This is a genomic window from Microbacterium sp. ET2 (assembly GCF_030347395.1).
GTDB classification, from domain to species: Bacteria; Actinomycetota; Actinomycetes; order Actinomycetales; family Microbacteriaceae; genus Microbacterium; species Microbacterium albipurpureum.
In genome coordinates, this window is record NZ_CP128170.1 from 1,984,478 (window position 1) to 2,038,395 (window position 53,918).

Below are 53,918 nucleotides of genomic sequence, written 5' to 3' on the forward strand. Positions count from 1 at the left end.
GTCGGCCACCTCCTCGCGGGGGGTGATCCACGACGGGTGATCGACGGCGTCCGCCGCCGCGAACACCCCGTGGATGGCATCGATGTCCTCGCGGGTGGCGGTCCGCCAGAGCGCCACATCCGGATGCTGCGGCCGCGCCGGCTCGCCATCGCCAGACGGGGTTCCGGCTGTGCTGTCCTCGCTCACGGGCCCACCCTACCGACGACGGCGGGAGCGGAACCGCCCGCGGCGCGAGGACGATCGGACGAGGCGCGTACTATCCGAGCCGACCCATACTCTGCTCGACCGATCATCCTCGTCTCGGCCGCGGCGCCGCGCCGCGCGCGACAGAAACGTCTAGCGGTGCCCGCCCTCATCGACGTCGGTGTACTCGCCCGGGGCCTCTTCGGGGTGCCGCGTGTGCGAGCCGCCGCGACCCTCGGCGTCCTCGTACTCGCCGGGGTCTTCACCGCGGTCCGAGGTGCGCGTGCCATCGGCTCGCTCGGCGTCTTCGTACTGCCCCGGCACTTCGCCGTCCTGGTGGGTGAAACGGCCGCTGCGCGTCTCTTCGTCGGTGTACTCGCCCTCGTCGGGGGTGGACCTGTCACTCACGATCGTCTCCTTCGTCGTCGTATCCCACACGCTACGCCCGGCGGCCGCCCCGCGGCATCCCGGTTGACAGCGCATCCGGTCGTCAGGGACATCCGGTCGACAAGGGCTCTCACCCCAGCTCGAGGCTGGTGATCCCGAAGAGGCCGTCCGTGTCGATGCGCGGGGGCTCTCCCGTGTACATGCGGGCCGTCTCGAACGACGGCGTCCACTGCTGCGCGCGTGCCCACGACACGGCGCGAGGGTTGACGCCGGGCACGTCGACGGCGACCGAGGTCGCGCCGCGGTCCTCCGCGAGCGCGCTGACGAGGGCGGAGGCGATCGCTGCACCGTCGGCAAAGACGGGCCCGAGCCGGGAAGCGGCCCGGGCGTCGCGTAGCACCGCGAACCCGACGATCTCGTCGCCGCGCAGGGCGACCCGGGCGCTGCGGGCCGGCAGGCTCACCCACGCTGCGAGGAAGGCGTCCCGGGGCGCTCCGAAGAAGCGCCGGTCGTAGGCGGCGAGGCGGTCGAACGGGATGTCGCGCGCATCGACGAGGCTCACACCCGTGGGCGGCGGCGCCGCGGCAGGCGCACCCTCGTACCGGATGTTCGTCCATGCCGGGACGAATCCCGACCGACGGTAGTTGTCCTGCTGCGCGACGACGCCGTCCAGCGCGACGACGCGTCCCGCCATCCGCTTCATCCCGGCCTGCCAGGTCAGGAAACCGAGTCCCTGCCCCCGGATCTCGGGGCGGGCGATGTACATGCCGAGGAACCCGAACGCGTCGCCGTAGCCGATGACCGAGATGGATGTCACGGGCTCGCCGTCGAGGCGGCCGATCAGGAACCCGCGGGGGTCGGCGACGGCGAACGCCTGCGCGTCGGTGACGCCCGGGTTCCACCCTTCGGCCTCGGCCCATTCGGCCATCAACGCGACCTCGGCGGCGGTCGCCGTGCCGATCTCGAATCCCATGGTCAGACGCTAGCGCTCAGCGCCCGGGCGGTCAGCCCGGGGCAGTCCGGTTCGTGCCGGGTGGCCCGCTGATCGCGCACGACTTGACTCCGCCGTTGCGTCATAGTTCTGACTGGATGCATGAACGTCATCCCCGTCGCGTACCTCGCGTCTTACATGCTGTCGCTCCTGGGCAACTCGATCGCCGGCGTCGCCCTCCCGCTGATCGTCCTCCAGGTGACGGGGAGCGCTCTCGGAGCAGGCGCGGTGGCGGCAGCGACGGCGATCCCTGCCGTCCTTGCCGGCCTCGTCATGGGAGTGGTGATCGACAGGATCAACCGGCGAACCTCCTCGGTGATCACCGATCTCGTGTCGGCCGCTTCCATCGCCGCGCTCCCGCTGATCGATCTGATCTCCGGGTTGAGCCTCGGATGGTTCATCCTGTTCGGCATCATCGGCTCGCTCGGCGATGTACCGGGCATGACCGCCCGCGACGCTCTGCTGCCGGCCATCGTGCGTCACGGCGGGATCGGAGCCGAGCGGCTCATGGGCATCCGCGAGACGCTCGGCGCCGCCGCACTGCTGCTCGGGCCGGCCGCGGCAGGAACGCTCATGGTGCTGTTCGACGGTTCGACCGTTCTCTGGATCACGGCGGCGACGTCGCTGGCGGCGGCACTGCTCACCCTGGTGATTCCTCACCGTGTCGGCGTGGTGCTCATCCCGGCCCGCGCCGGCGGCGCGCGCACCAGCGGCTGGACTCAGCTCCGTGACGGGTGGCGCGTGCTCTTCCGCACCCCGTTCCTCGTGGTCACGACCATGCTCAGCCTCATCTCGGTGATCGTGCTGTCGTCGATGCAGGGGCTGATCCTCCCGGTGCACTTCTCGCTCATCGATCAGCCCGGAATGCTCGGCTTCGTCCTCACAGCGCTCGCAGGCGGGATGCTGCTGGGCGGCACGATCTACGCCATCGCCGGGGCGCGGGGTCGGCGGCGGACGTGGTTCCTCGTCGGGCTGTTCGGCAGCGCAGCGGGCTTCGGCGTCATCGCCGCACTCCCGGGCATCTGGATCGTGTTCGCGGGCGCCTTCCTCGTCGGACTGTCCAGCGGCCTGTTCGGCAGTCTCATCGGTGTGCTGATGATCGAACGGATTCCGGAGCAGATGCGGGGCCGGGTGATGGGTACGCAGAACGCGATCATGACCGCTGCGCCCGCGGTGGGCATCGTCGCCGCAGCGGTGATCACGGAGTACGCGGGCGTGAACGTGGCCGCGATCGCTCTCGCCGGTGTCTGGATCATCGCGCTCGGACTCGGAGTGTTCGCCCGCTCGCTGCGTAGTCTGGAGCGTGGAAGCGCGGGGCCGGGCGAAGCCGAGACGGTGGTGAACGAGCGTGCGTAGTGCAGAGCTGGCGCGACTGGCCGGGGTCACCGTACGCGCACTGCGCCACTACCACCAGGTCGGCGTGCTGGCCGAACCTCCGCGCGGATCCAACGGATACCGCGACTACGACGTGCACGACCTGGTTCGGCTGCTGCGGATCCGGCGGCTGGCGTCGCTCGGCGTTCCCCTGGAGCGCATGCCCGACCTCCTCGATGCCCCATCCGACGGCGCCGCACTCCTCGACGAGCTCGACACCGGGCTCGCGGAGCAGATCGCGCGTCTCACCGAGCAGCGCGCCCTCATCGCACGGGTCCGCGCGCTGGGTGCCCCGCCCGACATCCCCGCCGATCTGGCGCCCTTCCTCGCGTTCTTCGCGGCGGCGGGTGCCCCGTCGGAGCTGACCCGGATCGATCGCGACCAGTCCATTCTGCTCGCGCATCTCATCGGCGAGGAGCGGATGCCTCAGCTGGTGCGCTTCTACGAGAGGGTGAGCGACCCTGCCATCGCTCCCGCGGTCGTCTCCTTCTCGGAGCGGTTCGCTCTCGTGGGTCCCCACACCGCGGAGCAGGAGGCCAGGGCGCTGGTGTCGGACTTCCTGCACGCCTTCGGCCCCCTCCTCACCGAGTCATCCGCCGACGCGATGCCGACGATGAGCCGGGCGGCCGAGCAGCTGATCGCCGAATACACCGGCGACGTGCTGAACCCCATGCAGCGGCGGGTTCTCGCCGATCTCGTCGCGGCGGTCGACGACCAGCTCGCGTGACCCATCGAGGCGGCATTCAGTCCTTCTCGCCGAAGCCGTCCCTCACGAGGTCCCGCAGGGCGGCGACGGCCTCTTCGGCGTCGGACCCGTCGGCCTCGATCCGCAGGACATCGCCCTTCGACGCTCCCAGGGAGAGGAGGCCGACCATGCTGTTCGCCTTCACCGGTCCCGCCCCCGAGGTGGCGTTGGAGATCCGGATGTCGGAGGTGAACGTCCGCACGGTGCGCACGAGCGTCGCCGCGGGGCGCGAGTGCAGGCCGACCTTGTTGACGAGAGGTTCTTCGGCGGTGATCCCGTCGCCCGTCGCCGGCGCAGAGGCTGCGGGTTCCGCCGCTTCGTCCGGTTCGTCCCGCCGCTTCGCCGCCAGGGTGCCCCGGGCTTCGGCTGCGACCTCGTCGAGCGTGCCGCCCGAGAGGGCACGCACGATGCCCGCGGTCATCCCTTCGACGAACGGCCCGTCGCTGATGCGCACCGGATGGGTCGACTCCCGAAGGTCGAGGGCGAGCTCGGCGCTCAGCACCGCCGAGCCGAGGTCGGTCATGATGAGCACCCCGTCGGCGTCGGCGAGCTCGTCGATCGCCTCCGCGATGGCTGCCGCGTCGGTGCCGAACCCGCCCTGGGCGCCCGAAGCGATCCGCACCGGCGGGGGCTCGTCGTGCACCATCTGCATCGCGAGGTCGAGCGCCGCCTCGGCGAGGGGACGACTGTGAGAGACGACGACGAAGCCGATCACCCCGCTGACTCCGTCAGCGCCTCGCTCATCGCCCGCAGCAGGATCGTCGCCGATACCGAGCCGGGGTCGATGTGTCCTGCGCTGCGCTCGCCGAGGTACGAGGCGCGGCCCTTGCGAGCGACGAGCGGCTCGGTGGCATCCGATCCCTTCTTCGCTGCCTCCGCGGCGGCCGTCACCGCCTCGGCCGCCGACGCGCCCGAGGCCACCGACGCCGACAATGCCTCGATCGCGGGGTCGAGCGCGTCGACCATCGTCTTGTCACCCACCTCGGCGTGACCCCGCGCGACGATGCCCGCCACCCCGGCGCGCAGCGCCTTCTCGAGGTCGGCCGCGCTCATCTCCCCGTCCGCGGGGGAGTTCTTGCCCATTTCGAGGAACAGGGTGCCGTACAGGGGCCCGCTCGCGCCGCCGACCGACGAGATCAGCGTCATCCCGACGGTCTTGAACAGGGCGGGGATGTCGGCGGGCGAGCCGGCATCGAGCTTGGCCGTGATCGCCGTGAACCCACGGTTCATGTTGGTGCCGTGGTCGGCATCGCCGATCGCCGAGTCGAGCTGAGTGAGGTATTCGGCGTTCTCGCTCAGCGCCACGGCGGCGCGACGGAGCCAGTCCTGCAGTGCGGCGGTGGTGACGGCATCCGTCATCTCACGCACCCCACCGCAGGCCGCTGGTGTTGACCGGGGCATCCCAGAGGCGCAGGGTCTCGTCATCCGCCTGGGTGAGGGTCAGTGAGCATCCGGCCATGTCGAGGCTCGTGATGTAGTCGCCCACCAGGGAGCGGGCGACCTCGATGCCGCGCTGCTTCAGCGCCGCGGCCACTTCGGCGTACACGACGTACAGCTCGATCAGCGGGGTGCCGCCGAGGCCGGTGAGGAGGGCGATCACCGGCCCGCCCGTGAAGTCGAGGTCGGCCGTGATCGAGGAGACGAGTTCCTCGGCGATGTCGTGCGCACTCGCGAGCGGCTTGCGCGTGCGACCCGGCTCGCCGTGAATGCCCACCCCCATCTCGATCTGGTCCTCGGGGAGTTCGAAACTGGGCTTCCCGGCTGAGGGGACGGTGCAGCTGGTCAGGGCGACGCCCATCGACCGGCTTCCCTTCGAGACCTTCTCGGCCACGGCCGCCACCTCGGCGAGCGAGCGGCCCTCGGCGGCGGCGGCCCCGGCGACCTTCTCGACGATCACCGTGCCGCCGATGCCTCGGCGCCCGGCCGTCCAGGTGGAATCCTCCACCGCGACGTCGTCGGCCACCAGCACCGACGCGGTCTCGATGCCCTCGTCCTTCGCGAGGTCGGCGGCCATCTCGAAGTTCAGCACGTCGCCGGTGTAGTTCTTCACGATGAAGAGGACGCCGGCGCCGGTGTTCACCTTGGTCGCAGCGGCGAGCATCTGGTCGGGCGTGGGGGAGGTGAAGATCTCTCCCGCGCAGGCCGCGGCGAGCATGCCGGGGCCGACGAATCCGCTGTGGAGCGGCTCGTGTCCCGAGCCTCCGCCCGAGACGAGCGCGACCTGGCCTTCCGTCCCGGCTGTCGGCCGGAGCACCAGACGGTTCTCGTGGTCGACCTCGAGTTCGGGATGGGCGGCCTCCACTCCTCGCAGCGCGTCAGCGAGCACCGCCGCGGGGGCGTTGATGAGCTTCTTCATGCGGGTCTCCTCTTCATCGAGCACCTCGGTGGGCGGCGCGCGACCGGGATCTGCGCACCTGAGACGACAGTAGACACATCGGGTGGGGTTTCGGTATGGGTTCTTGGCGAGTTCGAAGCGGCGGGAGGCTCCCAGGCACGGCGGAATGCCGGCCCCGCCGCGGCGGTTGAAGGGGGCATGGATGACACCGGCCCGACCTCCTCCCACCTCGCCGATGACACGGCGATGGGGCCGGTGACGCTCCTCGTCGCCGACCTCGACGGGATGACGCGGTTCTACCGCGACGTCGTGACCCTCCAGGTCCTGGGCGCCGAGGGCGACATCGTCACCCTCGGGCGGGCAGGGCGACCCATCGTCATCCTCATCCACTCTCCCGAGCTCCGGCATGCGCCGCAGGGGTCGGCCGGGCTCTACCACACGGCCATCCTCTTCGAGTCGCAGGCGGCGCTCGCCGCCGCGGTGTACTCGGTCGCACGGCACGCGCCGCAGACCTTCACCGGCAGCGCCGATCACCTCGTCAGCCGGGCGTTCTATTTCACCGACCCGGAGGGCAACGGCATCGAGCTGTACTGGGACAGGGAGCGCACGGCGTGGTCGTGGACGCACGGCCGGGTGGAGATGGGCACGCTGTTCCTCGACCCGAACGCGTTCCTTCGCGAACACCTGACCGAGGATGCCGCGGCGGGCGCGACCGCCGGCGACGCGGCCGGCGTGGGTCACGTGCACCTGTCGGTGGGCGACATCGCCACCGCGCGGGCGTTCTACGTCGACGGGCTCGGCTTCGACGAGACCGCCGACTACCGGGGGTCTGCCCTCTTCGTCAGCGCGGGCGGCTACCACCACCACATGGCCATGAACATCTGGAACTCGAGGGGCGCGGGTCCGCGCATGCCGGCGCTGGGGCTCGGCCGCGTCGACCTCGTGCTCCCCGGCGCCGACGATCTCGGCGAACTCGGCGAGCGACTGCGCCACCGCGGGGCCGCGGTACGCGACGACGGCCGGAGCCTCTCCTTCGACGACCCGTGGAGGAATGCGGTCTTCGCTACTGTCGCCTGATGGGCGACGTCGTCGAGCCTCTCGCCGATCGCCGGAACCGTCGTCGGGGTGCACGACGGAGAGCCCGATCATCGCGCCTACCGCGGAGTCTCCTCGGTCGGGTACGCACTGACGCAGGGTCGCCGCGCGGCGGCAGGATGGCGCGCCCTCGCCGGCAATCACGTGCTGATCCAGGCCCACGACGCGGTGGTGGCCCTCTGTCACCTGCGACGGCGGAGCATCGTGGTCGATGTCGGTCGGACCGTCCGGGTCGGCGAGACCGTCGCGGGCTGCGGCAACTCGGGCAACAGCACCGAACCGCATCTGCACCTGCAGGCCATGGACGACCCCGATCCCGCGCGTGCCCGCGCGCAGGAGATCCTGTTCGCGGGGCGGATGCCGCGAAACGGTGAGGTTGTCCGCATCGGCGAGTAGGGTGAGCCCCGTTCTCGGTGGAGCCGTGAGGCGGGCGCGCAGCCTGCGTAGGGAGATCCCATGAGCGACGGCGATGGTCAGGTCGGCACGATCACCCCTGCGGCGTTCCACGCGGCGCCAGGAGTCGCAGACTGGCGCGTGACCAGTACCGGCCCGCAGGCGGTCTGGCGCTCGTCATCACTGCGCGATGCGGCGGCGCTCGTCGACGACATCCTCGCCGCCGCCGCGCAGCACGGCATCCGTCCCGACATCGATCTCCGCGAGGAAGCGGTCGTGGTCCGGGTGCCCTCCCGGGACGGCACCGGCATCCCTGCGAAGACTCCGCAGTTCGCCGGTGCCGTCTCGGTTGCGGCGGCCCGGCGGGGGCTCATCGCCGACCCGTCGCTCGTGCAGACCGTCGGGGTGTACGTCGCCCAGCATTCCGGGGCGGACTCGCGCCCGTTCTTTCTGGCGGCGCTCGGGTACGACCCGCTCGGTGAGACCGACGCGGTCGACCCGTTACGCGCCGGACCGCCGCTGGCGTTCAATCCGATCACCGGCGATGCGCCGGGCCGCGGGCGCACACATTTCGACGTGTTTCTTCCGGCCGATCGCGCGCAGGCGCGGGTGGACGCAGCACTCGCCGCCGGTGGAAGACTGGCCGACGACACGTACGCCCCGCAATGGTGGTCGCTGGCGTCGCCGGATAATCACGGCGTCGACATCGCGTCCTGGACAGACACGTTCGACTGACGCCGCGCCCGGCCAGGCCAGGCAGGATGACGGCGGATGACCGCGGCGAGTGCGACCCCGACGATGGCGCCCAGCCCGTTGGCGACGAGGTCACGCGGGTGGGAGATCCGGTCGAGCGGAATCTGGGCGAGCTCGATCCCGAGCGTCAGCAGCAGGGGAAGCGCGAGTGCGAGCACGCCCCGCAGGAGCAGGCCGGTGGCCACCCCGATCGGCACGAACATCAGGACGTTCAGCAGGATCTCCAGGCTCCGCCCATCCGTCCACGCCGCCTCATCCGTCCACGCGGCGGGGTTGAGGATGCCCCACGGCGCCTCCGATCCCTCGGTCGCCCACGGCAGCGGGCGAAGCGTGACCCAGAGGACGAGGCTGGTGTAGAGCGCGCCCAGCAGGAACACGACAGTCGACACCGTCCGACGGACAGCGGGCGAGGCGGGACGCGTCATGGTTCGATCGAACCCGCCGGGTGCATCGCGGTCAACGCGATACGGCAACCCCAGCGGCTCTGCACCGCCGTTTCCCAGCCGGCGCGCGGGGCCGAGGGGCGGCTGTCGTTCATCGGCGGGCCAACGCGTCCCAGTCGGCGTCGATCATCCGGGGCTTGCGACGCGAGATGCGCGCACGCAGCACGACGCCCACCTCGGGCCAGTAGCGCTTGTCGAGGACGACCTCGGTCCGCAGCGTCTCGCCCTCGAGCTCGGGCACCTGAAGAGCGAGCTCCATCGTGCAGGTCTGATAGCGGCGACGCTGGGTCGGCGGCGTGAGCGAGAGGATGCGGACGGTGCCGACGTAGGCATCGGCCATCGACGAGGCGGTGAGACGTTCGAGGGTCTCGGCGGCGCCGTCCTCCCAGTCCTCCATGGTGCGAGCGTACCGCCGCCGGTCGAGTGTCCGAGTATCCCGCGACCCGTCGAATTCGGCGGCTCTATCCGCGAGCACGCCACATTTTCTGCCGGGTCGCGCGGTTCGGAGGACTTCTCGGCCGGTGACCGACCCGGTGACGTCGAAAAGCGCTCAGGCTGGTGTCATGACGTCCCCCGGCGCAGCGCCCCCGGTCGGCACCCCCGCGGTGCTCGTCGCGCAGCTGCTCATCCGGAGCGCGTCGGCGGCCGGCGCGCTGGCGCTCGGGGCCTACTTCGTCGACCTGGCTCGCGCCGGCGCCCCCGTCGGGGCCCTCATCCTCGGAGTGCTGTCGGGGCTGAGCTTTCTCGCCGAACTCGTGCTCGCCCCGCTCGCGGGGTCGGCGAGCGACCGCCGCGGCCGCCGGGTCTTCCTCGTGGCGGCTCCGCTCCTCGCCGCCGCCGGCATCCTCATCACCCCCGGAGCGTCCCTCATCGCGGTGGCGCCGTCGGCGGCGCTCGTGATCGCCGTCGTCGCGACATCCCGTCTCCTCGACGGTGCGGGAGCAGCGATCGCCGCACCTGCCACCCTCGGCCTTCTTGCCGACGCCAGTGACGACGATCGGATGCGACGGGGACGCGTCACGAGCCTGTACGAGCTGTCATCGTCCGGAGGCATCGCGCTCGGAGCGGTAGCCGGCCCGCTTCTCTACGGAGTCTGGGGGCTCTGGTCGTTCGTCGCGCTCGCTGGGGTCTACATCGTGGCATCCCTGCTGGTGCTTCTCTTCGTGAGGACGGATGCCGCGGGCGGAGCGCGCCGCCGGCAGACCGGCGTCCGCGAGCGCATCCGGATCATCGGTCAGCCACGCCTGGTGGCCTTCCTCCCGGCGTGGATCGCGGTCAACGCCATCCTCGGCACCTGGGTCACATCGCAGATCACGTTCGTGCTCGCCGGCGACCGCACCGCCGCGGGCCAGCTCATTCCGGGCGCCTTCGCCGGCAACGAGGCGGGACTCTCCGCCGTCCTCGGCATCTACGTGCTCGTCTTCAGCCTGTGCATCGTGGCGTGGGCGTTCTTCATCGGCCGCCTGCCGACCGTCCCGACCCTGTTCGTCACGGTCGCCGGCGCCATCGTCGCCTCGGTCGGGCTGGTGCTGCTCAACCATGGCGCGCCGCCTGCCGTCGCGATTCCCATCGTGATCGCCGGGATGTTCCTCGAGGCGGGGTTCACCCCGGCGGCGCTCGCGCACCTCAGCGACATCTCGGCCGAGTTCCGCGAGAACCGCGGCCTGATCATGGGCGTGTACTCGGTGGTCGTCGGCGCCGGCTACCTGCTCGGAAACGTCCTCGGCGGTGTGTTCGCCGAGTGGCTGCTGTTCGACGGGCTGGCGATCCTGACGATCGGTCTGGCCGTCGTCGCGCTGGCGTCGATCCTGGTGATGGCGGTCATCGAGCGGCGGATGGTGAAAACCCGCGCGTGACGTCATCCTGTACGTGTGACGTTGCTGCGCCGCCACGGCTTCCGCATCGCGGTGACGTTCTTCGCGTTCAGCCTCGCCCTTCTCGGCACGCTCGTCGCGTCGACCGAGCTCCGGCTGATCGGCAACGCCCTCGAGCGCAACGACGTCGATGAGTTCTACAGCGCGGTTCCACAGGATGCCGTCGGCCCGCCGGGATCTCTCATCAAGACGGAGGCTCTCCTCGGTGCGCCCTTCGCCGCGCGCGGGTGGCGGATCATGTATCGCACGACCGACCTGAACGGGAACGCTCAGATTGCGACCGGTGTGTTGGTCGTTCCGCTCACGCCACCCCCTCCCGGTGGTCGTACCGTCGTCTCCTGGGGCCACCCCACGACGGGTGCGGCGCACGACTGTGCACCGTCCTACGGATTCGATCCGTACATCGGCATCGAAGGTCTCCGCTTTCTTCTCGATCGGGGCTACGCCGTGGTGGCGACCGACTACATCGGCATGGGTGTGGCCGGGCCGGATTCGTACCTCGTGGGCGAGAGCGCGGGTCACGCAGTACTCGATGCCGTCCGAGCCGCTCAGGCGGTCGCGTCGGCCGCCCTCGGCGACGACGTCGTCCTGTGGGGCCATTCACAGGGCGGACAGGCCGCGCTCTTCGCGGCGGAGTCGGCGGCAACGTATGCGCCGGAGCTCGATCTGCGCGCCGTCGCCGTCGCAGCCCCCGCCGCCGACTTGCTCGGTCTCATGGAGGCGCATCTCGATGACATCTCGGGTGTGACCATCGGCTCGTACGCTTTCACCGCTTATGCCGAGGTCTACGGCGATTCTGTTCCCGGGGCCGAGCTCGACGACATCCTCACCCCGGATGCGCTCGACATCGTCCCGAGAATGAACGAGCTCTGTCTGCTGACGAACATTCCCGAGCTCCACGGCCTCGGACAGCCACTGGTGGACGGGAACTTCACCACGGCGGATCCGACGAAGACGTCACCGTGGCGCGAACTGCTCGCCCAGAACTCGGCGGGATCCCGCACGTTCGATGCGCCCCTGTTCGTCGCCCAGGGATCGGATGACGAGCTGGTCGTGCCTGCCGACACCCTCCGTTTCGCTCAGCGGGAAGCGCAGGAGGGTATCGACGTCACGTATCAGGAGATCTCGTTCGCCACACACGGCACGGTGGCGTATCTGGCGTTGCCGGGGATGCTCCAGTGGCTGGATCGAGTGCTCGTCGACGACGCGCGTCACAGGGTCGAGCTGAAGGAGAGCAGACCGATCGGAACCAGCATCATCAGCCCCAGCACGATGCCGGTGATCGAGAGGCCGTAGCGGCGCTTGCGCGTGATGCCCACGATCAGCCCGATGATCGCCAGCAGCAGCACGAGTGCTCCGCCGATGCCGAGCATCGGGATCAGGGCGACGAGCAGCCACCAGATGGCGTTCATCTCGGGGATGAGCCCGATGAGGAAGACGAACAGTGTCGGCACCAGTCCGACCATGGCGATGATGACGGCGATGAGCCCGAGGATGTCGAAGCCCTTCCGCGCCGGCTGCGGGGCCGGCATCGCGGCGTACCCCGGCCCGTAGCCCTGGCCGTACCCCGGACCATACCCTGCCGTCATCGGCGACCCCCTCCGTCGGAGCGATCCTAGGGGAGCCCGCGGCGCGGGTCGATCATCGTCATCCCCGCGGGCGCGGCGCTGTCGAAACGCGGGAGAAGAGCGGATGCCTCGTCGAGGCCGATCACGCGCTCGATGAGGTCGTGCGGGTGCAGCCTCTCCGAGGCGACGAGCTCCATCATCGCCGGGTAGTCTCCCGCCGCCATCCCGTGACTGCCGAGGATGTCGAGCTCCCACGCGATCGCGCGCGCCATGGGAAGGGGGGAGAAGCCGTCATCCGTCGGCAGGAGCCCGACCTGCACGTGGCGCCCGCGACGGCGAAGGCTCAGCACGGCGTCCGCGGCGGTCTTCGCGCTCCCGACCGCGTCTATCGCCACGTGCGAGCCGCCCCCGGTCAGATCGTGGACGACGTCGGGGACGGGGGGACCGTCAGGACCTGTGACGACGACATGGGCGGCGCCGAGCCGACTCGCGACCTCGAGCGCGCGGGTGTTGGTGTCGATCGCGATCACCCGCGCGCCCAGGGCGACCGCGATCATCACGACGCTGAGGCCCACCCCACCGGCGCCGACGACGGTGACCCACTCCCCGGTGGCGACGCGCGCCCGGGCGGTCAGCGCCCGGAAGGCCGTCGCGAACCGGCAGCCGAGCGCAGCGGCCGCTTCGAACGACACCGTGTCGGGGAGGGCGACGAGGTTGGTGTCGGCGGCATGGAGCGCCACCCTCTCGGCGAAGGACCCCCAGTGGGTGAACCCCGGCTGCTGCTGATCCGGGCACACCTGGGCATCGCCCGCGCGGCACCACTCACACACCCCGCACCCGCACACGAAGGGGACGGTGACCCGGTCGCCGACGCGGAAACGGGTGACCCCGAGGCCGACCTCGGAGACGACGCCCGCCAACTCGTGGCCGGGTACGTGCGGAAAGGCGATCTCGTCGTGACCGGCCCAGGCGTGCCAGTCGCTGCGGCAGACCCCCGTGGCACGGACGTCGACGACCACCCCGCCCTCCGGCGCGACGGGCTCGGCGACGTCGACCACGGCGGGCATGCCGCGGACAGCATGGATGCGAACGGCGCGCACAGGGCGAATCTACCCGCCCCGTCCGCCGTCTAGGGTGGGCTCGTGCCAGAGCCCCACGCCACCCTCCCCGTCCCCGCCGGCCTCCCCGAGACCGACACGGTCGTGACGTACCCGCAGGGTGCGACCTCGAGCACGGGCCGTGTGCTGCACGTCGAAGACCTCGGCGACGGGCGCTCGGCGGTGCTCCTCGACGTCACCTGCGTGCATCCCGTCACGGCGGCCTGGCCCGACCAGCCGGCGGACCGCGCGACCCTCGAGGCGGCGGGGACGACGTTCGCCGTGGTCGACGCGGTGGTCGGCGGCGTCCAGGACGGACGGCTGTTCCTCGGCGCCGACCTGCCCGTCCGAATGGGCACCGAGGGCTGGGTCTTCGTCGTGGCGCACATCGTCGAAGGTGACGGCCCCGCGGCGGGGACCGAGGTCCGCGCGGTCGTCGACGCCGAATATCGCGTCGCGCTCTCGGCAGGGCACACGGTCTGCCATCTCGCGTCGCTCGCCCTGAATGCCGCTCTCGCGCAAGCGTGGATCAAAGAGGTGATGCCGGATGCCCGGGGGAACCCGAACTTCGACGCGCTGGCGATCGAGACGAGCCGCATCCATCCGGGTGGTTCGGTCGACGTCTACCGCATCGGCAAGTCGCTCCGACGGAAGGGCTTCGTCGCGACGGCTCTGGACGATCTCGACGCCGTCGCGTCGCACGCGAACATGCTGCTCGCGGAATGGGTCGGCTCCGGCGCGGCCGTTCGCATCGAGCGCGATGGCGACGCGCTCTCGTCGCGTCGCGCCTGGGTGTGCCAACTCCCGGACATGACCGTGCACATCCCGTGCGGCGGCACGCATGCGTCGCGCCTCGGCGACTTCGCATCGGTGTCGGTGGCCCTGGAGGCGCGCGACGTCGAGGGAGCCCGCGAGATCACGATGACGACGACGGGTCGTGCGGCCCCCTGACCCTCCGGCCCGCGGCACGATGGAGACATGGGTCGCACGCGGGGAGGGACGGATGCCGCCGAGCGGCGCCATCCGAAGATCTGCGCCTCCTGCGGACGCACCATGGAGTACCGAGCCAGGTGGGCGGCGAACTGGGATTCGGTGAAGTACTGCTCCGACGCGTGCCGGCGCCGCGGCGTGACGCCCGTCGACCGTGAGCTGGAGGAGGCGATCCGTCAGACCCTCGCGTTGCGTGCGGCGACGTCATCGATGTGTCCGTCCGAGGCCGCGAAGGCCGTCGGGGGCGAGGAGTGGCGCGAGCTGATGGAGCCCGCGCGACGGGCCGCACGGCGACTCGTCGCGACCGGCGACGTGGAGATCACCCAGGGGGGCCGGGTGGTCGATCCCTCGACGGCCAAGGGGCCCATCCGCATCCGCCGGAGCCCGACCGCTGATGCGACGATGGAGGGATGACGACCTCGATCTCCCCCCGCCGTATCGACTGGGCCGAGGGGCGGTGGACCCATGAGCCCGTCTCCGCCGAACGGCGGGGGACGACCTGGCCGTCACCGCCGTCGAAGGAAGCGATGCGTGGCTGCGCACCGCGTACGGCTTCGAGCACGCCTCTGAACACGGGCTCGTCGCTCCGCTCCCCGTCGGCGCGGCGATGGAGGTTGAGTTCACCGCCGACTTCACTGAGCAGTTCGACCAGGCGGGCATCTTCGTGCGGATCGACGACGAGCGGTGGATCAAGTGCGGAGTCGAGTACTGCGACGGAGAGCTCGGAGCGGGGGCCGTCGTCACCGACCGCCGCTCGGACTGGTCGGTCGGCGCCGTGCCCGAGTGGAGCGGTCGTCGCCTCGTCATCCGGGTCAGTCGGGGTGAGGACGCGATCACCGTGCGCGGCGGAGTCGCCGGCGAGCCGATGCGGCTCCTGCGGCTCGCGCCGTTCGACGGTTCCGCCGACGCCGCAGCCGGGCCGCTCGTCGCCGCCCCGTCTCGCGCCGGGCTGATCGTGGTGTTCCACGCCTGGCGCCTGAGCGCAGCGGACGCGTCGATCCACTGATCCGGCCCTGCCACCCACCGTGCAGGCGTACGCTCTCAGCATGATCGAGCTGCTGGCACTCGGAGGCGTCGCCGCCGGTGTCACGGCGGTCACGCTGTGGGTCACGCGGCCGCGGCGGCAGAGGTCGACGCCCCACGACGACACCCTCCGGGTCGGTCAGGCCGCCGACCCCTCACCGTATGAGGCGGCGCGGCGCGCAGAGGGCAAGGCAGCCTGGACCCGGATCTCGGGCGCCTGAGGGGGATGTCGACCGCCCTGATCGGACCCGTGACGCCGCCTGCGCTGCACGTCATGACCTTCAACATCCGCCGCCGGCTCTCCCCGGCGCTGCGGCGCGTGGATCGATGGCGCGACCGACGAGCGGCAGTGGCCGCGCTCCTGCAGGCGGAGCAACCGCACATCCTCGGTGTGCAGGAGGCTCTCCCCGACCAGGCGCGTGACGTGCACACCGCGCTCGGCGCGCGGTATGTGGCGCTCGGTCACGGACGACGACGGGATGGCGGGGGAGAGGCCTGCCCGCTCTTCTTCGACGCCGACCGGCTCGAGCTCGAGAACTGGCGGCAGATCGCCCTGTCCGACCGCCCTGACGACCCCGGGTCGCGGTCGTGGGGCAACAGGGTGCCCCGCATCGCGGTCATCGCCCGGCTGCGCGACCGGGCGACGTCCGCGACGTTCGTCGCCGTGAACACCCACTTCGACCACCTGTCGCGTGGAGCGCGGCGCCGCTCGGCCGAAGCCCTTCGCCTGCTCGTCGGTGAGGCGGCGCGGCCGAGCGTGGTGATGGGCGACCTCAACACGGGCGAGGGAACTGTCCCGATCCGGGAGCTGCTGAGGGATGGCGCTCTGCGGGACGCCTGGGCGGTCGCCGGCGAGCGTGTCACACCCGAGTGGGGGACGTTCCCGAACTACCGAGAGCCGCGCGTGGGTCGCAAGCGCATCGACTGGATCGCGGTGACCGGCGACATCGAGGTGGAGCGCGTCGCGATCAACCCATCGGCCCCGAAGGGGCGCCGGCCCTCGGATCATCTGCCGGTCCAGGCGGTGCTGCGCATCGCGGCGGGAGAGGGGTGATGACCTCGGCGGTGCGGGCGAACCCCTTCGTGCAGAACTTCCTCCGACCACCCGCGACGGCGCTCGACATCGCCGCCGACGGAGTGCGGCTTCTCGGTGTGATCAGCGTCGTCATCGCCGCAGTCTGGTTCACGCTCCTCGACGCAGGGGTGGTCGCGTTCTCGCTGCCCGCCCTCATGCTGCCCCGCTTCCTCGCCCTGCGTCCAGGGTGGGACATCGCCGTCGCGCTCTCGGTCCTCGTCGCGGCGTGGAGCAACATCTTCGGGCTCTACGAATCGATCCCCGGCTGGGATCTCGTCGTGCACGCGGTCGTGTCCGGCGCGATCACGCTGATGGGGCTGCAGGCCCTCGCGCATGTCGGCGTGCTGCCGGGGCCCGCCCGGTCGCGGCATCCTCGAGTCTCCGGCGCGGTCCTCGGCGGCATGCTCGCGCTGGCCTTCGGGGCGCTGTGGGAGATGGTCGAGTGGGCGGGGCGCACGTTCGTCACCGCCGAGATCATCGTGTCGTACAACGACACCATCGGTGATCTCGCCGCGGACGGCGTGGGCGGCGTCGTCGCGGGACTGGTGCTCGCGGGCGGGCGCGTCACCCGGCCGGACTCGGCGCTTCGCCCTCCGGCCCGCGCCGAACACCGCAGCCCCCGGCGATGAGCAGCGAGGGGCCGTCGCCCCCCCGCATCAGCGTCCACAGGGTGTGCGTGCACGACCGGCATCGCACGATGAACGCGTCGCGATCGGCCTCCACCCGCCATTCCGCGAGCGGCGCCGTGGTGTGACAGCCGCCGCATTCCACCATCAGCATGCTGAGGTCGCCGGCGAAGAGATCCTGCAGGGCGCCCACCACGGCATTGCCGTCGACGACGTGCGCGGTGTGGGAGTCCTCCCGGCCGGGGTGCGCGGCGCGGGCGATGCGAGTGCGGTCGTCGGACATCGTCATCCTCCGAATCGTTCGGTGCGCACGCGCGCCGGATCGTGGCCGGCGGCGACCATCGCGTCGGCAGCGGCCTCGACGAAGCGCGTCGGTCCGCAGATGAAGGTGAGCGGATGCCGCGCCGGCGGCCACGTCGCCGCGGCGACCCGATCGGGTGTCAACCGGCCGACGGGTTCGGGCCAGCCCTCGGGGGCGGCGCGGGTGTAGGCCCACGTCAGGTCGACGGAGCGGCCGGCCAGGTCGAGGATCTCGTCGCGGTAGAGCGCATCGTCGGGCGTGCGCACCGAGTAGAGCAGACGGAAGGGTGCCGCGCTTCCCGCCCGATCGTGCGCGCGCGCCATCGCGAGCAGGGGGACGATCCCCGACCCGCCCGCGATGAGCTGCACGGGGTCGGTGTCGGATTCATGCCACACGAAGTATGCGCCGAGCGGGCCCTTCACCTCGAGCATGTCGTCGACCTCGGCGACCTCGACGAGGTAGGGTGAGACCTCTCCGTCGGGCACGGTGTCGACGGCGAGTTCGACGCGTTCACCCGGCCCGGATGAGGCGATCGAGTACGAACGCTCGGCCTGGTAGCCGTCTTCCGCGGTGAGGCGGACGTCGAGGTGCTGGCCGGGGTCGTTCCCCGGCCAGCCGGGCACGTCGAGGGTGAGGACGCGGGCGTGGCTCGTGGTCGGCCGGACCGCAGCGATACGTGCGGGCAGCCACCCGGTCGTCCTCACCAGTACCGCTCCTCCAGCCAGGGGTCACCGCGCAGGTGGTAGCCGTTCTGCTCCCAGAACCCAGGATCGTCGTGCTGCTGCATGACGAGCCCCCGCACCCACTTCGCGCTCTTCCAGAAGTACAGGTGCGGCACGAGGAGGCGGGCCGGGCCCCCGTGCTCGGGGTCGAGCGGCTCCCCGTCGAACTCGTACGCGATCCAGGCTCTGCCCCCGAGAAGGTCGTCGAGCGGAACGTTCGTGGTGTACCCGCCGTACGAGTGCGCCATGACGTAGTCGAAGCTCGTCTCGACGTCGTCGAACAGGGTGTCCAGCGCCACGCCCCGCCACGAGGTGCCGAGCTTGGACCAGCGCGTGACGCAGTGGATGTCGGTCGACACCTCCTCCGACGGGAGGGCGGTGAACTCGTCCCAGCTCCACCGCGCCGTCTCACCGGTCTCGGTGCGGATCGAGAACGACCATTCCGACAGCGGGATGCGCGGCGTCGGACCGGCGGAGAGGACGGGGAAGTCGGTGGTGAGGTACTGGCCGGGCGGGAGGTCCGGTTCGGCCTCACGCCGACGGGAGCCGAATCCTCGGGTGAAGGATGCCATCGGAACCTGCTTTCGCGGGGGTGGTGCCGAATCTGGGAGTGACGCTCTGCCGCGAGCCTAGGGCGCGCGCCGCCCCTGCTCAACCCGTTCCCCGCTCCCCTTTCCCCACTCGATGTCGGGTTTCGCAGCATCCCGGGTCTTCGAACCTGCGAAACCCCGACATCAGTGGCGACGGCGACGGCGGTGTGCGTCGAGGGCGGGCCTTGAGCAGGGGAGTCACCCGCCGAGCGCGGCGGCCTTCGCTCGCAGCACGCCGGCCTCCCGCTCGTTGCCGGTGAGGGCTGCGGCGGCCGAGAGCTCGGCGCGAGCCTCGTCCGCGCGGCCGAGCTTCGCCAGCAGCTCCCCCCTCACGCTGGGGATGAGGTGCGAGCCGCGCAGCGCGCCCTGCGCGGCGAGTCGGTCGACCATCGCCAGCGCCGTCCCCGGCCCGACGGCCATCGAGAGGGCGACGGCGTGATTCAGCTCGACGACCGGGCTCGGCGAGATGCGGCCCAGCGCCTCGTAGAGCACGACGATCTCGTCCCAGTCGGTGTCGGCGAAGTCCCGCGCCGTCGCGTGCTGTTCGGCGATCGCCGCCTGCAGCGCGTACGACCCGCGGCCATGTCCGACCGCGTCGGCCCGCGCGAGCGCCGCGCGGCCTCGCTCGATCTGCGCCCTGTCCCATCGGCTGCGGTCCTGATCCGCCAGCAGCACCGGTTCACCCACGGCGTCCGTCCGTGCCCCGAACCGTGAGGCCTGCAGCTCCATCAGCGCGAGGAGCGCCCACGCGTCGGGCTCCCGCGGCAGCAGCGCGACGATGATCCGCCCGAGCCGGAGCGCCTCCTCCGCGAGGTCGGTCCTCACCCATCGATCTCCGCTCGTCGCGGCGTACCCCTCGGTGAAGACGAGGTACACCACGCTCAGCACGGTCTGCAGCCGCGCCGGCCACTCCGGCGGATCCGGCGTCTCGAAGGGCACCTTCGCCGCGTGCAGGGTCTTCTTCGCCCGCGTGATGCGCGCCTGCACCGTCGGGACGGGCACCAGCAGCATCCGGGCGATCTCCGACGTGGTGAGACCACCGACCACGCGCAGGGTCAAGGCGACCTGCGACTCGCGCGACAGCGCGGGGTGGCAGGCGGTGAACACGAGGCGCAGCACGTCGTCGTCGATCGGCTCCCAGGCGTCCTCGGTCGCTTCCGAGAGATCGTGGGCCATCGCGCGATGCCGATCGTCGAGCGCCGAGCGGCGGCGCCACGCATCCACGGCGCGACGCTTCGCCACCGCCGTGAGCCATGCGCCCGGGTTGGCGGGCACGCCGTGCTCGCGCCACGAGCTCAGGGCCTCGACGACCGCTTCCTGCGCGACATCCTCCGCGAGGACGACGTCACCGGTCGCCTTCGCCACACCCGCGACGATGCGCGCACCCTCCATGCGCCATACGGCATCGAGCACCCGCCGCGGGTCGGCGCTCATTCGGTGCCGAGCTCCTCGCGCCAGCCCTTCTCCTTCTGGATGTACTCGTTGTCCGAGTAGTCCGCGAAGTCGGACTCGTCGGTCATCCGGCGCACCTCGATCTTGTTGCCGGGCCCGAGCGGCGCCTTCTTCGCCCACTCGACCGCCTCTTCCTGCGACCCGACCTGGATGGTCCAGAAGCCGTTGAACAGTTCGTGCACCTCCCCGTAGGGGCCGTCGGTGACGATCGGCGCCTCGGCGGTGAACTCCACCACCGATCCCTGGGCGGCATCGGTCAGCCCGTCGCCGCCGAGGAGGACACCCGCCTTCATCATCGACTCGTTGTAGGCGCCCATCGCGTTGATGATCGCCTCGAAGTCCATGTCTTCGTAGTTCTCCACCGAATCGCTGTTGCGCATGATGAGCATGTACTTGGGCATCTGATTCTCCGTTTCGTTCGGGGAGGAAGGGCCCTCCCACTATCGCGTCGAATCGGCGCGGACGAAATCGACATCGCCGCGAAAAAGGTTCCGGATGCCGCGACGCGGCGAGCCGCGGCATCCACTTACCTTCGAACGAAGCCGCCTGCGGGCACAATGCCATTCATGTGGCTCTACCAGCTGCCGGTCGGGGTCGCGCTGCCCGGTTTCGTCATCCTGTTCGTCGCCGCGTCGCTGCTGATCGTCATCGCGCTGCGCCGTTGGGTGCCGGGCGAGAAGAAGCAGATGCGGGAGTGGGACCGGATCCTCGCCTACGTGATGGCGACCTTCGGCGTCCTCTACGGCGTCACGCTCGCGCTCATCGCCGCCGCCTCGTACGAGAACTATCGCGGCGTCGAGGAGATCGTGATGGACGAGGCATCGGCCGTCGCTGTGCTCTATCGCGACACGGCCGGATTCCCAGAGCCCGAGCGCGGAGAGCCCAGGCGCTGCTCGTCTCCTACGTCGACCACGTCCGAGAGGTGGACTGGGCGGCGCAGCGGGCGGGGCAGATCCCCTCGCAGTCCGTGGCGGAGGTCGCCGCGATCGAGGAGGTCCTCTTCTCCTTTGAGCCGGAGGGTGAGGGGCAGGCGAACGTCCACGCGGCGGCGATCTGGTCGTTCAACGAGTTCATGTCGGCGCGGAGCGCCCGGATCGGCGTGATCGGGCTGGAGCTGCCCGGCATCCTGTGGTTCGTCCTGTACTCGGGTGCGGCCATCACGGCGGTGCTGATCGGAATGATCCAGATGGGACGGCTGCGGACCCACCTCGTCATGGCAGCGGTGCTGGCCTCGTACGTCGCGATCGTCATCTTCACGATCGCGAGCTTCGATCACCCCTACATGGGTCCGGTCGCGGTCGACACCGAGTACTTCGAGGAGGTGCAGGAGTGGCTCTTCGACCGCGCGGATTGATCGCTTCTGCACCCGTCGTCGATCGCCGCACTGTTGTGGCCCGCTCTGTTGTGTCCGGCTCGTTCTGCGACATGCTGACGTGATGAGCGAGGATGCCCTGGCCCACACCCGTGACGGTGCCGTCGAGAAATCCGTCGACACGCTGATCGATCAGGTGAAGGCCGCGCGGCACACGCTGCAGCGCCGCGCGAACGCCGAGACGATCGGACTGTACTGGCAGATCGGGGCGACGATCCTCGCGCAGGAGAGCGCCGCGGAAGACCAGGATGCCGCGCTCGACGCGCTTGCAACGGGGCTCCGTCGCACGTACCCCACCATGGCGAGCTTCTCGGTCGAGAGCCTCCGCTGGATGCGCGACTTCGCCGCCTGGTGGCCCGCACGCGGCGGCATCGTCCAGCAGCCGGTCGGTCAGCTGCCATGGGGTCACGTCGTCGAGTTGCTCACCCGCCTGGAGGACCAGGGGCTTCGCGAGTGGTACGCCGGGAAGGCCGTGCAGCACACCTGGAGCCGGGCCGATCTCGTCGACCACATCGACGCCGGGCGCCACGCGCACGATACCGAAGCCCCGCAGAACTTCGCCACCGCGCTGCGGCGCGCCGACTCCGCGCTCGCCGAGCAGCCTCAGCGCCGATCCCGACACCGTCGGCTTCCTCGCCGTGGGAATCGACCTCGATCGCGCGGCGCGCGGCGCCTCGGCCGAGTGACCTTCAGTCGCCGACGCGCCCGGTGAAGGCGTCCATCGACGAGTAGACGCGGAAGACCCGGCCCGCGACGGCGTCCCAGGCCCGCGTCGGCAGTACACCGCGTAGTGCCATCGCGAGCTTCACCGTCCACGGGCGCAGGACCATCGGTGCTCCTCGCACCATGCCGCGCCAGGCCGCCGCGGTCGCCTGCTCGGGCGTCATGACCGGGGTCAGGAGCGGCCCGCGGGCCCCGGCGAACATTCCGGTCGAGACGTAGCTGGGGCAGAAGGTCGTCACCGCGATGTGGCGGTGGCCGGCGGCGGCGAGCTCCAACCGCACCGACTCGCTCCAGCCGATCATCGCCCACTTCGAGGCGGCGTAGACGCTCATGCGCGGGTTGGCGAGCGTTCCCGCGGCCGAGGCGATGTTGAGGATCCGCTTCGGGCGAGAGCGATCGGCGATCATGTGGGGGAGTACCTCGCGGGTGAGCCACATGGCCGCGAGGGTGTTGACCCGGAGCGTCGCCTCGATGTCGTTCACCGGGTCGTACTCCCAGAACGGCGCCCCGCGCACGATGCCGGCGTTGTTGATCAGGATGTCGGGTGCCCCGACCTCCTCCCGAAGACGTGAGACCCCGTCGCGGATCGATCCCGGGTGGGAGACGTCGACGGCGTAGGCGCGCACCTCGACGCCGGAGCGGCGGAGGTCGGCGGCGAGCGTCGTCACCCTCTCCTCATCGACGTCCCACAGCGCCACAGCGCGGGCGCCGGCGGCGACCGCGCGCCGCGCGTACAGCTCGCCCATCCCCCGCGCCCCGCCGGTGATGAGCACGACGGCACCGGTCACCGGGTTCACTGCGTTGGTTCGCTTCATCGCGTCCTCTCGTGGCCGAAAGCACAGACTCAGCCTCAGTTTCGCACGCGCCTCCCGATGACCTGGATAGGTGGAGGTTCCGCCTCTTGGACCTAAGTTCGATGGGTGGCGATCGATCGTGCGTCGGGACCCCGGCATCCCGTCAGTGCCGTCGACCACGCACTGCAGCTCCTCCTGCTGCTGCGGGAGACTCCCGATCTCCGGGTCACCGACGCCGCTCGTTCTCTCGGCGTCTCGGCGTCCACGGCGCACCGCATCCTCAGCACCCTCGAGCATCGCGCCTTCGTCACCCAGGACCGCATCACCCGGGCCTACCGGGCAGGCCCGGCCCTCATCGAGCTGGGATTCTCCAGTACCCGCGCGATCGATCTCCGTGAGGTGAGCGAGCCGCACCTCGCTGCGCTGACGGTTCGGCTCGGTGAGACCGTCAATCTGCTGGTCCTGCAGGGGAGCGATGTGAGGTTCGTCGCAGGCTTCGAGGCGGATCAGCGGGTACGCACGCACGTGCTCACGGGCACGCTGCTCCCCGCCTACGCCACCTCGGGAGGCAAGGTCCTCCTGGCCGAGCTCCCCAAAGAAGAGCTGCGCGCGCTTTATCCCCGTGGCCTCCGCCGCCTGACCCCGCGCACGCGCACCTTCACCCAACTCCTCAATGAGCTCGCGCTCGTCCTCATGCGGGGGTACGCCGTCAACCAGGAGGAGAGCGCCGAGGGTCTGAGCGCCGTCGCCGTTCCGCTGCGGGATCGCGCCGGAGTCACCATCGCGGCCGTGGCCATGTCGGCGCCGAGTGTGCGGCTCCAGCCGCGCCGGATCCGCGAGGTGACGATCGCCCTCCGGGAGTGCGCGACGGGGATCCGCGCCGACCTCATCCGGTGATCGCATCCCCCGGTGATTCCGCGTGGCGGAAAACCGAGCCTCGATCCCTTTACCGACGTCGACCTGTGTTGATTTGCTCGCTCACGATCCCGCCGCGACGCCGCGACGGGGACGAAGGGATCCGACTCGATGAAGATCGACGCCTTCTGCCACCTGCTGCCCGCCGCCTACGCCGAGCGGCTGTTCGCCATCACCGACAGCCCCGTCGCCCGCAACATCCAGAAGCGGGTGAGCGGCGTGCCCGCACTCGTCGACATGGGTGAACGCTTCCGGGTGATGGACGAGTTCGGGCCCGACTACCGGCAGATCATCAACACCGCCGCCCCGCCCCTCGACGACCTCGGGCCCGCCACCCGAACGGCCGAGCTGGCACGGATCGCCAACGACGGCATGGCGGAGCTGGTGGCGGACAACCCCGACCGCTTCACCGGGTTCTGCGCCGCGGTGGCCCTGGATGACGTCGACAATGCGATCGCCGAAGCCGAGCGGGCCTTCGATGAACTGGGCGCCGTCGGTGTGCAGATCTACACCCACGTGCACGGCGGTCCGATGGATCAGGAGCGCTTCTTCCCGTTCTACGAGGCCGTCGCCCGTCGCGGCGACAAGATGATCCAGGTCCACCCGTGCCGTGACTCCAGCTGGACGGATTACAAGACCGAGGAGCGCTCGAAGTTCGAGATCTGGTGGACGCTGGGATGGGAGTACGACCTCTCCGCGTTCATGTCGCGACTGGTCTTCTCGGGTGTGTTCGAGCGTCTGCCCGACATCAAGATCCTCATCCATCACGGCGGGGCGATGATCCCCCACTTCGCCGGTCGCGTGGGACCGGGCTGGGACCAGCTGGGTACGCGCACACCCGCCGACCAGGCGGAGGACGTGCAGGGCTACCCCCTGACCCTGCGTCCCATCGAGTACTTCAAGAAGTTCTACGTCGACACCGCGTACTTCGGCGCCGGCGACTCGATGCGGACCGCGATCAAGTTCTTCGGCGTGGATCACACGCTCTTCGGATCGGACACCCCGTTCGACCCCGAGAAAGGTCCGGGGTACATCCGCGACACGCTCGCGAACCTGCAGGACATGGACATCCTCGACGACGCCGACCGCGAGCAGATCTACCACGGCAACGTCACCGCACTCCTCGGCCTGGACGCGTCGTCCGGCATCCGTTCCCACTCTTTTGAATCCGAGGTCCTCTCATGATCCGATCAACCCGCCGCGCGATAGCCGGCATCGCCGCCGCGACCCTCACCGTCCTCGCCCTGTCCGGATGCTCGGCACCCGCAGGGGAGTCGGGCGGCGCAGACGAGTCCGACGGCGGCGCGCCGGAGAAGTCGCAGCTGACAGTGGCGATCAACCCCTCCACCCAGTTCGCCCCGCTGTACTACGGCATCGAGCAGGGGATCTTCGAAGAGCACGGGCTCGAGCTCGAGATCACCCCGCAGACCGATATCGCCGCCATCGTCTCGGGACTCGCCAGCGGCACCTACGATGTGGGCTTCGCCACCGTCGTGCATGTGGTGACCGCGAACTCGAACGGCATCCCGATCCGTGCGATCTCGACCATCGAGGGTCAGATCCAAGAGGATGACGACGGCACGCTGACCATCGCCGCCGCTGATTCCGGCATCACCGACTTCGCCGACCTCGAGGGCAAGCGAGTGGCGACCATCGGTCTGTCCTCTCACAACACCCTGACGATGTGGGGCTCGTCGATCGTGCCGGCGCGGACCCGACGAGCATCGAGTTGGTGCAGCTGCCCTTCGGACAGATGGCCGCCGCCCTCGACAGTGGTGACGTCGACGCCGCGATCATGCAGTGGCCGTTCGCGGCGGAGGCGCTCGCCGCCGGCGGCGTCGAGCTCGGGTACAACAACCGGGAACTGTTCGTCGATACGGCGACGACCCTGTTCAACACCTCGCAGTCCTTCATCGACCAGAACCCCAACACCGTCAGGGCCTTCGCCGACGCGATGGAGGAGTCGATCCTCGGTTCGACGGAGGACCCCGAGGCCGCGAAGGCCTCGCTGGTCGACGGGCTCGGCATCACGGCCGAGCAGGCGGAGAGTGCGCGCTGGAACGATGGTGGCGATCCGGCCCTGAACCTGACCGCTTTCGAGACGGCGCGAGACCTGCTGGTGAAGTTCAGCACCGATCAGTCCGCGGCGACGGCACTGGAGAACCTCGACGTCTCCACCGTCGTCTGGCCGGGCGCGATCGAGTGATCGCGCCCCCGCGGCGGCCCCCGAGGAAGGGATGAGGTGATGACGAAGAACAAGCTGGCGTGGCTGAACTGGGCACTCCCCATCGCGACCGTCGTCGTCGTCCTCGTCCTCTGGCAGGCCGTCACGGCGACCGGCATCGTCAGCCCCGCGCAATTCCCCACGATGACCGACACGATGGCGGCGCTCGGTCGCGAGATCTCGACCGGTCGCATCTGGCCCGCCGTGGGCGCGACGCTGATCGGATGGGTGCTGGGGATGATCATCGTCATCTCGCTGGGCCTGGTCATCGGCACGATGCTCGCCTTCAACGGCTTCGCGCAGCGCAGCACCGCGCCGGTCATCGAGACGTTCAAGGCGATCCCCGCCATCGCGATCCTGCCACTGGTCATCCTCATCGCAGGGTCCACACTTCCGATGAAGGTGTTCCTGGTCTGCTTCGCCGCCTTCTGGCCGTTCCTCATCCAGGTGATCTACGGCGTCCGGTCGATGGACCCCATCGTCCTCGACACGGCGCGGGCCCTCGGGATCCGCGGCGCACGCCGCTTCCTCGCGATCAGTATCCCGAGCGCCTCGCCGTACCTCGTCACCGGGATGCGCATCGCCTCGGCTCAGGCCCTGATCCTCTGCATCGTCGCCGAGATCGTCGGCGGCGCGGCCGGCATCGGTCGCAACATCCTGCTGGCTCAGAACACGGGGGTCGTGGCCTACCCGACGATGTACGCCTACATCATCGCCGCCGGCGTGCTGGGCATTGCCCTGACCGGGGCCTTCTTCCTGCTCGAGAAGCGGGTCATGCACTGGTACGAGTCACAGCGGAACATCCGCGCGTCGAACAAGGTGGGGACAGCATGACCCGGGTCGTCACGAGTGCCGTTCCGACGACCCGGCCGCGGCGGCGGAGCAGGGGAGGGGGCCGTGTCGGCCAGATCGCGACACCGCTCTGGCTCCCCGTCGTGCTCATCGCCGCATGGTGGCTGTTCTCCCTCGGGTCGACGTCGCCGTTCTTCCCGCCGCTCGGCGACATCCTTGTCGACACGTGGAACCAGTGGGTGGTGTTCGGGGCATGGACGAACGCGGTCGTGAGCCTGCGCAACCTCTTCCTCGGCTACATCCTCGGAGTGGTCATCGGGGTCGTCGGGGGGTCGCTCCTCTGGCGCCTGCAGTACCTGCGCGTGGCGTTGAATCCGATCATCTACTTCCTCTACGTGCTGCCGGCGCCGGCGCTGCTCCCGGCGATGATCGCGATCTTCGGGATCGGCGACATGCGTCAGATCGCCCTCATCGCCCTGGGATCGATCTGGCCTACGCTGCTGAACACCCTGGACGGGATGCGCGGCGTCGACACGGTGAAGTTCGACACAGCCAAGGCGCTGCGGTTGGGCGGGTGGCGCACCTACACGCGCCTCGTCCTGCCCGGCGCCAGCCCGCAGATCGCCGCCGGCCTGCGCGCCAGCCTCACCGTGGCGATCGTCCTCATGGTCGTCAGCGAGATGGTTGCCGCGAACTCGGGGATCGGCTTCTTCATCCTGCAGGCGCAGGCGGAGTTCGCCATCAAGAAGATGTGGACGGGCATCCTCGTGCTCGCCGTCATCGGCACCGCCCTGAACTATCTGTTCGTCTTCATCGAGCGACGCGTACTGCGGTGGTACTACCGCTCCCGTGCGCTCGCCGGATCTTAAGGAAACGCATGTCCGTCGCATCCCCTCCCTCCACGGCGACCGAAACGGTCCTCGCCGTAGATCAGCTGCGCAAGATCTACGGCGAAGGCACCGAGCAGGCCAACATGGCCATCGACACCGTGTCGTTCGAGGTCGACAAGGGCGAGTTCGTCTGCATCGTCGGCCCCAGCGGCGCCGGCAAGACGACTCTGCTGCGCTGCATCTCGGGGTTGGCGTCGCCGAGTTCCGGCTCGGTGACCTTCGAGGGCCGGGTGCTCACCGAAGTGCCCGAGCAGCTGGGCCTGGTATTCCAGGACTACAGCCGATCGCTGTACCCCTGGTTCACCAACGGAGACAACGTCGCACTGCCGCTCTCTGCGCGCGGGATGTCACGGACCGAGCGCGAAGCGCGGGTGAGCGAGACCCTGCATGCCGTCGGCCTCGGGCACGTCGAGGACAAGTACCCCTGGGAGCTCTCGGGCGGGATGCAGCAGCGCGTCGCGATTGCTCGAGCACTGTCGTATCGTCCCGAGCTGCTGTTGATGGATGAACCCTTCGCCTCGGTGGACGCCCAGACCCGTTTCGACCTCGAGGACCTGATCCTCCGGGTGCGCCGCGATCTCGGCATCACCGTGGTCCTCGTCACCCATGACATCGATGAGGCGATCTACCTCAGCGATCGCATCGTCGTGCTCTCGAAGAACCCGAGCGTCGTGCGCGAGGTGGTCGACGTCGATCTCGGCGACGAGCGTTCACAGGTCGAGACGCGTTCGAGCGGGCGGTTCCTCGAGCTGCGCAACCACCTGCTCTCACTCGTCATGCCGAAAAAGGGCTGACGCGAGTGCACGAGCCGATGATCAGGAGAAGCGAATGAGCACGACGACGATGCAGAACGAGGTGGTCGGACACGTGATCGGGGGCGAGCGCGCGCCCGCCGACCGCACCTTCGAGGTGCGCAATCCCAGCCGGACGGCCGAGGTCGTCGGAGTGGTGGCGGACGGCACGGCGGCTGATGCGGTGAGGGCGGTGGATGCGGCCGCGGAAGCGGCGGGCGCCTGGGCCGCCACGTCGATCGCCGAACGGGTCGAGCGGCTGCGTCGTATCGCCGACGCCGTCGACGCCCACGCCGAGCAGCTGATCGACCTCGCGACGCGCGAGAACGGCAGCATCGTCGCGACGATCCGGCGGGAGGTGGCGGCGTCGGCCGACTCCTTCCGCCATGTCGCCGACTACCTCTCCCGTGTCCTCGTGCCGAAGGAGTTCGCCGGGCAGACGGCCGGCGAATCCGTCCATGTCGAGCGGCGGCCCTACGGCGTCGTGGCCTGCATCGTGCCGTGGAATGCGCCGGTGCTCCTGACCGCCAACAAGCTCGCCCCTGCGATCGCCGCAGGCAATGCCGTGGTGCTCAAGCCCTCCCCGTTCGCGCCGCTCGCCGTGTCCCTGCTCGCCGCACTCGCGGCAGACGTGCTGCCCCCGGGCGTGGTCAACATCGTCAACGGCGATGCCGACGTCGTCCGTGCGCTCGTCGATGATGCGCGCGTGCGGAAGGTGTCGTTCACCGGAGGCGGGGCGACGGCGAAGCACGTCATGCGGCAGGCCGCCGACTCGCTCCTGCCGGTGCACTTCGAGCTCGGCGGCAACGATCCCGCGATCGTGCTGGCCGACGCCGATCTCCCGGTCACCGCCGACCGGATCGTGCTGTCGGCCTTCCGGCGCGCCGGCCAGGTCTGCTTCGCGACGAAGCGCGTCTACGTGCAGCGCGGTGTCGCCGACGAGTTCGCCCGGCTGCTGGTGGAGCGGGTAGACCGGATGGTCGTGGGAGACGCCCAGGACGAGCGCTCCGACATGGGCCCGGTCAACAACACCGGCCAGTTCGCGCGGGTGACCGAGCTGCTGGAGCGCACCCGCGCAGCCGGTCGTGATGTCCGGATCCTCGGATCGAAGCTCGATGAGGCCGCGTGGGGCGGTGGGCATTTCCTGTTGCCCGCCGTCGTCCTGGACGCCCGGCAGAACGATGAGGTCGTGCGCGAGGAGCAGTTCGGCCCGATCCTGCCGGTCGTGGTCGTCGATGACGAAGAGGAAGCGGTCAGGTACGCCAACGACACGGAGTACGGTCTGTGCTCGTCGGTGTGGTCGGCGTCGCGCGACCACGCGCTCGACGTCGCCGCGCGCATCGAGGCCGGTGTGACGTTCGTCAACAGCGCGATGTTCTCCGAGACGGGCGCCCGCGAGATACCGATGGGTGGCTGGAAGCAGAGCGGCATCGGGTGGGAGGGGTCGCCCTACGGCATCGACGAGTACCTGCAGTTCCACAGCGTCGACGTCCATGCCCTTCCCGACTCGGGCTCCGCCTCCTGATGGCGGACTCCGAGCGCAGCGCCGGCGCGCTCCTCATCGACGCGCTGCGCAGCGCCGGCGTGACCCATCTGTTCGCGAACTTCGGAAGCGATCACCCGGCGATCATCGAGGCGCTCGCGCAGGACCGCGCCGCAGGCGTCGACGTCCCCACCGTCATCCTCTGTCCGCATGAATTCAGTGCGCTCAGCGCTGCGCACGGGTACGCGGCCGCCACAGGACGACCCCAGGCCGTCTTCGTGCACACCGATGTCGGCACGGCCAACCTCGGGGGCGCCGTGCACAACGCCGCCCGTTCCCGGGTGCCGGTCTTCGTGTTCGCCGGTCTGACGCCGTACACGCTGGAGGGCGAGCTGCCGGGCGGCAGGAACACGTTCGTGAACCACCTGCAGGATGTCGCCGACCAGCACGGCCTTGTCCGGCCGTACGTGAAGTGGAGCTACGACCTCCGCACCGCCGTCAACGTTCCGCAGGTCGTGCACCGGGCACTGCAGATCGCGCGAAGTGCGCCCGCCGGGCCCGTTTATGTCACGGCGGCCAGAGAAGTGCTCGAGCAACGGGCAGCCGACGTGCCCCTCGACGTCGAGCGGTGGCAGCCTGTCTCCGCCAGTCCTGCCCCCGACGGCGTCGTCGATGAGTCTCTTCCGAGCGCTGACGCAGGCGTCCCGGCCCCTCATCGTCACGACGTACCTCGGGCGGCGGCACTCCGCCGTTCCTCGGCTCGTCGATCTCGCGGAGCGGCTCGGCATCCCGGTCGTCGAGTACAACGCCGAAGTGCTGAGCTTCCCTCGCGATCACCCCCTCCACGCCGGCGATGATCCACATCCCTTCCTCGCGGAGGCGGATGTGATCCTCGCGATCGACATCGTCGTCCCGTGGGTGGATGTGCTCGGCCGGCCCACGTCGGACGCCGCGGTGTTCGTGGTGAACGAGGATCCTCTCCAGGAGTCCCTGCCGCTCTGGTACGTGCCCGCCGGCCGGTTCGTGCGTGCCGACGCCGAGACGGTTCTCCGCCAGCTGCTCGACCGCTGTGCGCCCGCGCCGGACGAGGCTGCGCGGACCCGGACGGCCGCCTCCCGCCGGATGCTGTCGGAGATGCGGGACGCAGTGGATCGGCAGGCGGATTCAGACCTCGCCGCCTCCCGCCTCACTCCCGCGAGCGTGGCCAGGGTCCTCAGCGGCCTGCTCGACGACGACGCGGTCGTCGTCAACGAGGCCATCTCGAACGCCCCGACGATCTGGCGACACCTGCCGCGCCGACGTCCGGGCACCCTGTACGGCAATCGCGGCACCGCTCTCGGCTGGTCGGGCGGCGGCGCGCTCGGGATCAAGCTCGCAGAGCCGGATGCGACGGTGGTCAGCATCGTCGGAGACGGAACGTTCTTCTTCTCGGCGCCCGCCTCCACCTACTGGATGGCGGAGCACTACGGCCTGGCGGTCCTCACCGTCGTCCTCGACAACGGCGGGTGGAACGCCACGAAGCGCAACCTGGAGCGCCTCCATCCCGACGGGACCGCCGCGCGTACCGACCGGCTGTGGGTGAACCTGCAGCAGAGCACCGACTTCGGCGGTGTGGCGGCCGCGGCAGGGGGCGCCTGGAGCGGAACTGTGGCGGATTTCGATCAGCTCGAGGGCGTCCTGCGCGAGGGCTTGCGTCACGTGGAGGCGGGAACGCCCGCCGTCGTGACCGTGCACCTCGTCCCCATCTCCGCCCAGCCGGAGGACGCCGCGGACCCGCACCGGCACCATCACCACATCCCCATGGAAAGGGCGGCACCGTGACATCGACCGACACTTCGCGAAACCATCTGCGGATCGCGACCGAGGAGGCCTGGGCCCCGCCGGAGATCATCGCCCTCTACCGTCGGCACCTCTCCGATAAGACGATCGCAGACATCGGGTTCTCGAGCCTCATGGGCTACTTCCTCAGTTCGCCCCATCCGCAGCCTCAGGCGGTCGTGGCACGACTGCAGGATGCCGCGGAGCGTCGCCTGTCGGACATGGACGCCACCGGGATCGACCATCAGGTGCTGGCCCTCACCTCTCCGGGGACCCAGGTGCTGGATGCCGCGGAGGGAACGAGCATCGCGCGCCTGGCCAACGATCGTCTGGCGGAGATCACGCGCTCTCATCCGTCGAGATTCTCCGGCCTCGCGGCGGTGTCGTACGAGGACGTCGACGCTGCCGTGGTCGAGCTTCGACGGGCCGTATCCGAGCTCGGGCTGAAAGGCCTGATCCTCAACGACCACATCCGGGGCGCCTACATCGACGCCCCGCGGTTCGCGCCGCTCCTCGCGGCGCTGGAAGAGCTGGATGTGCCGCTGTACCTGCACCCCAACACTCCGCCGGACAGCATGATCGGCCCCTACTTCGAAGCCGGTCTGGATGGCGCCGTGCACGGGTTCGGTGCGAGCGCCGGCCTGCACCTGCTGCGAATCATCACGTCCGGCGTCCTCGACCGGCACCCTCGTCTGCGGGTCGTCGTCGGTCATCTCGGCGAGGGGCTGCCCTTCTGGCTGCACCGCATCGACCATATGCACGCAAAGCAGGTCGCCTCGGGACGCTACGACGCGATCAAGCCGCTGGCTCAGCCGCCGTCCGCGTACTTCTCGTCGCAGATCTGGTTGACGACCTCCGGGATGCCGTGGGGTCCGGCCATCATGTTCACGCGCGAGGTGATCGGCGCCGATCGCGTCATGTACGCGATGGACTACCCCTACCAGTTCGACGGGGCCGAGGTCGACGCGCAGGAGGCCCTTCCGATCAGCGACGACGAGAAGGCGGACTTCTTCGAGCGAACGGCGCGGAAGGTCTTCGCGCTCGACTTCTGACCACGCACAGATCCCCGTCGCCGTCCAGACCTGGAGCCGCAGCTGATCCGCGTGTGATCGTTGCGTAACGCCAATGGTGAGGAGACATCATGTCCACGTATCAGGTCGGGTACTTCATCGGCAGCCTCTCGTCGACATCCATCAACCGGGTGCTGTCGAAGGCGCTCATCCGCCTCGCGCCCGACGATCTCGAATTCACCGAGATCCCCATCGGGGATCTGCCTCTGTACAGCCCCGACTTCGACAGCGCTTATCCGCCCGAGGCGCGCGCACTCAAAGAGGCGATCAGCGGCTCCGACGCCGTCATGTTCGTCACGCCCGAGTACAACCGCAGTATCCCCGGTGCGCTGAAGAATGCGATCGACTGGGCGTCGCGGCCCTGGGGTGAGAACTCGTTCGACCACATTCCGGCTGCCGTGGTCGGCGCCTCGGTCGGACAGATCGGCACCGCGGTGGCTCAGCAGAGCCTGCGGGGAGTCCTCAGCTACTGCAACGCACGTCAGATGACCGCTCCCGAGGCCTACATCCAGTTCTCCGAGGAGGTCTTCGGCCCCGATGGCGAGATTCACGCGGAAGACACCGAGGCGTTTCTCCGCGACTTCATGAGCGAATTCCGCGACCACGTCGAACGGGTGCTCACCGTCCTTCCGCGCTGACAGCCGATCCATCTCGTCCTGACGTACCTACCGTCAGCAGCGGCTGGAGCGCATCGAGGCCGTCGATTCGGAGGTCCGCTGACGCACGCGGCTGCGCCTGCCCTGCTGCGCAGCCCGCCGCAGCGCCACAACCGCGCGTTCCTTTCCACCACCCTGCACCGCCCCACCCTCGCGCGGGGATCGACCTTCACTCGGTCCGTTGGCGGCGAAGCGACCGTGGGTCCGCAGATCTCCGTGGAAGCGTCGACGACCCGCGCGCGTAGGGTGAGGGTATGTCCCACCCCGAGCCCCGTCCGCCGCGAAAGCCCCTCCGGGTGCGGATGCGCGAGGAGGGCGGGTGGTTCAACTGGATGAACGCCGTGCTCATCCGCAAGGCCGGGCCGGCTGCGGTCGGGCCCTACGACACCGAGCCCGAGCCCGAACGCACCGAGCGGCCCTGCCCCCTCTGCGGTGCGCCGATGTCGCAGCACACGTTCGACCGCACCGGCCCCCGGCCGCGAATGTTCTGTCCGCAGCAGTGACCGGAAGCCACCCGGCCCCCGCTATCGATGCATCCCGGATCGACGCACAGCTCGTCCGGGCGCTGATCGCCGAGCAGTTCCCCGAATGGGCGCACCTCCCTGTGCGCTCCGTGCCCCACGGCGGGAACGACCACCGCATGTTCCGCCTCGGCGAGGCGCTGTCGGTTCGCCTGCCGTCCGCGCCCGGCTACGTGCCGCAGGTCGCCAAAGAGCAGCGCTGGTTGCCGCATCTCGCGCCATCGTTGCCACTCCCGATCCCGGCGGTGCACGGCGCCGGCCGCCCCTCCCGCGGCTTCGCGGGACCGTGGTCGGTGTACGGCTGGATCGAGGGCGACCCGGCCGGCGTGGTCGAGGTCGATGACGCATCGCGGTTCGCCGCGGACCTCGCCGCCTTCCTCGTCGCCCTCCGCGCGGTGGACGCCGCCGGTGGCCCGTCCCCGGGCCTGCACAGCGGATACCGCGGCGGTCCGTTGGCGCATTACGACGACGAGACGGCGGCGATCATCGACCGGCTCTCCGGTCGAGAGCGCGATCTCGCCGGGGGGATGTGGCGCGACGCGCTGGCCGCATCCTTCGACGGGCCGCCGGTGTGGGTGCACGGTGACGTGTCCATCAACAACCTGCTGGCACGCGACGGGCGCCTGAGCGCGGTGGTGGACTTCGGATGCTCCGCCGTCGGTGATCCGGCCTGCGACACCGTCATCGCGTGGACCTTCTTCGACGGCCCCGCAGCGCGCGTCTTCCGTCGAGAGCTCGCCGTCGACGACGGCACCTGGGTGCGGGGGCGCGGCTGGGCCCTGTGGAAGGCGCTGATCATGATCACCCACATCCCCGCCGACCAGCGCCTGCTGGCGCGCCGCGTTCTGGACCGCCTGTTCGCGGAGCGCTGAGGCCGCGGCATCCGCTTCTCTCGCCGGTGAAGCATCCCCGAATCCGCCCGGCGGCCACGGCCTACACTGGAAACGCCCCGATCCCCGTCCGAAACGCCGCCATGCCTGCTGCCGCCACTCCCCGCGCTTTCCGTGCGCGCGACCTGCAGCTCGCGCGTGCCCTCTTCGCGGCGATCGTCGCGGTGATGATCACCTTCTCGCCCGACCACTCGGCCGCCATCGGCCTGTCGGTCTTCAGTGGATTCGCGATCGCGACCGGCCTCGTCTTCCTCCTCGCGGCCTGGCTCGTCTATCCCGCGGGTGCGCGGTGGCAGGCGATCCTCATGGGCATCCTCAGCGTGGTCGCAGGCATGGCGGGCGGCATCCCGGCGTGGCGGTCGGAGGTCACGTTCGTCGTCATCGTCGCCGTCTGGGCGCTTGCGACCGGACTCACCGAGGCCCTGTCGTCGTGGCGAGAGGTGCGCCTCTCCCGCGGAGCCCCCGAGCTCGCCGTCGCCGCCCGCGAGGCCCGCGACGGTCTGGCGGTGGGCCTCATCACCCTCGTGCTGAGCGTCGCCCTGATCTCGGTGCCGGTGTCGTACGCGCTGGAATACACGATCGACGAGGCGGGCACCTTCACCCTCACCGGCACGACGATCGGTGTCGGCATCCTGGGCGGCTATGCCGCCATCATCGCGGTGTGGCTGGCGATCGCCGGCTTCTCGCCGCGCCCCGCGGCGGTCGCAGAGACCACCGAACCCACTGGTGACGCCGCTGCGGTGTCATCCACGGAGGATTCCCGATGACCGACAAGCTCACCCGACGCGATCTGCTCAAGCCCGTGCAGCTTCTGGGTCTCGCCTTCGGGGCGGCGCTCTTCGCGGGTTTCGTGACCCTGATGTCGATGGGGTTCTTCCAGCAGGGCGGCGGCGAGCAGGCCTCCCGCGCGCTCGTGGTCGCCGGCATCGTGGCCGGGGTGACGTTCATCGTCACCCTGCTGATCGTCTCGCTGCTGCTCCTGGCCGTCGACCCCGCCACCGTGCAGAAGCCGATGGATCGCCCGGTGCTCTACGACGACCCCGCCGACGCGCCCGACGCGCCGGGCGGCGGGTCGACGACCCCGTAGGGGCTCAGATGCGGACGGCGCGGCTGAAGCGGGTGTGGAACCCCGGATGCTGCGCCGGCGTCGCCAGCACGGAATCCGGCGTGCGACCGGCGAGACCGGGGAACCCGGCGTCTGAGACCAGGCCGTCGTCGAGCGCCCGCACGCGCGCCTCGACCAGCGGCCACGGCGCGTGCTCGTTGGCCGCCCAGATCGTCTGCCCGAGATGCGTCTCGTGGAACCCCCATCGCGCGGTGAGGAAGCGCGACAGCGCGGTGTCGACCGGTTCGGTGGTGCGCTCGACGGCGATGCGGGTGCCGGGGCCCACAGCGCGGCCGTCGACGCGGCGCCGCCGGGAGCGGTATTCGATGAGCGGGCCGGTCTTGCGCATCCCCATCCGCGCCCACCGGTAGGGAAGGCCGAAGATCGCCCGCGCCGCCAGTACCGGCGCCAGGTGCTCGGCCTCGAGGGTGCGGAAGACGACGCCCCGCCGCCCGGCGGCGTCGACGCCGTAGGTGCGGACGTTGATCTCGCGGAACGTGCCGACGAACGGCACCGGAGGAAGCGGCAGGAACCGGAACTCGCTCAGCACGAACGGCACGAGGCCGACCCAGGCCGACCCGTCGAAGACGTCGGGCTCCACCCCGCGGGGGAGGAGCGGCGCGACTGCGTCGGGCGTGACCCGCCAGTGCAGGAACACCGCGTCACTCCAGCGCTGCGCGATGACGGCGCGCCGTTGCAGGGGCGGGGCATCGCGCTCGAGGGTCACCCTCCGATTCTCGCCGCCGTCGCGGCATCCCGGCTCCCGCTCTTCCGCCCCGCGCCGTCCCGCGCCGCCCCTTGCCCATCGCCGAACCACCCGAATCGCGCCGAGCCACCCCTCCAGAGGCGGTGGTTCGTCGCGATGACGGTGGCTCGGCGGAGGGGGCGGAGGCGGGGGAAGGGCGGCAGCGCGGCGCGCGGGGATCAGCGCGCGGGCGGGACCAGGTCGGCGGCGAGACCCACGTACCCGGCGGGCGTGAGAGCGATCAGCCGCTCCTTCGCCGCGTCGCCGATGTCGAGACCGCGCACGAACTCCGCCAGCTCCGGCCCACCGACGCGGCGCCCGCGGGTGAGGTCCTTCAGCAGCGCGTAGGGGTCGGTGATCTGCGAGCGTCCCGCGGTGATCTCGGCGCGCACCACCGTCTGAATCGCCTCGGCGAGCACCTCCCAGTTCGCGTCGAGATCGGCCAGCAGCACGTCGCGGCGCAGCGAGATCTCGCCGAGCCCGCGCAGCAGGTTGTCGAGCGCGAGGAGGGAGTGGCCGAAGGCGACGCCGATGTTGCGCTGCGTGGTGGAGTCGGTGAGGTCGCGCTGGAGGCGCGAGGTCACGAGCGTGGAGGCCAGGGTGGTGAACAGGCCCCCCGCGATCTCGAGGTTCGCCTCGGCATTCTCGAAGCGGATCGGGTTGATCTTGTGCGGCATCGTCGACGACCCGGTCGCGCCGGCGACGGGGATCTGCGCGAAGTACCCGAGGGAGATATAGGTCCAGACATCCGTCGCGAGGTTGTGCAGGATGCCGCCGGCGTGACGCGCCCGGTCGTAGAGCTCGACCTGCCAGTCGTGCGATTCGATCTGGGTGGTGAGCGGGTTGAAGTCCAGACCCACTCCCTCGATGAACTCCCGCGTGATCGTCGGCCAGTTCACCTGCGGGTCGGCGGCGAGGTGCGCCGACCACGTGCCGGTCGCCCCCGAGAACTTCGCGAGGTACTCCGATCCCTGGATGCCGCGGACCACCCGCTCGAGCCGCGCGGCGAACACCGCCAGCTCCTTCCCCATGGTCGTGGGGGTCGCCGGCTGCCCGTGCGTGCGCGCCAGCATCGCGGCATCCCGGTGCTCATCCGCCAGCCGCCGGAGGGCGGCGATCACGTCGCGCAGCTTCGGCAGCCAGACGTCGTGCACCGCGCGCTTGACGGTGAGGGCGTAGGCGGTGGAGTTGATGTCCTCGCTCGTGCAGGCGAAGTGCGTGAGCTCGGCGATGCGGTCGAGCCCGAGGGAGGTCAGGCGATCGCGCACGAGGTACTCGACGGCCTTGACGTCGTGACGGGTGACCGCCTCCTTCTCGGCGAGCCAGTCGATCTCGGTCTGCCCGAAGTCGAGATAGAGCACGCGCAGGCGGTCCTTGTCCGCGGGCGCCAGCGGCCGGGTGCCGAAGAGGGAGGATTCGGTCAGGGTGATCAGCCACTCGACCTCGACCTCGACGCGGGCACGGTTCAGCCCCGCCTCGGAGAGGTAGTCGGCCAGCGGTGCGACCGCGGCCCGGTAGCGCCCGTCGAGCGGGCTGAGCGGCTGAGGGGGAAGTGAGGGCACGATGCTCCCGTGACGACGCGGTCCCGCGTCAGCACCTCACGGAGACGTGGTCGCGGGACGGATGGCGGGTTCCAGCTGCCGGAAGAGCGCCCGGCTCGCGTTCTCGATCATAGCGAGCACCTGGTCGAACATCGCCGGGCCCGCGTAGTAGGGGTCGGGGACGTCGACGCCATCGGCACGCGCGTCGAACGAGCGCAGCAGCGCGATCTTGTCGGCGTCGCCGTCGGTAGGTGCCCACCCGCGGAGGATCCGTTCGTGGCTGCGGTCCAGGGCCACGATGAGGTCGTGGCGGTCGAAGTCGGTCTGGGTGAACTGGCGCGCGCGGTGGCGGGAGCCGTCGTAGCCGCGGCGCTCGAGCGCCGAGAGCGTCCGCTCGTCGGCACGTTCGCCCACGTGCCAGTCGCCCGTGCCGGCGCTTGTGGAGACGACCCGCGAGGCGAGCCCGGCGTGGTCGGCGAACGCGCGGAACACCACGTCGGCCATGGGCGAACGGCAGATGTTCCCGGTGCACACGAACACGACGCGGAACGGCGCAGAGGGCGAGGCGCTCGCGGTCATGGGTTCCATTCTGGGGGTGAAGGCGCGGCGTGCAAGGGCGTCGACCGTTCCTGCACAGCCCGGGGTTCGGCGGCATCGCCTCACAGATCCCCGCACCCCTCCCCGCGGGGGACAGCCGGACCTCGATCATCGTCCCATGCTCTCCACCGCCGCCTGCTCCCCCGGTGCCGAGGCGAGTGCGGTCGCGCTCGCCGCCGTCGTCCGTGAGCTCCGTTCCGTCGCGTCCGCGCTCGCCGACGCGACGACGACCGCCCGCTCCCTTGATCACGCCACAGGCTGGCGCGCCCGTGCCGCCGAGGCCTTCCACGAGAAGGCCGCGTCATGGGCAGGAGACGTCTCCGGTCTCACCTGCCAGCTCGAGACGGTCATCTTCGAGGCGCAGTGCGCCAGTGACCGGGCGGCACTGATGGCGGAGGGATGCTGGTGAGCGACGGCCTGGAGATCCGCGGCGGCGGCGCGGTCTCGGTCGACACCGAGTCGCTTCGTGAGGCCGCCGGGCGCTTCGACCGGATGATCGACGACCTCGACGTGCTGCAGCGCCGCTTCGGCGTCGCGCGGGCCGAGCTCGCCGACGAACGGCGATACGGGTGGGGGGCGTCAGGGTCCGCGATGATCTTCGCTCACGATCTCGATGCGACGATCGTGCAGGCGGCGCAGATCGCCGGTGACCTCCGCCACGCCGCCGCCGTCTACGAGCTGGTCGAGTTGGACGCCGAGCACGCCGCCCTGTCGGCGCGCGGAGACGGCGCCGGGATCGCCGCCGTCGAACTGCGGCGGGCCGAGCTGCTGCGCCTGTTCCCCGGCGCCGACGCGGAGGCGTTCATCGCCCGATTCGACCGGGCGGTGATGTGGCCGAGCTACCTCGTGCGTCAGGCGACCGAGACCGGAAGCGAGCTCGGGGGCGTCTTCAGCGAGCTCGGCGCCGCGATCGGGGGCGTCGCGCTGGGTGGTGCGACACTCGGCACCGCCGTGGTCTTCGGCGTCGGCGGGTGGGGGCGTCTCGCGCGCGACGCGCGCCTGAGCGGCGAGCCATCGGCGGTCGTGCTCCGGTCGACCCCACCCCCGCCGCGGATGACCACGGCACCTCCCGATCTGGCGTCGGCCGCAGCCCGCATGCCGGGGGCGGGTGACGCGCGGGTTCGGGTGGAGAAGTACACGATGCCCGACGGCACAGAGCAGTTCGCGGTGTACATCGCCGGCACGCAGTCGCTCGGCGTCGGCGGGGACGATCCCTGGGACGTGCAGTCCAACGCCGAGCTGTACACCGGCAGCCGCTCGGCGTCGTACGAGGCGACCCTCGCCGCCCTCGAGGCCGCGGGTGCGAAGCCCGGCGACACCGTGCATGCCTTCGGCCACTCGCAGGGGGCGATGATCGCGGCGCACCTGGCGTTGGAGGGACCGTACGACATGGCGACGATGGTCTCGTTCGGGTCGCCGGTCGAGGCCGACGTCGGCGCGGAGACCCTCGCGGTCGCCATCCGGCACTCCGACGACCCGATCTCGATGCTCGCCGGCGGCGGACACGAAACCGCGGTCGGGGCGCCGGGCAGTTTCACCGCCGAGCGCGAGGCGCACGCCGACTCCGGGGTGGTGGATGCGACCGTGCCGGCGCACTCGATGCGCAGCTACGCCGAGAGCGCCGCCCTGGTCGACGCCTCGGGCGACCCGCGGGTCAGCACCGTGCATGAGGTGTTCGCACGGCTCGGCCGGGCGGACGCCGTCGCTGTCACCGAGTACGCCGCGTCGCGTCCGGCGCCGCCGGCTGCCGGGCTGCTCAGTCCTCGCGACGGCGCGGCCGCAGGATGATTCCGGCGATCCAGTTGATCACCGAGATGATGAGCGCGGCGATGATGCCGCCCCACCAGAACTCCTCGACGCGCAGCCCGAAGCTCCACCACTGGGTGAACCACGCGGTCAGCCACAGCAGGAAGGCGTTGATGAGCAGCCCGATGAGGCCGAGGGTGAGGATGTACAGCGGGAAGGCCAGCACCTTGATGACCGTGCCGATGATCGTGTTCACGATCGCGAAGATCGCCGCCACGAGCAGCAGGGTGAGGATCAGCTGCAGCGTCTCTCCCGGCGCGAAGGGGATGACGAAGACCTGGAGAGCGGGAATGAGGGTGACGACCCAGATCGCGAACGCATTCACGACCACGCGGATGAGGAAGCCCATGCGGCGAGTGTGCCACGCCGCCCCGGTGTCCGCGACACCTTGACGCGCGCGACGACGCCTCCTTCTCCCGGTATCCGCACGCCCGTGGCTCCCGGGCCATCCCGCCGTAGACTCGGTGCCGTGAGCGACGCTGCAGACATCCCGGTTCGCGTGCGCCCCGGCATCGCCTCCCTGCCGCCGTACAAGCAGGGCACGCAGGCGGGGCCCGACGCCTTCAAGCTCTCGAGCAACGAGAACCCGTTCGATCCGCTGCCGGGAGTGCTCGAGGCGGTGCGGGCTGCCAGCGCCTTCAACCGGTATCCGGATGCCACGGCCACGCGTCTGCGCGAGCGCCTCGCCGCACGCTTCGGCGTGACGCTCGACGAGGTGCATGTGGGCGCGGGAAGCGTCTCGATCCTCGCCCAGCTGGTGCTCGCCACCTCCGGTCCCGGCGACGAGGTCATCTACGCCTGGCGCTCATTCGAGGCCTATCCGTGGCTGGCCGTGCTCGCCGGCGCCACCCCCGTGCAGGTGCCGCTGACCGTCGACTCCCGACACGACCTCGATGCCATGGCCGATGCGATCACCGATCGCACCCGCGCGATCCTCGTGTGCAGCCCGAACAACCCCACCGGGCCCGTGGTCGGTCAGGACGAGTTCGACGCCTTCATCCGCCGCGTGCCCTCCGACATCCTCGTGATCCTCGATGAGGCCTACGCCGAGTTCGTCACCGCCCCCGGCGCGGTCGACGGGCTCGCCGTGCTCGGCAATCGCACGCGCGGCGGGGCGGAGCTGCCCAATGTCGTGGTGCTGCGCACCTTCTCCAAGGCGTTCGGCCTCGCCGCCCTCCGCATCGGGTACGCCATCGGGCATCCGCGCATCCTCGATGCCGCGCGCACGACGGCGATCCCACTGTCGGTCACCGCCCACGCCGAGGCGGCTGCGCTCGCGAGCCTCGACGCCGAGGAGGAGCTCCTCGACCGCGTCCGGCACATCGCCGCCCGCCGTGACCGGTTGGCCGAGGCTCTCCGCGAGGCCGGCTGGGCCGTTCCCGAGGCGCAGGGAAACTTCGTGTGGCTCCCCGCGCACGAGAACACCCTCGCGATCGCCGAGACGTTCACGGGCGCGGGACTCATCGTCCGTCCGTTCGCCGGCGATGGCATCCGCGTCTCGGTCGGTGAGGAAGAGTCTGTGGATCACGTCCTACGAATCGCCGCCTCCGTTGTCGGAGACCTCCCAGAAGCCCATCCGGGCCGGCGGCTAGCGTAGAACGGTGACTCTGCACGCAGGCCCCGCCTCGTCTGAACCCGCCGCGTCGGGAGACTCTGCTCCCGACGCCCGTTTCGTCCGCATCCTCGACGCAGACGGCACGCTGTCGCCGACGCCCGCCGCCGAGCCGTACCTCGCCGTCATCGACGCGCTGAGCGACGCCGAGCTCGAGGGTCTGTACCGCGACATGGCCGAGATCCGCGCCTTCGACGTGCAGGCGACGAACCTCCAGCGTCAGGGCCAGCTCGCCCTCTGGCCGCCGAGCTTCGGTCAGGAGGCCGCTCAGGTCGGCTCGGCGCGTGCCGCGCGCGCCCAGGACCACATCTTCCCGTCCTACCGAGAGCACGTCGTCGCCCGCATCCGCGGCGTCGACCCGGTCGACATCATCCGCCTCATGCGCGGCCTCACCCATGGAGGCTGGGACCCGACCGATCCCCGCAACGGCAACACGCACATCTACACGCTGGTGCTGGGAGCGCAGACGCTGCACGCGACCGGACTCGCGATGGGCCTCGTGTTCGACGGCCGCAGCGGCACGGGCGACGTCGAGCGCGACGAGGCGGTCATCGTCTACTACGGCGACGGCGCATCCAGTCAGGGCGACGTCCACGAGGCCATGGTCTTCGCCGCCAGCTACCAGACCCCCGAGGTGTTCTTCCTGCAGAACAACCAGTGGGCGATCTCCGTGCCGGTCGCGACGCAGTCGCGCTCGCCGCTGTACCGCCGCGGCGACGGGTACGGCATCCCCGCGACCCCGATCGACGGCAACGACGTGCTCGCCGCCTACGCGGTGACCCGCGTCGCGCTCGACGACGCGCGCACCGGTCAGGGCCCCCGCGCGATCGAGGCGATCACCTACCGGATGGGCGCCCACACCACCAGCGACGATCCGACGAAGTACCGCACCTCCGACGAGGAGCAGTCCTGGGCTCGGCGCGATCCGATCGCCCGCATGGAGACCTACCTGCGTTCGCGTGGCGCCTCTGAGGCGTTCTTCGCCGACGTCGAAGCCTCGGCCAAGGCCCTCGCCGACGACACGCGCGTTCGCACCAACGCCCTCGGCGGCATCCCCACCGCCCTCATGTTCGACCACGTGTACTCCGAGCCGCACCCGCTCGTCGACCAGCAGCAGCGCTGGCTCGCCGACTACGAGGCGTCGTTCGAGGAGGGGACGTCGTGACCACCGCTCAGCCCGTCTCCACTCCCGCGCCCGAGCCCGCCGGCGACGTGGCCGACGCAGGCGTCATCCGCTCCCTCCCCCTGTCGAAGGCCCTCAACCTCGGCCTTCACGCGGCCCTCGCCGGCAGTGACCGCGTGCTGCTCATGGGCGAGGACATCGGTCGCCTCGGCGGCGTCTTCCGGGTGACCGAGGGACTCCAGGCCGAGTTCGGCGACCGCCGGGTCATCGACACGCCGCTGGCGGAGTCGGGCATCGTCGGCACCGCGATCGGACTCGCGATGGCGGGCTTCCGCCCCGTGCTCGAGATCCAGTTCGACGGATTCGTCTTCCCCGCCTTCGACCAGATCACCTCGCAGCTGGCCAAGATCACGAATCGCCACGAGGGCGCCGTGCGGATGCCCATCGTCATCCGAATCCCCTACGGCGGTCACATCGGTGCGGTCGAGCACCACCAGGAGAGCCCCGAGGCCTACTTCACCCACACCCCCGGGCTGCGTGTCGTGAGCCCGTCCACGCCGAACGACGCCTACTGGATGATGCAGGAGGCGATCGCGTCGGATGACCCGGTGATCTTCCTCGAGCCCAAGAGCCGGTACTGGCAGAAGGGCGAGGTCGACACCCGTGCGCCCGCCCTGCCGCTGCACGCATCGCGCCTGGTCCGCCGGGGGACCGACGTCACGCTCGTCGGTCACGGAGCCATGGTCCACACGCTCCTGCAGGCCGCCGCGCTCGCCGAGTCGGAGGGGACCAGCTGCGAGGTCATCGACCTCCGGTCGCTCTCGCCCGTGGACTACGGGCCCGTGCTCGACTCGGTGCGCCGCACCGGCCGAATGGTCTACGCGCAGGAGGCCCCCGGATTCACCTCGCTCGGGAGCGAAGTCGCCGCGACCGTGATGGAGAAGGCGTTCTTCGCGCTGGAGTCACCGGTTCTGCGGGTGTCGGGCTTCGACACGCCCTTCCCTCCGGCCAAGCTCGAGGGCACGTACCTTCCCGACGCCGACCGCATCCTCGAGGCCGTCGACCGCGCCCTCGCCTACTGAGGAGTCCCATGAGCACCCAGACGTTCCTCCTTCCCGACGTCGGGGAGGGTCTGACCGAGGCCGAGATCGTGACGTGGCGGGTCGCTCCGGGCGACGCGGTTGCGGTCAACGACGTCATCGTGGAGATCGAGACCGCCAAGTCGCTGGTCGAACTGCCCTCGCCGTTCGCAGGCCGCGTCGGCGAACTCCTCGCCGCCGAGGGGGCGACGGTGAACGTCGGCTCACCGATCATCACGATCGAACCCGCGGATGCCGCAGGCCCCCCCGCCACCCCCGTCACCGTCGGGCAGAGCGAGCACGGGGCCCCGCGCACCGAGCCGGAGGAGTCGGGGTCGGTCCTCGTCGGGTACGGTTCGGCGGGGGCGGTCCAGTCGCGGCGGCGGAAGCCGGCCGAGCGCCCGGTGACCCAGTCGGTGGGCGTCGTCGCGAAGCCTCCGATCCGCAAGCTCGCCCGCGACCTCGGGGTCGACCTCGCCGTGGTGACCCCGAGCGGGGCGGCGGGGGAGGTCACGCGCGACGACGTGATGCGCCACGCCTCGCAGGCGAGCGTCTTCCGCAACATCCAGACGCCGGAGTGGGGGGATGTCCGCGAAGAGACCATCCCGGTCGGTGGCGCCGGTGCGCGCGCTTCCGAGCCGGCCGCGGCAGCGGCATCCGATTCTCCGGCCTCCGGCCCCGCGCGTCCGGCGACCGACGACGACGGGCGTGAGGAGTCGATCCCCGTCCGGGGTGTGCGCAAGGCCGTGGCGAACAGCATGGTGCGCACCGCCTACTCGGCGCCGCACGTGTCGGTGTGGACCGACGTCGACGCCACGCGCACGATGGAGCCTCGTCAAGCGCCTGAAGGCCTCGCCCGACTTCGCCGACATCAAGGTCTCGCCGCTGCTGATCATGGCCCGCGCCGTGATCTGGGCGGTGCGGCGGACGCCGATGGTCAACGCCTCGTGGATCGACGGCGAAGGCGGCGCCCAGATCCGGCTGCACCACTACGTCAACCTCGGCATCGCCGCGGCGACGCCGCGCGGCCTTCTCGTGCCGAACATCAAGGATGCGCAGGACCTGTCGATGCGCGACCTCGCACGCGCGCTCGAAAGGCTGACGCTCACCGCGCGCGACGGGAAGACCACCCCCGCCGACCAGCAGGGCGGGACGATCACGATCACCAACATCGGGGTGTTCGGAATGGATGCCGGCACCCCGATCATCAACGGCGGCGAGGCCGGCATCGTGGCACTCGGCACGATCCGCCAGAAGCCGTGGGTGGTCGACGGCGAGGTGCGCCCGCGCTGGGTGACCACGGTCGCCGGGTCATTCGACCATCGCGTGATCGACGGTGACGGGATGTCGCGCTTCATCGCCGATGTCGCGTCGATCCTCGAGGAGCCCGCGCTGCTGCTGGACTGAGCCGCGTCGGGCGCCCGCCCCGGAACCCAGCCCATCCCGCGAGAGTGCATCGGCGCGCCGAGGGTGCGGGTGAACCTCGCATCCTCGGCGGCCAGATGCTCTTTCGCGGGTCAGAGAAGGGCGCGGTTCGTCAGCCGGCGGCGACGGCGAGCTCGTTCGGAACGGCGTCGAGCGCGGTCGTCGCGACGACCTCGCCGGTGGTCAGGTCCACGGCGTGCACCGCGTTCGCCGCGGGCTCCGTCACGTAGGCGATGTCGCCGGACACGATGATGGCGGGGTGCGGCTCCTGCCATTCCGCCGGGCCCTCCCACGCCGGGATCACCGGGAACTCGTCGACGAACTCGCCCGAGGTCGGGTCGAGGACGTGGATCGAGCCGTCCGAGGCGAGGATGTAGCCGAGGTCGCCGGGGCCGCGCGCGAGGTCGCGGAAGGTGTACTCCGCGCCCTCCGGCATCTCGATGACCTCGAGGGTCCGCGCGTCAGTGTCGACGAGGGTGACCGCGCTCAGCAGGGATCCCTCTGCGTCGGGGTCGTTCTTGTAGTCCATCAGCACGAGGGGGCTGGTCTCGGTCGTGAACGCGTTCCCGATGCGGCCGTAGGGCTGATCCGGCGAATCGAGCTTGACGATCTCGCCGGCCTCGTAGATCAGCGCGCCGTTCTCGCACCCGAACACGACGACCTCGTCCTTCGCGGTCCCCTCGCCGTGGACACCCGGGCACTGGTCGGTCTCGGCGATCAGGTCACCGGCGGCGTTCTGGGCGGTGATGCCGTTGCGTCCGTCGGCGTTGCCGACGGTGGTAAGGAACGTGCCGTCCTCGAGAACGATCGACACCCCGTGATGCGCCTCCACACCCTCGATCGTCTCGACGTCGGGAAGACCGTCGGATGCCGCGAGGTCGGCGGTATCGAAGATGGTGGTGTCGCTCGTGCCGTCGGCGTACAGGATCGTCTTGCCCGCGTGCCGGACGACATGGCCCGGCGCGTCGGCCTCGAAGACGACATCGGTGAGCTCGGGCTCCTCCGACGTGCCGGCCGCGGTGTCGAGCACCTGGAAGCCCTCGCTCATCGTCACCATCACGTGCCGGTCATCCCCGGCCGGGTTCAGACGGATGAACTCCTCGGAGTCGAAGTCGGCCACCGGCTCGAGGGTGTCGCCGTCGAGGACGACGACGCCGCCCTCGTACGCCACCGCGACACGGGGGCCGGGTGAGGCGGACGGGGAGTCGGGGGTGGTCGGTGCGGCGGAACCGGTTCCGGCGCCCGACGAGCACGCGGCCAGTGTCACGACCGCTCCGATGGTCAGCGCGGTGATGCCCGCACGGCGCAAAGGGGAAGTGCGCATGATGCCTCTCTTCTTCATGGGGTGGACCCTCAGCGCGAGAGTCCGGTGAAGATGCGCTCGGTGTTGATGCGCATCATGGTCAGGTAGTCCGGAGCGCCGCCCTCCGCGTCGGTGAGGGACTCGGTGAAGAGCTCCACGACCTCGACGTGGATGTCGGCCTCCTCGGCGAGCGCGCGGACGAGGCGATCGGGCGAGGATGACTCGGCGAAGATCGCCGGCACACCCGTTCGCTCGACAGCGGCGACGAGATCCGCCAGATCGGACGCGGATGGAGCGGCGAGCGTTGTACCGCCGGGGATCACCGCACCGACGACCTCGAAGTCGAAGCGATCGGCGAGGTAGCCGAACACGTGGTGGTTGGTCACGAGCGCCCTTCGCTCGGACGGGATCGCCGCGAAGGCCCATGTCATCTCCGCGTCGAGCTCGTCGATCGCGGACCGGTAATCCGCGCTGCGCGCGGACACCTCGGCCGAAACGACGCCGTCGAGGTCTGCGGCTCCGGCTCCAGCGCATCCACCACGTCACGCATCCGGGCGGGGTCGGTCCAGAAGTGCGAGTCCGGGGTGCCTGCCGCGTCGCCGTCGCGGTAGGCGAGGACGTCGATCACGTCGCCGGCGACGAAGGTGACGACGTCGTCGGCTGCTGCCGCATCCAGGTGCTGCTGCAGACCTTCTTCGAGGCCGAGTCCGTTCGAGACGATCAGGTCGGCGCCGCGCAGCCGCGCCGCCTCCTGCGCCGAGATCTCGAACGAGTGCGGATCGGCGTTGGGCTTCATCAGCGTGAGCACCTCCGCCTCGTCGCCGACGAGCTCTTCGACGACGTCGCCGAGGATGTTCGTGGTGACCACGACCAGCGGACGCCCGTCGCCGGGCCCTGCGCACCCGGCGAGTGTCGACGCGGTCAGACCCGCCACGAGGAGCGCCGCCACGAGCCGCCCTCGCTGCGTCCGACGCGCGCTCATCGCCCGGTCCCCGCGGTGAACTGGAACGGCGCCGCCGTGTCGAACGTGCGCGCGATGCGTGCGTCGTCGGCGAAGTCGATCTCGAAGAGCTTCTGCTCCCGGGGCCCGGACACGTACGCCCGTTGCGCGTCGGCGACGATCGGCGGCGCGTGGGCGCCCGAGTCAGCGACCGAGGCTGCGACGAGCGGCTCGGTCCGGGCCCGCACCGCGCCGTCCGTGCCGTCGAGCACGATCAGACGCCCCTCGGTCGTCAGGGCGAGCACGGTGTCGGCGTCGTCGTCGACCGCGGTGACGGTGACCAACGGCTCGGGCGAGGGCAGGAGCGTCCAGGCCTGCGCACGGGTGTCCAGGAGCCAGATCCCGTTCGCCCCGGATTCGCCGGCGAGAGCCGCCGCGGTCGGGCGCCCCTCCCGGTTGTGGAACGATTCCGCGGGCGCCGCCGTGGTGCCGGGCGGGTACGGGATGCGCGTGAGCGTGAGCTCGCCGTCGGTGACCTCGGCGAGGAGGGCCGCGTCCCGGCATCCGATCACGGCGCCGACGCGGGTCGTGATCGTGCCGCGCGCGTCAGGGCACGCCACCTGGATCCCCTCCGGCGCCCCGTCGTCTGCGTACCCGGCGACCCGGTCCACCCGGCCGTCCGGTCCTGCCTCGGTGACCACCGCGAACGATCCGACGGGGACGACGAGGCCGTCGTGCGGCGCGACCTCGAGCCGGAACCGCTCGCTCAGCTCGCCGCGGGAGAGGGCCTCGGTGTCCAGGAGCACCGCTTCACCCGAGCCCTCGAAGAAGATCCCGGTGCTCCCCGACGTCGACTGGTTCGTCGTCGCCACGACGGCCGGGCCGTGCCCCGCGACGGTCCCGAGGATTTCGGGGGAGGCGCGGTAGTAGTGGAAGTGGTCGACGTGGTCCCAGGTCCACACGCCCGAGTCGACGATCTCGATCCCGGTGGCGGTCTCGGCGAAGACGTAGCGTCCGTCGCTCGCGATGCCCCGGGGCGGGGCGATCGTGCCGAGACTGGCGATGCTCTCGTCCCACAGGTCGAGGTGGGTCACGGTGCCGGCTTCGTCGATCATCGTCAGTCCCAGCGGGGGTTCGGTGAGCTCGGTGGCGCCGACGCGGTCGCCGTGATCGTCATCGGTGGCGGAGGCTCCGGATGAGGGGGCCGTCGGCGGGGTGCCGACGCACGCGGTGAGACCGACGGCGAGGACGGCGATGGTGAGGGCGACGACGCGGGAACGCATGGATTCTCTCTGGGAGGGGATGGACGGATCAGGCGGCGGCAGGCGCGGATGTGCGGCGCTCGGGCGTTCCGCGCCACCGACGTCCGTGGGCGACGACAGCGGTGCGGAGCAGGGTCGACCCCCCGGCCAGGGCGATGGCCGACGCGGCCACCGACGCTCCGGCAGCGGAGGCGAAGTGCCAGGAGGCGAGAAGACCCGTGAACACGGCGGCGACTCCGATGGCGGCGGCCAGCAGCATCCGGCTCGAGATCCGGGCAGTCCATCCGCCGGCGGCCACCGCAGGCGCGAGCAGGAGACCGACGACCAGCAGCGAGCCGACGGCCTGGTAGGAGGCGACCACGGCGAGGGTGACGAGCCCGACGAGGACCGCCTGGGCGACACGGGGACGAAAGCCCAGCACGGCTGCGATCCGGGTGTCGAGCGCCAGGGCCACGAGCGCACGGTGGGCGAGGGCGGCCACGAGGACGCCGATCCCGCAAGCGGCGGCGAGCACGACGAGGTCTGCGGCGGAGATGGCGAGGATGTCCCCGAAGAGGATCGCGGTGGCGTCGGTGGCGAAGTTCCCCGAGAACGAGATGACGATGACACCGAGCGAAAGCATCGCGACGAACAGCAGACCGATGCTGGTGTCATACGACAGCCGCCCCCGACGTTGCAGGGCAGCTACGCCGATGCTCATGGCGGTCGCCCCGACGGCGCCGCCCACGAGCACGGGGACGCCGAGAACGGTGGCGAGGGCGACCGCGGGGAGCATCCCGTGGCCCAGCGCCTCGCCGAGGAAGGCCATGCCGCGGATGACGACCCACGTGCCCACGACACCGCAGAGCACGGCGACGAGCGCGCCGCCGAGGAGGGCTCGCTGCACGAACTCGAGCGCGAAGGGCGCGAAGAGGGCGTCGGTCGGAGCGGGCACCCGCCCACCGTATGGTTAATGAGAATCATTCTCAAATCGGAAGGAGACCGGATGCTGCCTCCCCCGGCGCAGCGCGCTCACCCGCGAAACGCCATCGCCCCGGCGTCCACGATCGGCGTCCTGAGGGGGATCGCCGTCGAGTTCTCGGGTCGCTCCGTCCTGTCCGACGTCGACGTCGCCATCGTGGCCGGCATGATCACCGCGATCGCGGGGCCGAACGGTGCGGGCAAGTCGACGCTTCTGGAGGTGATCGCGGGTGTGCGGCCGGCGACGAGGGGGTCGCGGGCGGTGAGGGCCTCACTGGCCTACGTCCCGCAGGCCGTCGCGATATCGGCCCTGGTTCCGATCACCGTCGGCGACGCGGTGTCGCTGGGGGTGCCCGGACGGACGGCTCGCGGCCAGCGCCGCCGCATAGTCGCCGCGGCGCTGGAGCAGGTGGGCATCGCGGATCTCGCCCCCCGTCCCCTCGCCGAAGTGTCAGGAGGCCAGCGTCAACGGGCGCTCCTCGCCCAAGCCCTCGTGCGCACGCCGGGGCTCCTGCTCCTGGACGAGCCGACGACGGGTCTCGACATCGAGAGTGCCGCACGCATCCGCGCAACCCTCCAGGAAGTGGCGCGATCCGGCGTCGCCGTCGTCTGCGTGTCGCATGAGCACGCCGTGCTCGCGCTCGCCGATCGAGTGCTGCGCCTCGACGCGGGACGGGTCGTACCACCCTCGACCCCCTCGAACTGACGCGATGTGGCCAGGAGTACTGATAACGATTATCAATCCGGTACCATGGAGGCATGCGTGCGACCCGAACCTTCTCCGCCCTTGCCCTCACCGCAGCATCCGCTCTGGCGCTCGCCGGCTGCGCGACGTCGTCAGCCTCATCGTCCTCGAGCGAGGGTGGCGCCACGCCGGCCGGCGACGCGGTCCAGGTCGTCGCATCGACGAACGTCTACGGGCAGATCGTCCAACAGCTCGGCGGCGACGCCGTCGAGGTGACCTCGATCGTCACCTCGTCGGCTCAGGATCCGCACTCCTACGAGCCGAGCGCGCAGGACACGCTCGCGATCTCCGACGCCGAGCTCATCGTCGAGAACGGCGGCGGCTACGACTCGTTCATCGACGCGCTGATCGAGTCCAGCGGCAGCGAGGCCCATGTGATCACGGCCGTCGAGTACTCCCACGACTATCCCGGTGGAGAGGAGCACAGCGACGAGGCCCACTCCGAGGAGGCGGCAGCCGACGCGGATGAAGCCGCGGTCGCGGAGGAGGATCACGCGCACGAGGAGGGCGAGGCGCACGCTGAGGGGGAAGAGCACACCCACGACGAAGGCGACGGGCACGCCCACGAGGGTGACGAGCACGGCCACGCACACATCGAGGGTTTCAACGAGCACGTCTGGTACGACCCGCACACGATCGTCCATGTCGCCGAGGCGATCACCGATGAGCTGACCGACCTCCGCCCGGATGACGCCGAGGCGTTCGCGGCCAACCTCGAGTCGTTCGCGGCCGACATCGAGGACCTGGAATCCTCGCTCGAAGACATCGCCGCCGACCAGCCGGGCGCCCAGGTCTTCGTCACCGAGCCGGTGCCGGTCTACCTCGCCGCGGCGGCGGGACTTGAGAACGTCACCCCCGACGCCTTCAGCGAGGCTGTCGAAGAGGGGCAGGATGTCGCTCCGGCCACCCTCCTCGAGTCGCTCGCCCTGCTTGGCGCCGACGACGTGCGCGTGGTGATCACCAACACCCAGACCGGTGGCGCCGAGACCGAGCAGGTCATCGGAGAAGCCGAGACCCTCGGCATCCCGGTCATCGCGTTTTCGGAAACGCTCCCGGAGGGGGAGACTTACATCTCGTGGATGCAGGCGAACATCACGGCTCTCAGCGACGCACTGGCGGAGTGACGCCGACCGCGCCTGCGCTCGAGATCCGGGATGCCGCGCTGCGGCGCTCCGGCCGAGAGCTCTGGTCGGGGCTCGACCTCTCGGTCGCACCCGGCGAGCTCATCGCCGTGCTCGGCCCGAGCGGGTCGGGGAAGACCACGCTGCTCCAGGCGATCCTGGGCCTCCAGTCGCTGAGCTCGGGCACGATCTCGGTGCTGGGCGAACCGGTGCGCGCCGGAGGGAACCGCCGCATCGGGTACATCCCGCAGTCGCGGCCGCTGCCGCGCGACGTCGCCCTGCGCGGTCGCGATGTCGTGGCGCTCGGAGTCAACGGCCATCGATTCGGACTGCCGATCCCGCGACGCCGCGACGCGGCGCGGGTGGAGAAGCTGATCGACGAGGTGGGTGCGCGCTCCTTCGCCGACCGCCCCGTCGGGGTGCTCTCGGGCGGGGAGCAGCAGCGCCTCCGCATCGGACAGGCCCTCGCCGACGAGCCGAAGCTCCTCCTCTGCGACGAGCCGTTGACGAGCCTCGACCTGGCGAACCAGCGAGCCGTCGTCGATCTGATCGACCGGCACCGGCGCGAGCGCAACGCCGCGGTGCTTCTCGTCACGCACGACGTCAACCCGCTGCTGGGCAAGGTCGACAGGATCCTCTACATCGCCGGCGGGCGGTTCACCCTGGGTAGCCCCGACGAGGTGCTGCGCTCCGACGTCCTCACCGAGCTGTACGGCACGCCCGTCTTCGTCCTGCGGGCGGGCGACCGGCTCGTCGTGGTCGGTGCGCCGGACGCGGAGGAGACGCATCACCATCACCACGACGAGGACCACTCGTGAACTGGGATGCGATCTGGGAGGCCATGTTCGGCGGGCTCCCGGTCTACGCCCAGCTGCTCGGACTCGTCTCCAACGCCATCTGGGCCGGTGCCGCCCTCGGTCTCGTCGGCGGTCTCGTCGGCGTCTTCGTCATGCAGCGCGACATGGCCTTCGCCGTGCACGGCATCAGCGAGCTCTCCTTCGCCGGCGCCGCGGCAGCGCTCCTCATCGGCGTCGACGTCGTGACCGGCTCGATCTTCGGATCTCTCATCGCCGCCGCCCTGATCGGCTGGCTCGGCGCGCGCGCGAGGGACCGCAACTCGATCATCGGCGTCCTGATGCCGTTCGGCCTCGGCCTCGGCATCCTGTTCCTCTCTCTCTACGACGGGCGCAGTGCCAACCGCTTCAGCCTGCTGACCGGGCAGATCGTGTCGGTGCAGACCGGCCAGCTCGGCTGGCTGATCGGCATCAGCGCGGTCGTGCTGCTCGGGATGCTGGTGATCTGGCGGCCGCTGCGCTTCGATTCCCTCGACCCGCAGTCGGCAGCGGCGCGCGGCGTGCCCACGACCGCGGTATCACTGCTGTTCATGATCCTGCTCGGCCTCATCGTCGCCGTCGCCGTGCACATCATCGGCGCCCTTCTGGTCATGGCGCTGCTCGTGACGCCGGCCGCGGCCGCGATGCGCGTCGCCCACGGGCCGCTGTCGGTACCGCTCCTGGCGGCGGGCTTCGGCTTCGTGTCCGCCGTCGGCGGCATCCTCCTGGCCATCGCCGGGACGCTGCCGGTCAGCCCGTACATCA

General features: G+C 70.5%; 62 protein-coding genes and 4 pseudogenes (2 of these 66 running past the window's edge). 41 read left to right on the forward strand and 25 right to left on the reverse strand.

From position 1 onward, the window contains the following. From QSU92_RS09540 to QSU92_RS09550, 3 genes are all read right to left on the reverse strand, one after another. A protein-coding gene (locus tag QSU92_RS09540) for a GNAT family N-acetyltransferase (protein ID WP_289261201.1) crosses the window boundary here: on the reverse strand, positions 1–186 show its 5' end (the start). The gene continues 849 nt to the left of window position 1, outside the view; 186 of the gene's 1,035 nt are visible here — the first part of the coding sequence; the start codon lies at positions 184–186; the stop codon falls past the left edge of the window. A 150-nt stretch (positions 187–336) separates the two neighbouring features. After that, the gene (locus QSU92_RS09545; protein ID WP_289261204.1) at positions 337–591 is read right to left on the reverse strand and encodes a hypothetical protein; all 255 of its coding nucleotides are present in this window, start codon (positions 589–591) and stop codon (positions 337–339) included. Between the two features lie 109 nt (positions 592–700). Continuing rightward, positions 701–1,543: a GNAT family N-acetyltransferase gene (locus QSU92_RS09550; RefSeq protein ID WP_289261206.1), complete on the reverse strand. Its 843-nt coding sequence runs from the start codon at positions 1,541–1,543 to the stop codon at positions 701–703. 120 nt (positions 1,544–1,663) lie between these two features. Here QSU92_RS09550 and QSU92_RS09555 point away from each other — a divergent pair, with 120 nt between their 5' ends. Beyond that, on the forward strand, positions 1,664–2,917 hold the full coding sequence (locus QSU92_RS09555; RefSeq protein ID WP_289261208.1) for an MFS transporter: 1,254 nt from the start codon (positions 1,664–1,666) through the stop codon (positions 2,915–2,917). Beyond that, complete coding sequence (locus tag QSU92_RS09560; RefSeq protein ID WP_289261211.1) at positions 2,910–3,662, forward strand: MerR family transcriptional regulator; 753 nt, start codon at positions 2,910–2,912, stop codon at positions 3,660–3,662. Before QSU92_RS09555 ends, QSU92_RS09560 begins: the two co-directional genes overlap by 8 nt. A 16-nt stretch (positions 3,663–3,678) precedes the next feature. Here the strand turns inward: QSU92_RS09560 and QSU92_RS09565 are convergent, their stop codons facing one another. The 3 genes from QSU92_RS09565 to dhaK are packed head-to-tail and all read right to left on the reverse strand — an operon-like array spanning position 3,679 to position 6,036. Beyond that, on the reverse strand, positions 3,679–4,395 hold the full coding sequence (locus QSU92_RS09565) for an HPr family phosphocarrier protein (protein ID WP_289261213.1): 717 nt from the start codon (positions 4,393–4,395) through the stop codon (positions 3,679–3,681). Then, positions 4,392–5,039, reverse strand: coding sequence for a dihydroxyacetone kinase subunit DhaL (gene dhaL / locus QSU92_RS09570; protein WP_289261215.1), 648 nt, complete (start codon positions 5,037–5,039; stop codon positions 4,392–4,394). Before dhaL ends, QSU92_RS09565 begins: the two co-directional genes overlap by 4 nt. 1 nt (position 5,040) lies before the next feature. Further along, positions 5,041–6,036: a dihydroxyacetone kinase subunit DhaK gene (gene dhaK, locus QSU92_RS09575; protein WP_289261217.1), complete on the reverse strand. Its 996-nt coding sequence runs from the start codon at positions 6,034–6,036 to the stop codon at positions 5,041–5,043. A 177-nt stretch (positions 6,037–6,213) separates the two neighbouring features. Here dhaK and QSU92_RS09580 point away from each other — a divergent pair, with 177 nt between their 5' ends. The 3 genes from QSU92_RS09580 to QSU92_RS09590 are packed head-to-tail and all read left to right on the forward strand — an operon-like array spanning position 6,214 to position 8,238. Further along, entirely contained in the window at positions 6,214–7,092 is an 879-nt protein-coding gene (locus tag QSU92_RS09580; RefSeq protein ID WP_289261219.1) for a VOC family protein, read from the forward strand. Positions 7,093–7,140: 48 nt separating this feature from the next. Beyond that, positions 7,141–7,506, forward strand: a complete 366-nt coding sequence (locus tag QSU92_RS09585; protein WP_289261221.1) for a M23 family metallopeptidase — start codon at positions 7,141–7,143, stop codon at positions 7,504–7,506. 60 nt (positions 7,507–7,566) lie between these two features. Next, a complete protein-coding gene (locus QSU92_RS09590; RefSeq protein WP_289261223.1) occupies positions 7,567–8,238 on the forward strand; it encodes a VOC family protein in 672 nt (223 codons plus the stop codon). On the opposite strand, the gene QSU92_RS09595 is transcribed toward QSU92_RS09590, so the two are convergent. Together QSU92_RS09595 and QSU92_RS09600 are read right to left on the reverse strand one after the other, a co-directional pair. Beyond that, positions 8,196–8,681 (reverse strand): VanZ family protein, encoded by a 486-nt coding sequence (locus QSU92_RS09595; protein WP_289261225.1) that lies wholly within the window; start codon positions 8,679–8,681, stop codon positions 8,196–8,198. The genes QSU92_RS09590 and QSU92_RS09595 overlap by 43 nt on opposite strands. Positions 8,682–8,790: 109 nt before the next feature. After that, on the reverse strand, positions 8,791–9,096 hold the full coding sequence (locus QSU92_RS09600) for a hypothetical protein (protein WP_289261226.1): 306 nt from the start codon (positions 9,094–9,096) through the stop codon (positions 8,791–8,793). Between the two features lie 166 nt (positions 9,097–9,262). On the opposite strand from QSU92_RS09600, the gene QSU92_RS09605 reads away from it, so the two are divergent. Further along, positions 9,263–10,555, forward strand: a complete 1,293-nt coding sequence (locus QSU92_RS09605; protein WP_289261227.1) for an MFS transporter — start codon at positions 9,263–9,265, stop codon at positions 10,553–10,555. 15 nt (positions 10,556–10,570) lie between these two features. Next, positions 10,571–11,869 (forward strand): alpha/beta fold hydrolase, encoded by a 1,299-nt coding sequence (locus tag QSU92_RS09610; RefSeq protein ID WP_289261229.1) that lies wholly within the window; start codon positions 10,571–10,573, stop codon positions 11,867–11,869. Here QSU92_RS09610 and QSU92_RS09615 read toward each other — a convergent pair. Both QSU92_RS09615 and QSU92_RS09620 read right to left on the reverse strand, forming a co-directional pair. Next, positions 11,785–12,162, reverse strand: a complete 378-nt coding sequence (locus QSU92_RS09615; protein WP_289261231.1) for a hypothetical protein — start codon at positions 12,160–12,162, stop codon at positions 11,785–11,787. The genes QSU92_RS09610 and QSU92_RS09615 overlap by 85 nt on opposite strands. A 26-nt stretch (positions 12,163–12,188) precedes the next feature. Further along, on the reverse strand, positions 12,189–13,241 hold the full coding sequence (locus tag QSU92_RS09620; RefSeq protein ID WP_289261233.1) for an alcohol dehydrogenase catalytic domain-containing protein: 1,053 nt from the start codon (positions 13,239–13,241) through the stop codon (positions 12,189–12,191). 42 nt (positions 13,242–13,283) lie between these two features. On the opposite strand from QSU92_RS09620, the gene QSU92_RS09625 reads away from it, so the two are divergent. From QSU92_RS09625 to QSU92_RS09650, 6 genes are all read left to right on the forward strand, one after another. After that, positions 13,284–14,189 (forward strand): alanyl-tRNA editing protein, encoded by a 906-nt coding sequence (locus QSU92_RS09625; protein WP_289261235.1) that lies wholly within the window; start codon positions 13,284–13,286, stop codon positions 14,187–14,189. A 27-nt stretch (positions 14,190–14,216) separates the two neighbouring features. Further along, positions 14,217–14,642 carry a DUF2256 and DUF3253 domain-containing protein gene (locus QSU92_RS09630; RefSeq protein ID WP_289261237.1) on the forward strand — a complete coding sequence of 142 codons (426 nt, stop codon included), beginning with the start codon at positions 14,217–14,219 and terminating at the stop codon, positions 14,640–14,642. Between the two features lie 121 nt (positions 14,643–14,763). Continuing rightward, positions 14,764–15,234, forward strand: a complete 471-nt coding sequence (locus tag QSU92_RS09635; protein WP_333783467.1) for a DUF1349 domain-containing protein — start codon at positions 14,764–14,766, stop codon at positions 15,232–15,234. A gap of 40 nt (positions 15,235–15,274) precedes the next feature. Then, positions 15,275–15,472, forward strand: coding sequence for a hypothetical protein (locus tag QSU92_RS09640; protein WP_289261238.1), 198 nt, complete (start codon positions 15,275–15,277; stop codon positions 15,470–15,472). A 5-nt stretch (positions 15,473–15,477) separates the two neighbouring features. Continuing rightward, positions 15,478–16,305 carry an endonuclease/exonuclease/phosphatase family protein gene (locus QSU92_RS09645; RefSeq protein WP_289261240.1) on the forward strand — a complete coding sequence of 276 codons (828 nt, stop codon included), beginning with the start codon at positions 15,478–15,480 and terminating at the stop codon, positions 16,303–16,305. Next, positions 16,305–16,955 carry a DUF2238 domain-containing protein gene (locus tag QSU92_RS09650; protein WP_289261242.1) on the forward strand — a complete coding sequence of 217 codons (651 nt, stop codon included), beginning with the start codon at positions 16,305–16,307 and terminating at the stop codon, positions 16,953–16,955. Before QSU92_RS09645 ends, QSU92_RS09650 begins: the two co-directional genes overlap by 1 nt. Here the strand turns inward: QSU92_RS09650 and QSU92_RS09655 are convergent. The 5 genes from QSU92_RS09655 to QSU92_RS09675 form a co-directional block, all read right to left on the reverse strand. Then, positions 16,891–17,241 (reverse strand): DUF6510 family protein, encoded by a 351-nt coding sequence (locus QSU92_RS09655; protein ID WP_289261244.1) that lies wholly within the window; start codon positions 17,239–17,241, stop codon positions 16,891–16,893. The two genes, QSU92_RS09650 and QSU92_RS09655, sit on opposite strands and share 65 nt — an antisense overlap. Then, complete coding sequence (locus QSU92_RS09660) at positions 17,238–17,957, reverse strand: FAD-binding oxidoreductase (protein WP_289261247.1); 720 nt, start codon at positions 17,955–17,957, stop codon at positions 17,238–17,240. Before QSU92_RS09660 ends, QSU92_RS09655 begins: the two co-directional genes overlap by 4 nt. Continuing rightward, a complete protein-coding gene (locus tag QSU92_RS09665) occupies positions 17,954–18,547 on the reverse strand; it encodes a sulfite oxidase-like oxidoreductase (protein WP_289261248.1) in 594 nt (197 codons plus the stop codon). The genes QSU92_RS09660 and QSU92_RS09665 overlap by 4 nt, the downstream gene beginning before the upstream one ends. A 216-nt stretch (positions 18,548–18,763) precedes the next feature. Further along, positions 18,764–19,999 carry an RNA polymerase sigma factor gene (locus tag QSU92_RS09670; RefSeq protein ID WP_289261250.1) on the reverse strand — a complete coding sequence of 412 codons (1,236 nt, stop codon included), beginning with the start codon at positions 19,997–19,999 and terminating at the stop codon, positions 18,764–18,766. Further along, positions 19,996–20,418 carry a YciI family protein gene (locus QSU92_RS09675; protein ID WP_289261253.1) on the reverse strand — a complete coding sequence of 141 codons (423 nt, stop codon included), beginning with the start codon at positions 20,416–20,418 and terminating at the stop codon, positions 19,996–19,998. The genes QSU92_RS09670 and QSU92_RS09675 overlap by 4 nt, the downstream gene beginning before the upstream one ends. Positions 20,419–20,583: 165 nt before the next feature. On the opposite strand from QSU92_RS09675, the pseudogene QSU92_RS17605 reads away from it, so the two are divergent. Both QSU92_RS17605 and QSU92_RS09685 read left to right on the forward strand, forming a co-directional pair. Continuing rightward, positions 20,584–21,371: pseudogene (locus QSU92_RS17605) on the forward strand (bestrophin-like domain). Positions 21,372–21,453: 82 nt separating this feature from the next. Beyond that, positions 21,454–22,101 (forward strand): DUF1016 N-terminal domain-containing protein, encoded by a 648-nt coding sequence (locus QSU92_RS09685; RefSeq protein ID WP_289261257.1) that lies wholly within the window; start codon positions 21,454–21,456, stop codon positions 22,099–22,101. On the opposite strand, the gene QSU92_RS09690 is transcribed toward QSU92_RS09685, so the two are convergent. Further along, positions 22,079–22,927: an SDR family NAD(P)-dependent oxidoreductase gene (locus QSU92_RS09690; RefSeq protein ID WP_289261259.1), complete on the reverse strand. Its 849-nt coding sequence runs from the start codon at positions 22,925–22,927 to the stop codon at positions 22,079–22,081. The two genes, QSU92_RS09685 and QSU92_RS09690, sit on opposite strands and share 23 nt — an antisense overlap. Before the next feature lie 105 nt (positions 22,928–23,032). Here QSU92_RS09690 and QSU92_RS09695 point away from each other — a divergent pair, with 105 nt between their 5' ends. The 16 genes and pseudogenes from QSU92_RS09695 (at position 23,033) to QSU92_RS09770 (ending at position 36,043) form a co-directional block, all read left to right on the forward strand. Further along, positions 23,033–23,803 carry an IclR family transcriptional regulator gene (locus tag QSU92_RS09695; protein WP_289261261.1) on the forward strand — a complete coding sequence of 257 codons (771 nt, stop codon included), beginning with the start codon at positions 23,033–23,035 and terminating at the stop codon, positions 23,801–23,803. Positions 23,804–23,932: 129 nt separating this feature from the next. Continuing rightward, the gene (locus tag QSU92_RS09700) at positions 23,933–25,006 is read left to right on the forward strand and encodes an amidohydrolase family protein (RefSeq protein ID WP_289261263.1); all 1,074 of its coding nucleotides are present in this window, start codon (positions 23,933–23,935) and stop codon (positions 25,004–25,006) included. Next, positions 25,003–25,428, forward strand: a pseudogene (locus tag QSU92_RS17590) (ABC transporter substrate-binding protein); the annotation flags it as partial. The gene QSU92_RS09700 and the pseudogene QSU92_RS17590, both read left to right, overlap by 4 nt. 77 nt (positions 25,429–25,505) lie before the next feature. Continuing rightward, positions 25,506–26,027, forward strand: a complete 522-nt coding sequence (locus QSU92_RS09710; RefSeq protein WP_289261267.1) for an ABC transporter substrate-binding protein — start codon at positions 25,506–25,508, stop codon at positions 26,025–26,027. A 39-nt stretch (positions 26,028–26,066) separates the two neighbouring features. Further along, complete coding sequence (locus QSU92_RS09715; RefSeq protein ID WP_289261269.1) at positions 26,067–26,879, forward strand: ABC transporter permease; 813 nt, start codon at positions 26,067–26,069, stop codon at positions 26,877–26,879. Beyond that, positions 26,876–27,706 (forward strand): ABC transporter permease, encoded by an 831-nt coding sequence (locus QSU92_RS09720; RefSeq protein ID WP_289261271.1) that lies wholly within the window; start codon positions 26,876–26,878, stop codon positions 27,704–27,706. The genes QSU92_RS09715 and QSU92_RS09720 overlap by 4 nt, the downstream gene beginning before the upstream one ends. 8 nt (positions 27,707–27,714) lie before the next feature. Then, positions 27,715–28,521 carry an ABC transporter ATP-binding protein gene (locus QSU92_RS09725; RefSeq protein ID WP_289261272.1) on the forward strand — a complete coding sequence of 269 codons (807 nt, stop codon included), beginning with the start codon at positions 27,715–27,717 and terminating at the stop codon, positions 28,519–28,521. A 34-nt stretch (positions 28,522–28,555) separates the two neighbouring features. Beyond that, positions 28,556–30,043 (forward strand): aldehyde dehydrogenase family protein, encoded by a 1,488-nt coding sequence (locus QSU92_RS09730; RefSeq protein WP_289261274.1) that lies wholly within the window; start codon positions 28,556–28,558, stop codon positions 30,041–30,043. Further along, positions 30,043–30,387, forward strand: a pseudogene (locus QSU92_RS09735) (thiamine pyrophosphate-binding protein); the annotation flags it as partial. The gene QSU92_RS09730 and the pseudogene QSU92_RS09735, both read left to right, overlap by 1 nt. A 286-nt stretch (positions 30,388–30,673) precedes the next feature. Beyond that, positions 30,674–31,822, forward strand: a complete 1,149-nt coding sequence (locus QSU92_RS09740; protein ID WP_289261276.1) for a thiamine pyrophosphate-dependent enzyme — start codon at positions 30,674–30,676, stop codon at positions 31,820–31,822. Next, positions 31,819–32,871: an amidohydrolase family protein gene (locus QSU92_RS09745; RefSeq protein WP_289261279.1), complete on the forward strand. Its 1,053-nt coding sequence runs from the start codon at positions 31,819–31,821 to the stop codon at positions 32,869–32,871. The genes QSU92_RS09740 and QSU92_RS09745 overlap by 4 nt, the downstream gene beginning before the upstream one ends. 89 nt (positions 32,872–32,960) lie before the next feature. Then, positions 32,961–33,527, forward strand: coding sequence for an NADPH-dependent FMN reductase (locus QSU92_RS09750; RefSeq protein WP_289261281.1), 567 nt, complete (start codon positions 32,961–32,963; stop codon positions 33,525–33,527). 272 nt (positions 33,528–33,799) lie between these two features. Then, positions 33,800–34,048 (forward strand): hypothetical protein, encoded by a 249-nt coding sequence (locus tag QSU92_RS09755; protein WP_289261283.1) that lies wholly within the window; start codon positions 33,800–33,802, stop codon positions 34,046–34,048. Further along, positions 34,045–34,938 (forward strand): aminoglycoside phosphotransferase family protein, encoded by an 894-nt coding sequence (locus tag QSU92_RS09760; RefSeq protein WP_289261284.1) that lies wholly within the window; start codon positions 34,045–34,047, stop codon positions 34,936–34,938. The genes QSU92_RS09755 and QSU92_RS09760 overlap by 4 nt, the downstream gene beginning before the upstream one ends. A gap of 101 nt (positions 34,939–35,039) precedes the next feature. Next, positions 35,040–35,723 carry an acyl-CoA synthetase gene (locus tag QSU92_RS09765; RefSeq protein ID WP_289261286.1) on the forward strand — a complete coding sequence of 228 codons (684 nt, stop codon included), beginning with the start codon at positions 35,040–35,042 and terminating at the stop codon, positions 35,721–35,723. Further along, complete coding sequence (locus QSU92_RS09770; protein ID WP_289261289.1) at positions 35,720–36,043, forward strand: amino acid transporter; 324 nt, start codon at positions 35,720–35,722, stop codon at positions 36,041–36,043. The genes QSU92_RS09765 and QSU92_RS09770 overlap by 4 nt, the downstream gene beginning before the upstream one ends. Before the next feature lie 4 nt (positions 36,044–36,047). Here QSU92_RS09770 and QSU92_RS09775 read toward each other — a convergent pair whose 3' ends face one another. From QSU92_RS09775 to QSU92_RS09785, 3 genes are all read right to left on the reverse strand, one after another. After that, entirely contained in the window at positions 36,048–36,788 is a 741-nt protein-coding gene (locus tag QSU92_RS09775) for a YqjF family protein (protein ID WP_289261291.1), read from the reverse strand. A 197-nt stretch (positions 36,789–36,985) separates the two neighbouring features. Continuing rightward, a complete protein-coding gene (purB, locus tag QSU92_RS09780; protein WP_289261293.1) occupies positions 36,986–38,368 on the reverse strand; it encodes an adenylosuccinate lyase in 1,383 nt (460 codons plus the stop codon). Between the two features lie 36 nt (positions 38,369–38,404). After that, the gene (locus tag QSU92_RS09785; protein ID WP_289261295.1) at positions 38,405–38,926 is read right to left on the reverse strand and encodes a low molecular weight protein-tyrosine-phosphatase; all 522 of its coding nucleotides are present in this window, start codon (positions 38,924–38,926) and stop codon (positions 38,405–38,407) included. A gap of 136 nt (positions 38,927–39,062) precedes the next feature. On the opposite strand from QSU92_RS09785, the gene QSU92_RS09790 reads away from it, so the two are divergent. Together QSU92_RS09790 and QSU92_RS09795 are read left to right on the forward strand one after the other, a co-directional pair. Beyond that, complete coding sequence (locus QSU92_RS09790) at positions 39,063–39,353, forward strand: hypothetical protein (protein ID WP_289261297.1); 291 nt, start codon at positions 39,063–39,065, stop codon at positions 39,351–39,353. Then, the gene (locus QSU92_RS09795) at positions 39,350–40,732 is read left to right on the forward strand and encodes a hypothetical protein (protein ID WP_289261299.1); all 1,383 of its coding nucleotides are present in this window, start codon (positions 39,350–39,352) and stop codon (positions 40,730–40,732) included. Before QSU92_RS09790 ends, QSU92_RS09795 begins: the two co-directional genes overlap by 4 nt. Here the strand turns inward: QSU92_RS09795 and QSU92_RS09800 are convergent. Then, complete coding sequence (locus tag QSU92_RS09800; RefSeq protein WP_289261302.1) at positions 40,701–41,099, reverse strand: phage holin family protein; 399 nt, start codon at positions 41,097–41,099, stop codon at positions 40,701–40,703. The two genes, QSU92_RS09795 and QSU92_RS09800, sit on opposite strands and share 32 nt — an antisense overlap. A gap of 120 nt (positions 41,100–41,219) precedes the next feature. On the opposite strand from QSU92_RS09800, the gene QSU92_RS09805 reads away from it, so the two are divergent. The 4 genes and pseudogenes from QSU92_RS09805 (at position 41,220) to QSU92_RS09820 (ending at position 45,971) form a co-directional block, all read left to right on the forward strand. Continuing rightward, positions 41,220–42,347 carry a histidinol-phosphate transaminase gene (locus tag QSU92_RS09805; protein ID WP_289261304.1) on the forward strand — a complete coding sequence of 376 codons (1,128 nt, stop codon included), beginning with the start codon at positions 41,220–41,222 and terminating at the stop codon, positions 42,345–42,347. Positions 42,348–42,429: 82 nt separating this feature from the next. Continuing rightward, the gene (locus QSU92_RS09810) at positions 42,430–43,527 is read left to right on the forward strand and encodes a thiamine pyrophosphate-dependent dehydrogenase E1 component subunit alpha (RefSeq protein ID WP_289265871.1); all 1,098 of its coding nucleotides are present in this window, start codon (positions 42,430–42,432) and stop codon (positions 43,525–43,527) included. 65 nt (positions 43,528–43,592) lie between these two features. Then, a complete protein-coding gene (locus QSU92_RS09815; RefSeq protein WP_422880440.1) occupies positions 43,593–44,567 on the forward strand; it encodes an alpha-ketoacid dehydrogenase subunit beta in 975 nt (324 codons plus the stop codon). An 8-nt stretch (positions 44,568–44,575) separates the two neighbouring features. Further along, positions 44,576–45,971, forward strand: a pseudogene (locus QSU92_RS09820) (dihydrolipoamide acetyltransferase family protein). Positions 45,972–46,101: 130 nt separating this feature from the next. On the opposite strand, the gene aztD reads toward QSU92_RS09820, so the two are convergent. From aztD to aztB, 5 genes are read right to left on the reverse strand one after another with little or no spacing between them, the layout of a single operon-like run. Beyond that, positions 46,102–47,313 (reverse strand): zinc metallochaperone AztD, encoded by a 1,212-nt coding sequence (gene aztD, locus QSU92_RS09825; RefSeq protein ID WP_289261306.1) that lies wholly within the window; start codon positions 47,311–47,313, stop codon positions 46,102–46,104. 29 nt (positions 47,314–47,342) lie between these two features. Next, the gene (locus QSU92_RS17505) at positions 47,343–47,777 is read right to left on the reverse strand and encodes a metal ABC transporter substrate-binding protein (RefSeq protein ID WP_333783420.1); all 435 of its coding nucleotides are present in this window, start codon (positions 47,775–47,777) and stop codon (positions 47,343–47,345) included. Further along, on the reverse strand, positions 47,720–48,274 hold the full coding sequence (locus QSU92_RS17510) for a metal ABC transporter solute-binding protein, Zn/Mn family (RefSeq protein ID WP_333783421.1): 555 nt from the start codon (positions 48,272–48,274) through the stop codon (positions 47,720–47,722). Before QSU92_RS17510 ends, QSU92_RS17505 begins: the two co-directional genes overlap by 58 nt. Further along, entirely contained in the window at positions 48,271–49,515 is a 1,245-nt protein-coding gene (locus tag QSU92_RS09835; protein ID WP_289261307.1) for an ABC transporter, read from the reverse strand. Before QSU92_RS09835 ends, QSU92_RS17510 begins: the two co-directional genes overlap by 4 nt. Before the next feature lie 28 nt (positions 49,516–49,543). Beyond that, on the reverse strand, positions 49,544–50,428 hold the full coding sequence (gene aztB, locus QSU92_RS09840; RefSeq protein ID WP_289261309.1) for a zinc ABC transporter permease AztB: 885 nt from the start codon (positions 50,426–50,428) through the stop codon (positions 49,544–49,546). 51 nt (positions 50,429–50,479) lie between these two features. Between aztB and QSU92_RS09845 the strand changes: the two genes are divergently transcribed. The 4 genes in view from QSU92_RS09845 to QSU92_RS09860 are tightly spaced (at most 53 nt apart) and all read left to right on the forward strand, a layout consistent with a single transcriptional unit that may run on beyond the window. Next, positions 50,480–51,160 carry a metal ABC transporter ATP-binding protein gene (locus tag QSU92_RS09845; RefSeq protein ID WP_289261311.1) on the forward strand — a complete coding sequence of 227 codons (681 nt, stop codon included), beginning with the start codon at positions 50,480–50,482 and terminating at the stop codon, positions 51,158–51,160. Between the two features lie 53 nt (positions 51,161–51,213). Next, positions 51,214–52,323 carry a metal ABC transporter solute-binding protein, Zn/Mn family gene (locus QSU92_RS09850; protein ID WP_289261313.1) on the forward strand — a complete coding sequence of 370 codons (1,110 nt, stop codon included), beginning with the start codon at positions 51,214–51,216 and terminating at the stop codon, positions 52,321–52,323. Then, on the forward strand, positions 52,320–53,138 hold the full coding sequence (locus QSU92_RS09855) for a metal ABC transporter ATP-binding protein (RefSeq protein ID WP_289261315.1): 819 nt from the start codon (positions 52,320–52,322) through the stop codon (positions 53,136–53,138). Before QSU92_RS09850 ends, QSU92_RS09855 begins: the two co-directional genes overlap by 4 nt. Continuing rightward, a protein-coding gene (locus tag QSU92_RS09860) for a metal ABC transporter permease (RefSeq protein WP_289261319.1) crosses the window boundary here: on the forward strand, positions 53,135–53,918 show its 5' portion. It continues 125 nt past the right edge of the window; only the first 784 of its 909 coding nucleotides appear in the window; the start codon lies at positions 53,135–53,137; its stop codon lies off the right edge, out of view. Before QSU92_RS09855 ends, QSU92_RS09860 begins: the two co-directional genes overlap by 4 nt.

Excerpts from the sequence above, each read along its gene's own strand:
- QSU92_RS09550 (WP_289261206.1), bottom strand. The coding sequence starts at position 1,543 with ATGGGATTCGAGATCGGCACGGCGACCGCCGCCGAGGTCGCGTTGATG.
- QSU92_RS09555 (WP_289261208.1), top strand. The coding sequence starts at position 1,664 with ATGAACGTCATCCCCGTCGCGTACCTCGCGTCTTACATGCTGTCGCTC.
- dhaL (WP_289261215.1), bottom strand. The coding sequence starts at position 5,039 with ATGACGGATGCCGTCACCACCGCCGCACTGCAGGACTGGCTCCGTCGC.
- dhaK (WP_289261217.1), bottom strand. The coding sequence starts at position 6,036 with ATGAAGAAGCTCATCAACGCCCCCGCGGCGGTGCTCGCTGACGCGCTG.
- QSU92_RS09580 (WP_289261219.1), top strand. The coding sequence starts at position 6,214 with ATGGATGACACCGGCCCGACCTCCTCCCACCTCGCCGATGACACGGCG.
- QSU92_RS09590 (WP_289261223.1), top strand. The coding sequence starts at position 7,567 with ATGAGCGACGGCGATGGTCAGGTCGGCACGATCACCCCTGCGGCGTTC.
- QSU92_RS09595 (WP_289261225.1), bottom strand. The coding sequence starts at position 8,681 with ATGACGCGTCCCGCCTCGCCCGCTGTCCGTCGGACGGTGTCGACTGTC.
- QSU92_RS09600 (WP_289261226.1), bottom strand. The coding sequence starts at position 9,096 with ATGGAGGACTGGGAGGACGGCGCCGCCGAGACCCTCGAACGTCTCACC.
- QSU92_RS09605 (WP_289261227.1), top strand. The coding sequence starts at position 9,263 with ATGACGTCCCCCGGCGCAGCGCCCCCGGTCGGCACCCCCGCGGTGCTC.
- QSU92_RS09615 (WP_289261231.1), bottom strand. The coding sequence starts at position 12,162 with ATGACGGCAGGGTATGGTCCGGGGTACGGCCAGGGCTACGGGCCGGGG.
- QSU92_RS09630 (WP_289261237.1), top strand. The coding sequence starts at position 14,217 with ATGGGTCGCACGCGGGGAGGGACGGATGCCGCCGAGCGGCGCCATCCG.
- QSU92_RS09640 (WP_289261238.1), top strand. The coding sequence starts at position 15,275 with ATGATCGAGCTGCTGGCACTCGGAGGCGTCGCCGCCGGTGTCACGGCG.
- QSU92_RS09645 (WP_289261240.1), top strand. The coding sequence starts at position 15,478 with ATGTCGACCGCCCTGATCGGACCCGTGACGCCGCCTGCGCTGCACGTC.
- QSU92_RS09650 (WP_289261242.1), top strand. The coding sequence starts at position 16,305 with ATGACCTCGGCGGTGCGGGCGAACCCCTTCGTGCAGAACTTCCTCCGA.
- QSU92_RS09655 (WP_289261244.1), bottom strand. The coding sequence starts at position 17,241 with ATGACGATGTCCGACGACCGCACTCGCATCGCCCGCGCCGCGCACCCC.
- QSU92_RS09665 (WP_289261248.1), bottom strand. The coding sequence starts at position 18,547 with ATGGCATCCTTCACCCGAGGATTCGGCTCCCGTCGGCGTGAGGCCGAA.
- QSU92_RS09670 (WP_289261250.1), bottom strand. The coding sequence starts at position 19,999 with ATGAGCGCCGACCCGCGGCGGGTGCTCGATGCCGTATGGCGCATGGAG.
- QSU92_RS09675 (WP_289261253.1), bottom strand. The coding sequence starts at position 20,418 with ATGCCCAAGTACATGCTCATCATGCGCAACAGCGATTCGGTGGAGAAC.
- QSU92_RS09685 (WP_289261257.1), top strand. The coding sequence starts at position 21,454 with ATGAGCGAGGATGCCCTGGCCCACACCCGTGACGGTGCCGTCGAGAAA.
- QSU92_RS09690 (WP_289261259.1), bottom strand. The coding sequence starts at position 22,927 with ATGAAGCGAACCAACGCAGTGAACCCGGTGACCGGTGCCGTCGTGCTC.
- QSU92_RS09700 (WP_289261263.1), top strand. The coding sequence starts at position 23,933 with ATGAAGATCGACGCCTTCTGCCACCTGCTGCCCGCCGCCTACGCCGAG.
- QSU92_RS09715 (WP_289261269.1), top strand. The coding sequence starts at position 26,067 with ATGACGAAGAACAAGCTGGCGTGGCTGAACTGGGCACTCCCCATCGCG.
- QSU92_RS09720 (WP_289261271.1), top strand. The coding sequence starts at position 26,876 with ATGACCCGGGTCGTCACGAGTGCCGTTCCGACGACCCGGCCGCGGCGG.
- QSU92_RS09725 (WP_289261272.1), top strand. The coding sequence starts at position 27,715 with ATGTCCGTCGCATCCCCTCCCTCCACGGCGACCGAAACGGTCCTCGCC.
- QSU92_RS09730 (WP_289261274.1), top strand. The coding sequence starts at position 28,556 with ATGAGCACGACGACGATGCAGAACGAGGTGGTCGGACACGTGATCGGG.
- QSU92_RS09740 (WP_289261276.1), top strand. The coding sequence starts at position 30,674 with ATGAGTCTCTTCCGAGCGCTGACGCAGGCGTCCCGGCCCCTCATCGTC.
- QSU92_RS09750 (WP_289261281.1), top strand. The coding sequence starts at position 32,961 with ATGTCCACGTATCAGGTCGGGTACTTCATCGGCAGCCTCTCGTCGACA.
- QSU92_RS09755 (WP_289261283.1), top strand. The coding sequence starts at position 33,800 with ATGTCCCACCCCGAGCCCCGTCCGCCGCGAAAGCCCCTCCGGGTGCGG.
- QSU92_RS09765 (WP_289261286.1), top strand. The coding sequence starts at position 35,040 with ATGCCTGCTGCCGCCACTCCCCGCGCTTTCCGTGCGCGCGACCTGCAG.
- QSU92_RS09770 (WP_289261289.1), top strand. The coding sequence starts at position 35,720 with ATGACCGACAAGCTCACCCGACGCGATCTGCTCAAGCCCGTGCAGCTT.
- QSU92_RS09785 (WP_289261295.1), bottom strand. The coding sequence starts at position 38,926 with ATGACCGCGAGCGCCTCGCCCTCTGCGCCGTTCCGCGTCGTGTTCGTG.
- QSU92_RS09790 (WP_289261297.1), top strand. The coding sequence starts at position 39,063 with ATGCTCTCCACCGCCGCCTGCTCCCCCGGTGCCGAGGCGAGTGCGGTC.
- QSU92_RS09800 (WP_289261302.1), bottom strand. The coding sequence starts at position 41,099 with ATGGGCTTCCTCATCCGCGTGGTCGTGAATGCGTTCGCGATCTGGGTC.
- aztD (WP_289261306.1), bottom strand. The coding sequence starts at position 47,313 with ATGCGCACTTCCCCTTTGCGCCGTGCGGGCATCACCGCGCTGACCATC.
- QSU92_RS17510 (WP_333783421.1), bottom strand. The coding sequence starts at position 48,274 with ATGAGCGCGCGTCGGACGCAGCGAGGGCGGCTCGTGGCGGCGCTCCTC.
- QSU92_RS09835 (WP_289261307.1), bottom strand. The coding sequence starts at position 49,515 with ATGCGTTCCCGCGTCGTCGCCCTCACCATCGCCGTCCTCGCCGTCGGT.
- QSU92_RS09845 (WP_289261311.1), top strand. The coding sequence starts at position 50,480 with ATGCTGCCTCCCCCGGCGCAGCGCGCTCACCCGCGAAACGCCATCGCC.
- QSU92_RS09850 (WP_289261313.1), top strand. The coding sequence starts at position 51,214 with ATGCGTGCGACCCGAACCTTCTCCGCCCTTGCCCTCACCGCAGCATCC.